Source organism: Paraburkholderia unamae (assembly GCF_003096875.1).
In the GTDB taxonomy this organism is placed as follows: domain Bacteria; phylum Pseudomonadota; class Gammaproteobacteria; order Burkholderiales; family Burkholderiaceae; genus Paraburkholderia; species Paraburkholderia unamae.
The window spans coordinates 114,022-171,692 of record NZ_QEOB01000018.1; the positions used below are offsets into that span (position 1 = coordinate 114,022).

Consider the following 57,671-nt stretch of genomic DNA (forward strand, 5'->3'; position numbering starts at 1 on the left):
CCAGTAGGGGGACTCCGGCACCCAGCGCGCGACCACGAGCGCCCAGCAAGCCGCCACCGAACTCACGCCAATGACCCACCGCCAGCCGAATGGCATCAGCCAGATCGTCGCGCATACGGCGAGGATCATGCCAATGGGCCAGCCCGCGGCGAGGTAGACCGTGAACGGGCCGCGCTTGCGCACGGGCAGTAGCTCCTCGAAATACGGGAACGTCACGACGAGCATGCCCGCCGCAACGACGCCCGAGACGAGCCGCAGGGCGTAAAGCGTGGCGTAGTCGGGTGAGAACGCGCTCGCGGTCGAGACGACGCCATACATCACGAGGCTCCAGATGATCGAGCGCTTGCGCCCGAGGCGCTCCGAAAGCGGTCCCCAGAAAATAGACCCGATGCCCATGCCAACGAAGATCGCACCAATCAGGTTCCCGATCGCAACCGGCCCGAGATTGAAGTCGTGCGAGATAAGCGGTGAACTGTAGACGATGATCATCATCTCCCACGCCTCGATCACGAACACGAAGAAGAGCGCCAGGCAGCTCTTCAAATGCTCGCGCGTGAGCGGCAATGTTTCGAACACTTTGCCGACCGGAATCGCCGTGGGCGCAGACGGCAACGCGCGATAGCGCTCGCTCTCACCGAACCCAGGCACGTCCGCCGTGATGCCCGCCGCGAGGGCTGGCTCAAGCGCGGCGCGTACGTCCTGCGAAGAATGCGTCATGATTTCCCCTGTCGATATGAGTGGTGGACGCCAGTCAGCACGTCACGACGTCGCCGAGCGGCGCGGGCCCCGTGAAGAGGGCGAAATCGCGCAGCTCGCTTTCCGGCGGGGGCTCGCAACTCCACACCCGCGAGGGTTGCCAGCCGAACTGCCGCTTGTACTGCGCGAGCGACTCCGCCAGCTTGAACGCGGCCACGACCGGATCGATCACGGGCACGCCCACAGCCTGCTGAACCGCGTCGAAGAAGCCGAATTCGATCGTGCAGCCCAGAATCACCGCTTCCGCGCGATCCTGTTCCACGGCGCGGCGCGCCTCCTCGATGATGCGCGCACGCGTATGCGCAGGATCGGTCTGAAAATCGTTCACGCCCATCGCGAGCGAACGCATCGACGCGAGCCGATCAAGCATGCCGTAGCCGCGAATTCGGTCGCGCATCTGCTCGACCCATTTTTCGCGGCCCACGATCACCGAAAAACGGTTGGCAAGATTGGCCGCGACTTGCAAACTCGCCTGGCAGGGACCGACCACGATGGTTTGCGACGAGATTTCACGCGCTGCTTCGAGCGCGGGATCGTAGAAGCACCCGATCACCATTGCGTCGATCCCCTGTACGCCGGCTTCGCGTGCGACATGGACTGTCCGTTCCTCGATCAAGGCCTCGTAGGCGCGGTACTCCAGATGCGTTGGCGTGGACGCCATGTCGAGCGACGCGACTTGCACCGTTGTCGTTGGCTGCTTGATGGCGTGCAGCATCTGGGCAATCGGACGATTCCACGTGGCAATGCCCACCGGATTAAGCCAGCGCACCGAAACCGGTACATTCACCGGTTCACCCTTGAACGAATTGCTCATTGCACGACTCCTTGCTTGACTGAAGCATGTGTGAACTGCAAAAGACGCAGTAGCGTTACAGGTATTTGACGAGTGCCATCGTGAACGAGACCGAGCGGTGCAGGTTCGACGACGTGTAGTAATCGAAGTTGAGATTCCCCGAGATATAAATGCCGTATTTCGCCAGACCGTAATAGCTGAACGCCGGGCCGATCTTGCCTTCGCGCATTTCCTCGAAATCGGAGGCCGCCGCGCTATAAATGCTGTACGCGTGGTGCAGGCCGATGAACAGATCGTCGCGCACCTGGTAGCCGCCCGCGATATCGAGCAGCGTCATGCTGAGCCCGCCGCGCAAATGCTCCATCTGCCCGTTGCCGATATCGGTCGCGTTGAGATTGCGCGTCGCGTAGGTCAACTCGACAGGATTGATCGTTACGCCGATACGACCAATCTGGATGTAGTTGTTGACGTTGAAGCTATACGAATACTGGTTCGCCCCGGCCCCGAAGCCCGCGCTTTTCGTGCTGCCATTGGGAAACGTGACCGTGAACGTGGGGCTCGTCCAGAATGTCTTGTAGCCGGGCGTGCCCACGGGCCGGTCGGGCTCGATCACGTTGTAGTAGTACTCGATGCCGATATTCGGATAGGCGCCCCCAAAGCCACTCGCACCGGGCGCGCCGTGCGTGTTCGCATAACCCACCGAACCGTTGATCCAGAACTCGAACTGGTCGCGATGGGTGCCCGTGAACCCCGTCTCGGTAAAATACGCCGGGTTGAACGACGAATAAATCTGATTGGAATTCGGGCTCGTGTGCTGAAACACCGGAAATGCTTCGAGCGCCCATGAATTCGGTGCGCCAGCCTGGCCGTAGCCGATGAATTCGTCGGCGCAAGCCGGCAGCGCGGCGCCCGCAAAAAGAGTTAGACCGGCAGCTCCGGTCGCCAACCTACGCCCCACTTTCATGCTGATCCCCTGTCCTCTGCATGTAATACAGAATCCTGATTAATAGACGGTCTTTTCCCCATTCCGTCTGGCGAGGCGATCAGTCCGCCATCGCCGCTTCGATCTCGCTCACGGTTTTCGGTATCGGCGGGCCCATCACGCGCGCCCCCGTTGCCGTGATTTCGATCTCGTCTTCCACGCGCATGCCGCCCAGCCCCACGCAAGCACGCAGCGTTGCGTAGTCGATCAGCCCCTCATGGCGCCGCTCGGCGGCCCAGCGCTCGATCAAGGCCTCGATGAAATAGATGCCGGGCTCGACCGTCAGCACCATGCCGGCCTTCAGCGGCTTGCCCATGCGCAGGCTGCGCAAACCGAACTGGGTGCTGCGCGGTGTCTGTACGTCGTAGCCCACGCGGTCCTCGCCATAGGACTCCATGTCGTGAACATCGAGACCAAGCTGGTGGCCAAGGCCGTGCGGAAAAACGACCGCGTAGGCGCCCGACGAGACGATGTCGGAGACGGAGCCCTTGAAGATCCCCATCTGCAACATGCCGCCGGCGAGATGCGTGACGACGGCGCGATGCACGTCCGCGTAGCGCACGCCAGGGCGCGAGCCGCGAATGCCGATGTCCTGGGCCTCGAGCAGAAGCGTGTACAGCTCCCTCTGACGCGTATCGAATCGCCCGCTCACCGGCAGCGTGCGCGTGATGTCGCTCGCGTAGCCGAACGCGCTCGTCGCGCCCGAGTCGTTGACCACCAGCTCGCCCGGCGCGAGGCGTCCGTCGTAGTTGAAGTTGTGCAGAATCTCGCCGCGCTTCGTGAACACGGACTGATACGCTTCGAGCACGCCGTGCTGCGCCAGCACCGCGTGCATCCGCGCTACGCCCTCGCGCTCGCGGGCACCGGGGCGTACCGCGCGCATCGCCGCGCGATGCATTTCATCGGTAACCACGAGCGCGGCTTCGATCTGCTCGATCTCTTCCGCGCCCTTGACCTCGCGAAGCGCGACGAGCGCATCGATCAGCGCTGTTGAGGCGCATTTCGCCACTTCCTGGGGCGCAACGCCCATGAGCCGGCCGATTTCGAGCGTCGTGGCCGCCCGGTACGGCGGCAGAAAATGCAGCTTGCGAGCGTCCCTGCGCGCAGCGTCGAGCGCGGCTTGCAGCGCCGCGTAGCCGCGCACCGTGCGGCAACCTGCCCGCTCACACTCGCTCGCGAGCGACGGCGTTTTGCCAAGCCAGATTTCGTCGTCGAGCGTCGCGTCGTCGCCAAACACGACGTCTTCGCCGCTCTCCAGATCGAGCAACGCGACCAGCCCCGGACGATTGATGCCAAAGAAGTAGCGGAACGTGGCGTCCTGCCGGAACGGATGCACGTTGTGCGCGAAATTGATCGGCGCGTCGACATTGCCCGGCAGAAGCGCGATGCCCGTGCGGAGCCTTTCGCGCAGCGCCCGGCGCCGCGCGATATAGATGTTTTCTGCAAACATGTGAAAACCCTGGATCGTGTTTCGATGGTTCGATGTCGCGATCAAACAGCGACGCCATACACGCGCTTCGCGACTTCGGCGCTCACATAGCCGTTCTTCACGTCGTCGAGCACCGCCGTGCGCGAGCGCCTGGCCGGGTCGCCAAAACCGCCGCCCGACGCCGTGCGGATGCGGATCACATCGCCGCTGTCGAGCGGCAGCGCGCTCACCATGGAATAGCGCTCGGTCGCCCCGTTCCCGCGCACGACTTCGATGTAGTTGAGCGAGCCGTCCGCGCCACCCGCCAGCCCCCAGGGCGGCACTTGCGAACGCGTGTAGCCGCAAGTGAGCAAGGTGTGATCCGCGCGCACGCGATACTCGACGTGAATGCCGCGTCCGCCCCGGAACTGGCCATGGCCACCCGGTTCGTCGTTGAGCGTCATGCAATCCACGTACAGGCCATAGCGCGCTTCGCAGACTTCCGCCGGGCAGTTGTAGGTTTCGCCATGCATGCCCGAATACACGGCGCTGTTGCCGTCGCGCCCCGCTTCGCCGCCCCAGCCGCCAATTTCCGGTTCGACGAGGGTGAACGCCCGCCCTGTATCGGGATGCACGCCGCTGATGAAGGTGCCGCAAATCGATGCGAAGTTGCCCGCCGGCAGGCGTTCGGGCAAGTGCGCCGCGAGACAGCGCAGGATGAGATCATGGGCGCGGATCAGGTTCTCGAAGTAGAAGCCTTCGGCGGCCGGGCTCTGCGCCTCGAACATCGTGCCAGGCCGCGTGAGCACCGTCAGCGGACGGAACGTGCCGCCATTGGTCGCCGCGCGCGGATCGGTGACGGACTTGAACGCCATCTGCGCGGCGACGACGGTGCCGTCGCGGCTCAGATTGTGGGGTCCGGGCGATTGCGCCGGGTTGTCGCGCAAGTCGACGACCATGCCGGTGTCGCTGATCTCCACTGTCACGCGCAACGTCTGGCCGTCGTCCTGCAATTCGTCCATCGTGAAGCGGCCGCGCGGTGCGTCCTTGAGCGCCGCGAGCGACACCTTCTCGCCGAGTACCATGAAATCCGCCACGGCCTCGAGAAACACGTCGACGCCGTACTTTTGCGCGAGATCGACGATTCGCGCCGCGCCGCCGCGCACGGCCGCGATACCGGCCCAGAGGTCGCCTTCCATGAAGTCGGGCAAACGCGTGTTCGAGCGCAGGATCTGCATGACCGGGCGAATGGGCTTGCCCTTCGAGACCAGCTTCACGCAGGCGAGGCGCAGGCCCTCCTGGAAAATGTCGCCGGCATGGGTCGAGAGCGAACCCGGCACCGAGCCGCCTACGTCGTTCCAGTGCGCGATGTTCGCTGTCCACGCAATGATCCGGTCACCGGCGAACACGGGCATGGCGAGCACGACGTCGTTCAGGTGCGTGACGCCCCCGCCGCTGTGCGGGTCGTTGGTGATGAATACGTCGCCGGGCTCGATCTCGCCCGGCTGCGCGTGCTGCGCGAGTATGCGCTTGACCGCCTTGTCGAGCACCGCGATGAAGCCCGGCGCGCCGGAGCCGGAACTTGCGATATCGCCGTGCGCATCGGTGATGCCCGTGCCCATGTCGAGCACTTCGTAAATGATCGGGCTCATCGCGGTCTTGATCATCGCCGCGAACATTTCGTCGGCAATGGCCTGTAGCGAGTTCTGGATGATCTCCAGCGTAAAGATGTCCACTTTGCTCATCGTCGTTCTCCCTCGTCAGAGCGTGATGTGAAGGTTGCCGAGGCGATCGACGCTCGCTGCATTGCCCGGATGCACCACGATGGTCGTGCCCGCGTCTTCCACGATCGCGGGCCCGGCGAACGCCATGCCGGGTTCGAGCTTCGCGTTGTCGTAAATGGTGGCCTCGTGCACGCCTTCGAGCGCGTAGTCCACGGAGCGCTTGCCCTTGACGGTGCTCGCCAGCGTCGCGCCCGTGACGGGCAGCTCCGCGAGGTCGAGCTTGCCGATCTCCGAGGTCGTGACAATATGGAAGCCGACGATTTCGAGCGGCGCGTCGAGCCGGTAGGTGTACTGCCGTTCATACGTGGCATGAAAGCGCGCGGCAATCTCGCTCCAGTGCGAGACGATGCGCTCACCGGCGTTGAACGGCACTTCCACCGAATGCTCCTGGTTCTGGTAACGCAGCTTGCAGTGGATCGCGATGTGCAGTTGCGCGCGGGCAATGCCCTCGTCGCGGAACTGCGCGGCAGCGGCTTCGACCAGCTCGTCGAGCACGCCTTGCGCGGCCGCGAGCGAGGCTTCGTCGGCGGTCTGGAAAAAACGGTTCACGAACAGGTCGCGGCGCAGATCGGACATGGTCATGCCCCACGCCGAGAACACAGACGCTCCACGCGGAATCACCACTTTTTTCACGCCCAGTTCCTGGCCGAGCGCCACCGCGTGCATCGCCCCGCCGCCGCCAAACGCGACCAGCGTGAAGTCACGCGGGTCACGGCCGCGATTGAGCGAGACGAGCTTGAGCGCGTTGACCATGTTGTCGTTGGCAATGCGCACGATACCGCGTGCGATTTCCTCGCGCGTCATCGCGAGGCGCGCCGCGAGCGGGTCGAGTGCGCGCTCGATCGCCCCCATGTCGGCAACCGTCTCGCCGCCGCAGAAGTAGTCCTTGTTGATGCGGCCGAGCACGAGGTTCGCGTCGGTCGTCGTCGCGTGCGTGCCACCGTTGCCGTAGGCCGCAGGCCCCGGCGACGCACCGGCCGATTGCGGCCCTACGTGCAGCTTGCCGAAGTCGTCAACCCAGGCGATCGACCCGCCACCGTTGCCGATCTCCACCAGATCGACCACGGGCACCATGATCGGATAGCCCGCGCTTACGCGGTCGCGCTCCACCCAGTAGTCGGTCTTGATGGTCACCTGGCCGTTTTCGATGAGCGAGCATTTCGCCGTCGTGCCGCCGATATCGAGCGCCAGCACGTTTGGCTCGCCAATCAGGCGGCCCAGTTCGGCGGCCCCCCAGAAACCGCTCGCCGGACCGGATTCGACCATCGTGATCGGAATTTCACGCGCATGGGCAACCGTGTCGACACCACAGTTCGACTGCATCACATAGAGCGGCGCCCGATAGCCATTGGCCCGCACGCCCTGCTCGAGCTGGTCCAGATAGCGCGAGGCGATCGGCTGCACGTAGGCCGAGAGCACCGCCGTGCTCGTGCGCTCGTATTCGCGCCACTCGCGCGTGATCTGGTGCGAGGCCACGACCGAGACCTCCGGCCACAAGCGGCGGACTTCGTCGAGCACGGCGCGCTCATGCGCGGGGTTCGCATAGGCGTGCAGCAGGCAGATCGCCACCGCCTCGACTTCCGCACGGCGAAAGTCCTTCACGATTTCAGCGAGCGCGCCGAGGTCGAGCGACTCCCGCTCGCCACCATCGTAGTTGATGCGGCCGCCCACCTCGCGGCGCAGATGGCGCGGCACGAACGCCGCAGGCTTGGCCCACCTCAGATTGAAAAAGTCCGGGCGATTGGCACGTGCGATCTCGAGCACGTCGCGAAAGCCCGCCGTGGTAATGAGGCCGGTGCGCACGCCACGCCGCTCCGTCAACGCGTTGATGACGACGGTCGTGCCATGCGCGAGGAAGCTCACCTCGTCGAGCTTGACCTGCGCCTTATCGAGCACGTTGATGATGCCCTGCTCGAAATTGGGCGGCGTGGTGTCGGTCTTTGCCGTGCGAACGGTCTGCGCGCCGGTCGCGGGGTCGATCTCGAAGTAGACGAGGTCGGTGAACGTGCCGCCGACATCGGTCGCCACCCGAATGGTCTTTCCACCTGAGGTCATCGCACTTCTCCTTGCGTCACGATGGCTGGCGCACAAGCCGCCGGCCGTTGTTTTTCTGACTGGTCGCCGCGTTTCATAATAGGTAGCATGCCTAAACGTATGTTCATGGAAGCGGCCACGCCGCGATCGAATGAAGCGCTCGCGATACGGCCCCCGCGCAACGCGCGCCGGGGACGGCACCGGACGGTTCATCTGCTGCTGAGGCGGACTTTATGAATCCAATAAGCGCGCGGCAACCGGCACGGCGGGTAGGCGGGAGACGGGGTGAGCTACCCGCCTACCCATATGGGTAGTTTTGTGCGGGTAGTTTGGGAGGCGGGCCGCGGGGGCAAAGGCGCCGCGCGCCGCGAAGTCACGGCTGCGTGGGCACCAGCCCCTGCTGCATGGCGGCGGCGATGGCGCCCGCGCGGGAATCGACCCCGAGCTTCTGGAAGATCTGCTTGAGGTGGAACTTGACCGTGTTCTCGGAGATATCGAGCGAGCGCGCGATCGCCTTGTTGGTCTGCCCGGTGGCAAGCAAGCCGAGAATTTGCGCTTCCTTGCCGCTGAACTGCGCGCGCGGGCGCACGGGATGCGCGCGCCAGCCTCGCAGTTGCGAGACGATTGCCTGCAAGGCAGGGATGCCGGCGTCTCCAGCCGTCGGCAGGAACGGCAGAATGCCGGGGCCGATGTCGAGCAGCAGGCCGGGAATTTGATGCGCGATGACCGGCCGGAGCGCCTCGGCAAGCTCCGCCGGGGTTGGTCCTTTCGCGCCCGCGGCCTTGCCCTGGGGGATCAGCGCGAGCAGACGCAAACGCCAGGCGGGCAACAGCAACCCCGCCCGCTCCAGCTTCGCGGCATCGTGGGCGAGGCGCGCGAGCGCTTCGGCCGCGGCCCCCATTGCGAGGCGCATGCGTGCGAAGGCCAGCGCCGCCGCCTCGCACAGGCGCCAGTCGAGACCGCCATCCTCGGCGGATGTCGCAGCGAGGCTGAGTGCCTGCGCCTCCTGCTGCGCGCGCTCACCTTGCCCGCACTGGGCGAGCAAGTCGACGCGCCAGATATTCACCAGTTCAGCCAGGCGCGGCAGTTGGCGGTCCTGCGCTATACGCTCGGTGTGATCGAGTACGCGGCAGGCGTGCTCCATGCCGTGCTGGCGCAGGCCCGCGCGCCAGGCGATGTCAGCGGTATTGGCGAACAGTTCGAACCAGCCGTCGATATGCTCCAGCGTTTCCTGGCCCTCGACCAGCCACGATTCGGTCTCCGCCCATGCGCCTTCGAGATAGAGATGCTGCGCCTTCAGGCAACCCACTACGGCCTTGAGCGAACTGTCCGTGCCGAAGTTCGCCTCGGCGAGCGTCATGGCCTCGTCGACACGTTCTCGCGCGGTGGCGATTTCGCCGCTCGTGCACAGGGCGAGCGCTTCGTGCATGAGGCAGAAGTTTTCGCCAAGCGGGCTCGCAACGATTCGCATGCGCACACGTGCCGCGCGCGCCGCGCCAATCGCGTTGCGCATCTGGCCGCGCCGCACCGCGAAGAGTGCGCCTACGCACAGCAACGTGGCCTGGGCGAGAGCGTCGTCGGGCAGCCGCTCGTTCGCGCTTTGATCGTCGACGGGCAAGCGCAGATCGTCGCCGTCGATGTCGAAGTACCCGCGCAGCAGCGCCTCGATGACCGTGAAGTCACGCTCGAGGCGCGCGTCACCTTGCATGGCCGGCTGGGCGAGACGCAGCAACTCCATCGCCAGCGCCGGGTTGCCGAGCTTGGCTTGCAGGTAGGCCTGCATGAGCACGAGTTCCGGGTCGCTGCGGCGCGCGCGTTCGTCGAATTGCTGTAGCAGGCTCTGCGTGTAGTGGATGCCGTGGCGCAGCACCAGTTCCCAGCCACCCGCGTCGAGCACGAGCCGTATGCCAAGCGCCGTGTCTTGCGCACGTAGCGCGTGCGACACCGCCAGTACCCAGTCGTCGCGCTGCGCGAGCCACTGTGCAGCGGCTCGATGGATCTCCCGGGCTCGTCGCGCGCCAAGGCGCTGGCTGAGAAAATCGGAGAGCAGCAGGTGGTAGCGGAACCAGTTGCCGTTGGCGTCGAGCGGGACCAGCAATGCATGGAACGAGCTCAGGCGCGCGAGCAGCGTGGCGCTGTCGTGACGGTCGCGCGCGACATCGGCGAGATCGGCGTTGAAGCGCTCGAGCACCGACGTCTCGATCAGGAAGTCGCGGCAATCTTCGGGGAGATTGTCGAGAATCTGCTCGGCCATATATTGCGCCATCTCGGCGACGTGCCCTGAGAACGAAGGCAAGCCGAACGCCGACGCCGTGCCTCGGGCGAGCCACAGGCGCGCTAGCTGGACGGCGACGGCCCACCCCTCCGTTTTCGAGTGGACGGTCGCGAGGGTCGATGGCCCGTGGTCGGGGCCGAGGATCTGCGAGGCTTCGGGTAGCGACAGAACGAGGTCGTCGGCGTCGATTTCGTGGACGAGCCCGCGCGCCTTGAGCGTGGCGACTTGCCAGGCCGGTCGGGTGCGACTCGCGATCACGAGGCGCAAGCCGGGGGTCGCCCGTTCGAGCAGTGTCAGCACGATCTCGTCGATCACGCGCGATGCGGCCCGGTGGTAGTCGTCGAGCATCAGCGTAAAGCAGCGCCCGTCGCGCGCGAGTGCCTGGAGCAGCGCGGCGATCGTGCGCTGCGCGCGCGCATCGAGTGCCTGGGAGTGGGCCAACGACGCCAGGCTGCCGAGATCGAGGCCGGCGTCTTCGAGCGACAACAGCAAATAAACGAGAAAGCGGTTCGGATCGCCATCGGCCTCGTCCAGCGAAAGCCAGGCGACCGGCTGCGTTTGTGCGCTGTCGCTCGCGCGCAGTGCGTCGCGCCACTGCGCGAGCAACGTCGTCTTGCCAAATCCGGGCGCGGCGACAACCAGCGTGAGCGGACGGCTTGCGTGCGCCTGCAAGCGTTCGAGCAACGCGATGCGCGGCACGGCTTCGAGCTGCGTATACGGGGGCGTCAGTTTGCCGACCCACATCCAGGCGCTCGACGGATCGGACGCGTCGAGTCGGACGTCGGTCATAGGGACTTCCCGCTGCCGTGTTGCGGCTCACGCATGATTGCGCGGCAGCGGGCACGCATGTGAGGCGGAGCAAAAAATGGGCTGTTCTGGCCCGGGAATGGATAGCGTGGCATTGGCCTGGTTTGAGTCTGGCGCATCGGTCGGAACAATAGCCGCAACGGCGGCGGACGCGGTGTCGCTCGCAAGCCCTTGCAGCAAAGCCATATTGCGCGCAGTGTAACGCAGCCGAAATTCCGTGCAGAGCGTGTGCGGGTAAGTCTGGGGGCTCGCTGCCCTGCCCGGCGCCCGAGGATCGCGGCGATTCAGCGGCGCGACCGTGACCCGGCTGGCGATCGGCTGGCAATCGGCTTGCCGCGCCAAAGCGGTTCACGCGGCCCGCCGCGCGCCGTGCCGTCCGCCCGATTCCATCAATCGGGCGTCGCATCCGGTCCGGTGCTTCATGGCGCGGCCCACTCGCTCCCCTCTGGCGATGGGTTCAAGTGGGCCTGCCGTGCTCAATGCAGGGTGTGGGCGCAACTGATGGCGTCGTGATCGGCGTCATCGGACGAGGCTTGATCGAGGATCGCGCACCGGAAGTCGTACTTGACGCGCAGGATCGCGGATTCAACACGTGCGTCGCCGCGGTAGCCGCTCAGGCGAGTATTGATCGCCTCCTCGACGGCGAGAATGGCCTTCTCGATACTTTCAGGATCATCGCTATCGAATCCGACCTCAATCTCGACGCTCTCCAGCAGGTCTAACGCTGCCGAAATATCATCCGAAGCAACGAATAGCGTCTCGGCGTTTTCTCTCATCTTCCCTCCCCGTTGGGTCGTCCAGCGTCTTCAGACAGCTGCGAGTTGCACGACTATCGTTGCACATCCGGAGCAAACCTGGCGGGAGATGATGGCGGTTGTTGGGTTCGAAACAACGGAAGGGTTGCGTTACATAGTGAAGCGAATAGAATCGACTGTTCCAGCTTGATCTATTGTCGCGGCGTTCGCCTTTTGGACATCATCGACAACCAAGAGCATCTCCGCTTCAAGGCAGTCGCCGCAGCCGTGACGTGCAGCGCACCGCCCGCTCGCATCATTCCGACGGCTTCGAGAAGCCTGCAAACCGCTCATCAATCACACGCCTGAACTCTGCCGATTTGTAAGCGTTCGCAATGTCTTTCACGTACGGTTTGTTCAGATCGGCCGTGCGCACCGCGACGAGGTTCAGATAGTACGGCGGGATTTTTTCGAGCAACAGCGCATCCGTGAGCTTGAGGCCGGAGGCGAGCGCGAAGTTGCCGTTCACGAAGGCGTAGTCGACGTCGTCCAGAGAGCGCGGCAACTGCGCGGCTTCCAGCGGCACCAGCTTGATCTTGTGCGGATTGGCATCGATATCGCGCTCCGACGATTTCACGGGATCGACGCCGGGCTTGAGCGTTACCCAGCCAAGCTGCTGCAACAGGATGATCGCGCGCGCCTGGTTCGTGACGTCGTTCGGCAGGGACACCGTGGCGCCGTCCTTCGGTTCGTCGAGACGCTTGTGCTTGTGACTGTATAGCCCGATGGGCGCGGTTGGCACCTTCACCAGTTCCGACAGCGCGAGCTTGTGATCCGCCGAGAACTTCTTCAGATACACCTCGTGCTGAAATGCGTTGGCGTCGAGCGCGCCATCGGCCAGCGCGAGATTCGGCTGAACATAGTCGCTGAATTCGACGATCGTCACCTTGTAGCCTTCTTTCTCCAACTGAGGCTTGATGCCGTAGCGGATCTGATCGGAATAAGGTCCGGCTGTCGCGCCGAAACGGATTTCCTTCTTGTCGGGATCGGCGGCATGCGCGCTCACGCTGAGCGCGATCAATGCCCCAAGAGCGAGGGTGGTCAAGGGCGACCAGGCATGGCGGAAAGCTTTCATCGGGTTCTCCTCTGCGCCGTTGTGCCCGTAGGTCGGGCCCGGCTGCGGTTTATTGGTTGTCGGCATGCGAGCTTAAAAAAAAGTCAGCCCCCGCCAAACCAACAAATCAATCTTTGGTTTCCTCTGGAAGCGAATACGGCTGGCCGCCCATTCGTCCGCAGCGTGACGCGCTTCATATGTTTTTCAGCATTCGTTCGTTGTCGAGCGTGCGATCAAACCGTAGCCTCGTGTATCCAGCCGAGACGCGTTTCGCCGCCATCCCATCGAGGCCGCCCATCGCGCACGGCGCTTTAGCGACAATCTCAAGTACATCCATGGTCACGATCGCGAGTCAGCTTCCCGAACCCTTCAACGACGCCGTGCGCGCCCTCCTGCCCGATGCGCAGGTGATCGGCATTCCACGCGGTGTGCCGCCGGTATTACCGGACGATGCGTCGATCCTCGTCGCCGCGCCGATCATCGTGAGGGGCGCGACGGCGCCCGAGCATGCCCCTGCCGGCTGGCCGTTCGGACTGCGCTGGGTGCAACTGGGTTCATCCGGAATCGACTTCTATCCGCGCTGGTTCTTCGACGGGCCGCCCGTCACGACGGCGCGCGGCACCGCATCGCAGGCGATCGCGGAATTCGTGCTGGCCGCGATCTTCTCGCACGCGAAACGTCTGCCCGACATCTGGATTCACGATGCGCACGAATGGCAGATGTCGCCGCTCGCGACGGTGGCGGGAAGTACGGTCGGCATCTTCGGTTTCGGTTCGATCGGCGAGGCGGTTGCGCAGAAAGCGACCGCGCTGGGTGCGCGGGTTCTCGCCGTGCGCCGCCGTACGACGAATCAGGCCGCCGTAGCCGGCGTGACCTTTGTGGCGGACATCGGCGAGCTGTTGCAGCAATCCGACCATCTCGTGCTGGCGGCACCCGCTACGGAATCGACGCGCCATATCGTCAACCTGGCCTCGCTCAAGCTCGCGAAGCCAGGGCTTCACCTGATCAATATCGCGCGCGGCTCGCTCATCGACGACGCGGCGCTGCTCGAAGCCCTCGACGAGGGTGTCATCGGCGGCGCGTCGCTGGACGTCACCGAGCCGGAGCCTTTGCCCGCGGGCCATCGCTTTTATACGCACCCCCGCGTCCGGCTCTCGCCGCATACGTCGGCGATCGGCCCGCACAATACCCAGGAGTTGGCACGCAAGTTCGCGCGCAATTTCAAGGCCTTTTCCGCAGGCACCGCGCTGGAGGATCTGGTGGATGTTCGCCAGGGGTATTAGCGGCGTGCCATTTGTGACTGCGAGCGTCAGTGGGAGCGGGCTCAGGCCAGCAACGCCCCATAGCCCACAGGCCGCTCACCGATATTCAGTCTTTTCAGGCAATACCAGAGCAATGCGGCATTGCTCGTGATGACCGGACGTCCCACCGTGTCCTCGATCGACTGGATCACGCCGCTCACGCGGATGCCCGCGCAGCTAATCAGCACGGCGTCGAACTCGCGCGGCAATGCCGTGGCGAGTTCCAGCCACGTTTGCTCGGGCAGTGTGCCCTGCTCGTAGGGGGTTGTGCACGCGCGGCTCGCGTCCGCCACCACCTCGAAACCGCGTGCGGCGAGAAACGTCTTTTCCGTCGCCACCACGTGCTCGCCATAGGCGGTCACGAGGCCGAGCCGCTTCACGCCCAGTTCGGCGCAGGCCGCGAGCACGGCTTCGATCGTCGTCACCGCCGCGATCTGCGTCGCCGCCTCCACGCGTGCGTTGATCGCCTCGGGCCCGTTGACGACGCCCGCCGCCGTGCAGTTCGTGGCGATCAGATCCACTTTCGCGTCGGCGAGCAATTGCGCGTGCGTTTCGATGTCGTCGATCAGCGTGCGGTCGGATTCGATCGACGTGTCGCGAAACGGCAGGCGCGTGGTGACGAACTGCACGCCCTCGGGCGCCATCGCCTGAATTTCGAAGTCGCACAATCCGCCCGACGGATAGAGATGGCCGATGCGCGCCAGATGTCCGTATCCTATGCTCACGAATGCCTCACTTGACGAAGTGCATGGTGCGCGCCGCCATCGGATGATGGATGTTGCTGCCCTTGAACGGCGGGAATTGTTCGAAGTCCTGACGCATGGCGTGACGCACCGGCGAGTGCATCGCCTCCGTGATCGCCTGCGCGCTGTCAAACATCAGCTTGTTGCGCTGCATGTAGTGCACGCGCGTCCACGGCATCGCATCGAGCCAGTCGATACGCGTAAAAATCTCGATCTCGCGCACGCCCGGAAAGTCGAACATGATCTGTGGATGATGCGTGAGGTAGTAGTTGATCCACTCGTCGAAGTCGAGCGCATGGCCAGGATAGTGAACCAGAAACTGGCACGGCAACGCGCCTTGCGGCACGCGCGCCTGCGCATCGGCCACGGGAAACGGCCGCCGCAGCATCGCTTGCTGCTCGACGCGGCAACCCACCAGGCTCGGCAGGCCGGCGCTCGCGAGCGCCTGCAAGTGTCCGCCCGCGGCGATCGGCGCTTCGAGATCGAAGACCGTGTCGTAGTCGAGTTGCATCGCGAAGATCGGCGAGGGGCCGTCCTGCGTGTAGTAGTCGTCCGCCGATTCGGGCGTGTACAGCCGCGCGCGGCGTAATGCCGGCGTGGCTTCGACGATCGCGGCGATACGCGCGAGATCGTCGGCGGCCATGCGCGCCGACGCGTCGGCGTGCACCCAGGTCACGAGATAGGAAAACTGCATGATTCGATTGACCTCCTTGTGTGCCGAAGCGCGACGGAGAATGCGCGGCGCTTCGGCCATCGTGTCACAACGCCAGCAAGAGCGTCTGGATTCGTTCGCGTTGCTGCGCGGCGTCGTGCGCCGTGGCGTCGTGGAGCGTGAGCGCGAGCATCAGGGCGATGCGCAGTTTCTGCGGGCTCAGATCGCCGCCCGCGATCACCCCGTCGCGTGCGAGGAACGCCTGCGGCGGCACCACGCCGCGCGCGGCGCGGCTCGACTGCACGACGACGACGCCCGCCTCCACCGCCTGGCGATACGCGCTCGCCTCGCCCGCCGAGGGACGTCCCGGCACGAGCCCCGCGCTGATCAGTCCCATGCTGCCCGCCGCCACGAAGCTCTCGATGGCGACACCGTCCGCACCCGCATACGACATCACGATATCGACGCGCGGCAGCACAACCGCCGCATCCGCTTCCAGCAGCGCGCGATCGAACCACGGCGTCGCGCCGTCGCCCGTGCCAGGACGGGGCATCGCGCCGCGCCGCCAGGTCACGCGCGCGTCGGCGTCGACGCGTGCGAGCGGACCATAGCCCGGCGACTCGAACGCATGAAGCTCGAAACTGGCCGCCTTCGTCACATCGCGCGCCGCAAACAGCGCGCCGTCCATCGCAACCAGCACGCCATGCGCGGCGCTCGCGGGGTCGCGCGCGGCGGCGATCGCACCGCGCAGATTGGCGAGCACGTCGCTGCCCGCGGTGTTGGCGGGCCGCTGCGCGCCGGTCACGATCACGGGCTGCGCGATATCGAGCACGAGTTGCAGGAACCACGCCGTTTCTTCGAGCGTGGCCGTGCCGTGCGTCACGATAAAGCCCGTGATGGACGGATCGCGCCGCGCCGTGCTGCGGATCAGGCGCGCGAGCTCGACCCAGTCCGCGGGCCGGATCGCGACGCTGCCGAGGCTGCGAAACGTGACCGGCAGCAGGTCGACGTCGGGCGCGAGTTCGCCGAGCGTGGCCAGCAGCGTATCGATCGGATGCACAATACCGCTTTCCGAATACTCGATCCAGTCGAACGGATCGCGCGCGTGCATCGCGAAGGTGCCGCCCGTGCCGATCACCGCGATCCTGGGACGGTGCGGCGCGCGGGCAATGGATGAAGTGCGATCGTCGGTCATGTCAGCGGCTCAGGCGAACATAGAGATTGCCGTCGTCGATACGCACTTCATGGCAACGCGTATCGCGCGTGATCGGCGACGTCGTGCCCCTGCCGGTGCGCACATCCACGAGTCCCGCGTGCAGCGGGCACTCGATCTCGTGGCCGTCGAGAAAGCCTTCGCTCAAGAGCGCGTTGCCGTGCGTGCAGATATCGTCGAGCGCGTGAATCTCACCGTCGATGCGAAAGAGGCCCACCTTCACCGAGTCGATCGTGACTCCCAGGCAATCCTTACCGTCGAAGCAGGACTCGACTGCGCCAACGAGGCGCCATGCGTCGGCAGCCACGGGCGCGGCGCCGCCCGTTTCCACTACGGCGTGCGCGGCGTGCAGCGTGCGCGTGCACGCGGAGGCAATGGGAATGACCTTCACAGCGCATACTCCTTTTGAAGGTTGATGACGTCGTGCTGCTTCATCGCGCCGATCAGATCGGCGATACGCGCAATGCCGCGGCGCTCGCAGAACGCGCGCATGCCCTCGATCACGCGCGGCATCGCGGTGGGCGAAACGAAATTCGCCGTGCCGACCTGAACGGCGGTGCAGCCCGCGAGCATGAACTCGATCGCGTCTTCGGCGGTGCTGATGCCGCCACAGCCGATCACCGGAATCTCGACCGCCTGGGCGCACTGATACGCCATGCGCAGCAGGATCGGTTTGGTCGCCGCGCCCGTGAGGCCGCCCATCACGTTGGCCACGCGCGGCTTGAAGGTTTCGACGTCGATCGCCATGGCGAGAATCGCGTTGCTGCACACCAGCGCGTCCGCGCCGGCCGCCTGCGCCGCGAGCGCCACTTCCACCAGGTTGCCCGCGTTCGGCGTCATCTTGACCCACACCGGAATGTCGGTGCTCGCCTTCATCGCGCTGATCACCTGGAAGGTCGCTTCCGGGTCCATGCCGAACGCCTTGCCGTTCTTCTTCAGGTTCGGGCACGAGACGTTTGCCTCGATCGCCGCGATGCCGCTCGCGCCGATGCGCGCCGCAAGCTCGCCGAATTCATCGGCGGAATTCGCGGAGATGCTGCCGACCACGGGCGGCGTGTAGCGCCGGTAGAACGGCACGGTCGTGTTGACGTAGTAGTCCGCGCCCTTGCTCGGGATGCCGATCGAAAACAGCGTGGCGTCCTTGAATTCGGCGACGCGCGGCGGCGGCACGCCTTCGCGGATATCGGCCGTGATCGTCTTCGTGACGATCGCGCCGAGGCAATTGAGGTCGAACACGCGCGCGTTGCCGTCGGCGAAGGTGCCCGAGGCGGGCATGACCGGATTCGCGAGCGTGAGTGCGCCCACCTTGACGCTCAGATCTACCATGATGTCGTTTCCTGCAAGTCGAAGACGGGGCCGTCCCAGCACACGCGCCGGAACGTCAGGCGCCCAGATTGCGCGTGCTCGCGAAACGGCCGCACGCACGCATAGCACGAGCCGATGCCGCAGCCCATGTGCTGCTCGATCGCGGTTTGCCCCGCCACGCCCCATGCCTTGCCGAGCTTTTGCAGCAGCACGAGCAGGCGGTTCGAGCCGCAGGTCGAGAGAAAGTCGAACGGCTTCTGCGCGTGCAGCGTGTCGAGCAGCGCTTCCAGTTGCACGGGGTCGCTGTTGCCGTCGGCGTCGGTCACGATATGCACTGTCGCGCCGGCCGCGCGCAAGCGCTCGGCGGACATCACGAGCGCCGGGCTGCGCGCGCTCAGCACCGCCGTCACGCTCGCCCCGCGCGCAATGGCGTGCGCGGCGAGCGGCGAGAGCGTGGCAAGGCCCACGCCGCGCGCGACCAGCAGCACGTGGCGTGCGTCCTTCGGCGGCGCGAAGCCCTGGCCGAGCGGCCCGAGCGCGTCGAGCGTGTCGCCGGGCTGCAACGTGGCGAGGCCCTGCGTTCCGGCGCCCTGGACCTTGTAAAGAAACTCGACGGTGCCGAGCCGCGGATCGGCGCCGTAGACGCTCATCGGCCGACGCAGAAACGTCGAGCCCGACGCGCCCGGCGGGCACGCCAGATGGAAAAACTGGCCCGGCTGCGCGTTGGCGGCGCCTGGCGGGGCGGCCACGATCATGTGCCGGTACTCGGCGTTGACGGGCGTGTTCTGCAACACCTCGCACGCGTGCTCGGCGATCCCGGCGACGAAATCGCCGCAGCAGCGTGACGCCGGATCGGCGCCGGTATGGGTCGCGCAAGGCGACGAAACGACTTCTGTCATGACTGACTATCCTGGGTTCGCGGGTTGCGCGGGTTGTGCTGCTCGCGGGCGACGCGCAGTGCGTCGAGGTCCGCGAAACTTCTGGCGATCGGCAACGGGCCGTCGGCCAGCGTCATCATCTGGAGCGTGTCGAATTTCATGTAGCTGATGAGCCAGAGGCCGCTCGCGGCGTCGCGCCGGTAGCGCTCGGTCGTCACCGCGCCGAGCCATACCGCGCCCGCCTGCGCGCGCTCGCCCTCGCGCAGCGCCACCTGCATCAGCCGCCACCTCGCCTCGGCTTCGCCGCGCACGGCGTCCACCTGCAAGCTCTCGCTCACGTAGTAATGCATCGCGAAGCGCCACGGCGACGCGAGAAACCAGCGCGCGATGGCTTCGCGGCCCACGAGGTCGCCGCCGAAGCCGTCGCCGCCCGCCCACACGGCGTCGTCGGTAAAGCATTCGGCCTGCTGGCGCGCGATCTCGACGAGCGCGCCGGCGTCGATCTTGCGATAGTCGTCGGTGTACTTCGCGTCGGCGAGCGCGCCGTAATGCGCCTTGAGCGCGCGGATCGCCTCGATCGCTTCGAGCCGCGCCACGCGCGCAGCCAGCGCGGCGAGCGTCACGTCGCGCGCCTCGTGCGAGTGGTCGTGCGCGAGCGCGAGTCCCATCGAATTCGCGTTCATGCCGCAAGCTCCCTGAGCGGCGTGCGTGCATCGGCGAGACGCGCGAGATCCACGGGCGCGCCGCTTTCGACCAGCTTTTCGAGGAAGCGCCGCTCGCGGCCCGCATTCACGAGCACGCCCGCCACGACGCGTCCGTCGCGCACGCTGAACGCCGCGCACGGTCCCGCGCCCGGCTCGCCGCGCATGACGACCTCGTCGCGCGGATCGGGCTGGCCCACGACCTGGATGTTGTAGCCGAGCTGGTCGGTCCACATCCAGGGCGTCTCGCGATAAGGCCGCGGCTCGCCGACGATCGACTGCGCGACGGCAAGCGCCTGGTTCTCGGCATTGCGCCACGTTTCCTGACGCAGCCCCTGCGATGGCGACACGCCGCCCAGCACGTGCGCGACGTCGCCGACCGCGTACAGCCACGGCGCGCGCGGGCTGCGGCAGGTGACGTCGACATCGACGCCCTGGCGGCCCGCGAAGCCGGTGCCGTCGAGAAACGCCGGCGTGCAGTCAACGCCGATCGCGATGAGGATCGTGTCGGCCGCGACGTCGAACGCCGCGCCCGCGCTTGCGGCATCACCGTCCGCGTCGACGTTCGCCTTGCGGCAACGCACGACATAGCGGCCCGGCTGGCCGGCGCCATTCGCCTCTTCACCGGCTGCGGCGATTTCCTCCACCGCCACGCCCAGTTCCACACGCACGCCGCGCGCCCGATGCTCATGCACCAGCCACTCGGACATCGCGGGCGGCAGGCAGCGAGCGAGCACGCGCGGCCCCGCTTCGAGCACCGTCACCGGCACGCCCAGTTCACGCGCGGACGACGCGACTTCCATGCCGATCACGCCCGCGCCGATGATCGCGAGCCCCCGGCTCTCGCGCAGGGCGCGGCGCAAGGCGACGCTGTCGTCTATCGTGCGCAGCAGATGCACACCGGGCTGCCGCGCGCCGGGAATCGCGCCGTCGCGCGGCGCGCCGCCCGTGGCCACCACGAGCCGGTCGAACGGCAGTTGCGCGCCGCTCGCGAGCGTGAGCACGCGTTGCGCCGCGTCGAGCGCGACCGCGCGGTCGTGCAGGCGGTCGATGCGCGCATCGCGCAACGCCGAGGCTTCCCAGAACGCGGCGGGTGCAAGCGTGAGTGTCGATGCGGCCGACGCCGCCTCGCTCCACGGCTCCTGCTCGCACGTGAGCCATTCCTTGGAGAGCGCCGGGCGCTCGTAAGGCGGATGACGCTCGTCGCCGACCAGCGTGATGCGGCCGGCGAACCCGAGCGCGCCGAGATGCTGCACGACGCGCCCGCCCGCGTGCCCCGCGCCGACCACGACGACATGCGCGGGGGCGTTATGGGTTGAAGGATCGTGACTCATGCGCCCTCCTTCATGCAGCGGCCGACGCGCTTTGCGATTCGGCGCGCAGCCCGGCTCGATAGAGCACGCCCTGCGCAGCGACGCACGCGAAGCGGCGCGGCTCGCGCGGCGGAATCAGGATCGCCTCGCCCGCGACGAGACGATAGTGCTCGCCCGCCGCGTCGATATCGAATTCGCCTTCGAGAATCGCGACGACTTCCTCGCCACGCGCATCGGCATGGTCTTCGCGCACTTCGCCCGCAGCGAAGACCGAAAATTCCGCGGCCAGCAACTCGCCTTGCGCGCGCGCATCACGCGCATCGTGCGCGGCGCCCCAGCTCCCGGCGGCGGCGAGCGTGGTGATGCCGTCGGCCGCCATGTCAGCGCCAGATTTCATTTGCGCTCCCTCTTTCATCGGTTATCGGTTCGCCAGCGGGTAGTACGGCGTCTCGTCCTGCGCGGCGTATTCCGCGCGCGGCGGCGACACGATATTGAGCCTCATGCTCACGCCCTCGGGGCCGTAGCCGTTCTTGCCGTAGTGGCTCAGACCCGCGGGAATGATCACCGCGTCGCCTTGCGCGAGCGGTCGCTCGACCTCGGACACGCCGGGACGCACCTCGAAGATCGAGCACGTGCCGAGCACCTGAAGCGAGGCTTCCTCGCCATGGTCGTGCGCCTTCGCGGGCAGGTGGGTGCCTTCCTGCTCGACGAACTTGATGACGGCGACGCTCATCGTCTCGCCCATCATCGTTTTCATGTACAGGCCGTTTTCAACGACGGTTTTCAAACCGTGGTCGATACCGAACACGCGGCATTTCGCCATTTCGCAGCTCCTTCAAAAACGGGCCGGACGCGCCGGCCGACAGCGCTCAGGGCAACGGACGCATGACGAAGGATTCGTCGGCGCGAAAACGCGCCGACTCGTATCCGTCGATCACGGCCGGCTGGTTGTAGAACTCGATGGCCGGCGCGATCTCGGCGAGCGAGAGCAGCAGGTACATCAGCGTCATGGCTTCGGGATGCTCGTCGAGCGTCGCGAGCGCGTAGCCGTTCAGGTAGGCCACGACGTCGTCGACCTGCGGCAGGATCGCGTCGCGAAACGCGAGAATCGCCTCCATGCCAACGGCGTGACGCTGCGCATTGCGCTGCGTTTCGGTTTCGAGCGCCCAGGTCTCGACGAAGGGCGCAAGCGATTCGAAGCCGGCCGGCAGCGCTCGCGCGGCCGGCGCCTTGCGCGCGACGAAATTCACCGTCTGGGCGGGCAGCGCGGCATTCATGTTCGGGCTCGTATTCAGACTCATGTTCGGACTCCTGTTCAGGCCGCGACAGCGGATCGGGCGGCGGCTTCGGCGGCGGCGCCTTGCGCGAGCATGCGCTCGACGACGTGAAAAGCGTGGCGCACGAGCAGTTCGTTGTCCTGAAGCACCATCACCTTCTTGGCACCCGTTTCCGCGGCGCGTTGCGTGCGTTCGAGCGTGCTGAAGTCCTCCAGCAGCACGTCGCGCAGGGCGACCTTCATGTATTCGAGGAAGAAGCGCCCGCCCGGCGTCGTCATCTCTGGGTAGTAGACGCGCGCGTCGACCAGCGTCTGGTTGTGCGAGATCGGTCGGAAGTTGTACGCCTGGCAGTAGTTCGGGCGCAGCGAAACATAGAAGTCCGGGAAGATCACGTTCATGTCGAACAGCCAGTTCGGGCTCTTCGTCCAGTTCACGCCGGAAGGCAGCGCGTCGAGCGGGAACGCATGCTTCGCGCTGCCGATGCCCGCGCGCAGCGCGGCGGCCGCGATCGGGCGCTTCTGCCCCGCGTCGGACAACGCGGCTTGCGCGGCGGCGCCGCCTTCGGTCACGGCCTTCGGGTTGCCGTACACGGACTTCTGGTTGCCCGCGAGCGAGAGACGGCGATGGAACTCGCCGCACAACGCATCGAGCGGCGGCATGCTTTCGTTTTCGGTCTTGTCGATGGCGTCGGCAATCGAATTGCCGTGCACATAGGCGACGTGGTACGCCTCCTGGAACGCGTCGAGCGCGAGCTTCCAGTTGCAGTTCACCACGGTCTGCCAGCCGAAGCCCGCGGTCATCTTGTCGAACGGATAGCCTTCGATATCGCCGAACATCGGCTTCATGTAGTCGGCGAGCGACACCGACGGATTCGGGTCCATGTTCACGAAGATGAAGCCCTGCCACACCTCGCAGGCCACGCGCGCAAGACCGAACTGCTCGCGGTCGAGCCCGAAAAAGCATTTTTCGTCGGGCACGCCGGTGAGATTGCCGTCGAGGTCGTAGGCCCAGCCGTGGAACTTGCAGAAGAATTTGCGCGTGTTGCCGCACTTGTCATAAACGATCTCGTTCATGCGGTGCGCACACACGTTGTGCATCGCGCGAATCTCGCCCTGCCGGTTGCGCACCACGATGATCGACGTGTCGCACGCGGCCAGATCCTTGACGAAATAGTCGCCAGCCTTCGGGATTTCCTCGACGCGGCCGACGTGCAGCCAGGTCTTCTTGAAGATGTGTTCCTTTTCGCGCTCGTAGTAGTCGGGCGAGATGTACGGCTCGACCGGGATCGTTCCGGAGCCAAGCTCGGGATAGCGGCCGGTCAGCGTGCCTGCCGGTGCGGGGACTTCGGGGGACAACAAGGTCGTGGACACGATGGCATCACCTCAAAAACGAACATCGTTTAATAATGAATGATATTCTGTTTTGGAAAAATTTGTCCGTCAAGGGCTTTTTTATCCATGAGCGAAACGGGGCGCCGGTCCGGCTCCCCGCGACTGGGGGCAACGCAATGAACGGCGACAAACGGGAGCGGATTGCGCAAGCCGCGCTCGAACTCTTTCAGCGGCAGGGCTTCACGGCGACGAAGATGGCGCAGATCGCCTCGGCGGCCGGCATGACGGCCGCCAATCTGTACGTCTATTTCGACTCGAAGCTGGCGATCCTCTATGAGGTGTTCCGGCCGTGGCTGCGCAACCAGTTCGAAGCATTGAGCGTGGAGGTACGCGCGCAGGCGGGACCCGAGCAGCGGCTACGCCGGTTGCTCGTCGGACTTTGGCATGACATCCCTGGCGCCGACACGAACTTCGCCAATGCCTTGATCGACGCACTCGCGCAGCGCCGCTCCGGTGCGCAACGCTCGGGGGCGTTCCTGCACGAGATGGAGGTCGCCGTGGGCGCGCTGCTGCGCGAGTGCATCGGCATCGAATCGGGCGCGCGCGTTTCGTGTGCGGACGAAGCGATGCTGTCGCGGCTGATCTGGATGGCGTTCGACGGTTTCGTCATCAACCGGCGTCTTGGCGACGTGCGCGACATCGAGGCCGTCGCGGCGTTGATCGTCGCACTGGTGCTGAACGAAGCCGCGGCTTCGTGATACAGGCGTCGCACGAGCGCTGATTGATAGAATTGGCCGCACCGGGTTACAGCCACTCCAACCGAGAGACCTCAATTGCCGCAAATTAAAAAAGCCGTCAAGCGCGAAGCAATCCTGACGGCCGCCTTCAGCGCCTTCAGCGAAAAGGGGTATTCGGCGACAACGATGACCGAAATTGCTCGCCTCGCGGGCACCACCGTCGCCAATCTCTACGTCTACTTCGACTCCAAGCTCATCATTCTCTACGAGATCTATGAGCCCTGGCTCATCGAGCAACTGCACCGGCTGCGTGCGGAAGTCGCGCTGCTCAATGGGCCGCGCAAGAAAGTCGAACGCATCTTGCAGGGCATCTGGGGCGACATTCCCGCCGCCGACAATGCCTTCGCGAATGCGCTGATCGACGCGCTCGCGAGCGCGCCGGCGGGCCTCGCCAAGCCCAACAGCCTGCTGGTTTCGGTGGAGAATTTCCTCACCCAGCTGCTCAAGGATTCGCTGCCCCCGGAGCGCGGCGCGGCGCTTGGCGGCGAGCTATTCGCGCATGTGATCTGGATGGCTTTCGACGGCTTCGTCATCAATCAGCGCATTGGCGACCATCGTGACATCCAGCGCATCGCCCAGCTCACGACCACGCTGCTGCTCGGCGAGGCACCGCCCGAATCCGCCTGAAACGCAGCGCATGCCCTAGGGATTTTCCCGAACCAGGCACAAATCTTTTTTGAAATCTTTGACGCAACCAATATGGAATGACATTCTTTATTCGAGCGCAGACTGAAGCTATGTCCTGCGCCGGGCAGGCAAGCCCCAGGAATGTGGTGCGCGATCGCACCGCATTGCGCGCCGCAAGGTCACGCACGAGGACTGGCACGGCGCTTGCCTGATTCTTTCCGGCAGTTTCGTTCGAATAAGTCACCCCATGGCGGCCATCTCCGAAAGTCCTCACGCTATTGCCCTCGACCCGCCCGCGAGCACCACGCGCCGCGTGCTGGCCCTTTGTTTCCTGACGATCGTCACCGAAGGCTATGACATCGGCGTCATGGGCACGATCGTTCCCTCGATGCTCGCCGATCCGGTCTGGAAGCTCACGCCCATCGAAGTCGGCGCCATGAGCAGCGCGGCGCTGTTCGGCACGCTGTTCGGCTCGTACTTCATCAGCGTGCTCACCGACCTGATTGGCCGCAAACGTCTGCTGATTGCGTGCGTCACGCTGTTTTCGCTGTCGATGCTCGGCGCCGCCGTCGCGCCGACGCCGTTCCTGTTCGGCGTCATGCGCTTCATTGGCGGACTGGGTCTTGGCGGCGTGATTTCCGCTGCGGCGGCGCTCACAGTCGAATATTCACCGGCAGCCAAACGCAATCTGAATTTCGCCATCATGTATTCCGGCTACGCGATCGGCGCGCTGGTCTCGGCCGTGATCGGCATCGCGTTTCTGGAGTCGCACGGCTGGCGCTTCGTGGTCGCGCTGGGCGCGCTGCCGCTGCTCGGCGTTCCCGCGCTCGTGATGATGCTGCCCGAGTCGCTCGCCTATCTGCTTGCGAGCGGCAAGCGGCGCGAGGCCGACGCGCTCGCCGAACGGCTCGGCCTGTCGATTGCCTCGCTCGATACGGCGCCCGGCGACGCGCCGGTCAAACCTTCGCTGCGGCTCGTGTTCAGCGAGGTGTTCTCGCGCGGCAACCTCTGGTCGACGCTCTGCCTCTGGGTCGCGCAAGTGGCCGCCGTGCTCGTGATCTACGGCCTGGGCACCTGGCTGCCGCAGCTCATGCGCAAGCTCGGCTACGACCTCGGTTCGAGTCTTTCGTTTCTCGCGGTGTTCATGCTCTCTTCGGCGATCGGCGGCATTCTGATCGGCCGCGTCGGCGACCGGTTAGGACCGCGCAAGACGATCGTCGGCGGCTATGTGATCGGTGCGCTCGCGATCTGCGGATTGACCGTGAAAGGCGGCGTGCTCACCAATTACGCGCTCGTGGCGCTGGCCGGGCTCGGCAGCATCGGCGTGGCCATGGTTCAGCTCGGCTATATCGCGAGTTTCTACCGGCCGTTCGCCCGCGCCAGCGCGACGGGCTGGGCAGTGGGCATTGGGCGGTTCGGCGCCATGGCCGGGCCGATGCTCGGCGCGTGGTTCGCGTCCTCGCATCTCGACGTGCGGCTCAATTTCGTGGCTTTCGCCGCCTCCGGTCTCGTCGCCGCGCTCGCCATCAGCCTGTGCCGTCCCCGCAACGCATAACACGCAGCACCTGACACCCGGTACGGCGCGCACCGCGCGCCCTCCCCGCGCTCGGGCGACATCGCGCCGATCCGCTTCCCCATACCTAAATCCATAACCGCATGCAACCACTTCAACGTGCTACATCCCTATCGTTAAGGATTCCTTTTTATATAGCGGTCGCTATCATCGTCTGCATGGGTGTGCTCACCTCACGCCCCGCTCACGCGCAAAGCAACGTCACGCTTTACGGCCTGATTTCGGTGGGAATCAGCTATTCCTCGAACGCAGGCGGAAAATCCCTCACGCAGATGACGAGCGGACCGCAGCAGCCCTCGCGCTGGGGACTGCGGGGCAAAGAGGATCTCGGGGGAGGTGTCGCCGCGATCTTCGTGCTGGAAAACGGCTTTTCCATCACCTCGGGCAGCGCCTCGCAAGGCGGCCGCCTGTTCGGTCGCCAGGCATGGGTCGGTCTGACCACGCCGCAATACGGCACGATCACGCTCGGCCGCCAGTACGATGAAATGACGCAGCAGTTGAACTGGACCTCTTCCGCGGTGCAGTTCGCCACCTACGGCGCACACGTGGGCGACAACGACAACATCTTCAACGTGCTGCGCTTGCAGAATTCCGTGCGTTACGTGTCGCCGACGCTGCACGGGCTGTCGTTCGCGGCGCAGTACGCGTTTTCGAACCAGGCCGGTGCGTTCAACAACAACAGCGCATTTAGCGGCGGCCTGTCGTATCAGCGCGGACCGTTCCGCTTCTCAGCCGCGATGTCGCAATACAACCACCCGGATTCGACGAACACCGGTGGCGCGATCGGCGACTCGTACGGCTACACCTCGCCGTTCGCGACCAGCGCCGGCGGCGCGGGTGTCGAGAAGCAACGCATCCTGGGCGTGGGCGCAGGCTACGACTTCGGCTTCTTGCAGACCACGCTTTCGTACACGAACGTTCTGTTCAACTACCTCGACACCACGGGACTGCGTCTGAACAACGTCGAAGTCTCCGTGACCCACAAGATCACGCCGATGCTGCTGGTGGGCGCCGCCTATATCTACACATTCGGGGAATCGTCCGAAGCGCTCAAGCCGCACTACAACCAGGTGAATCTCGGCGTCGACTATTTCCTGAGCAAGCGCACGGACCTGTATCTGGTCGGCTTGTACCAACGCGCGGGCGGCAGCGCCCAATACGCGCAGATCGTGACGACGCCCGCTTCCAGCACGAAGTCGGAAACGCAGGTGATCGCCGGTATCCGCACCAAGTTCTGACGAACGCGCATTGCGTCGGTGGGCCCGCGCAGTCGCGGCCCGCTCTCCCATGGCGGCATTCGCGTCGCCTTCGCTTGCTTCATGTATCGAATCACCATCATGAAACTCTACAACAGAGAATTTCTCGCCATTGTGCTGTTTGGATCGTATGTTTCCGTGGCGTGCGCCCAATCGAGCCTGACGCTGTATGGCAGCATTGACGAAGGCATCGGTTACGTGAGCAACGTAAAGGGCGGCACCGCCTGGGTGATGGGGCCGATCACCGTACCCGACCAGTTCGGCTTCAAAGGCGCGGAAGATCTCGGCGGCGGGACCAAAGCCATTTTCCAGCTTGAAAACGGCTTCTTTTCGAATACCGGCGCGCTCGCCTCGTCGGGCGTGCTGTTCAGCCGCAAGGCGTTCGTCGGCCTGAGCGACGACCGGTGGGGCACCGTGACGCTCGGCAAGCAATGGGATCTGACCGACGACGTCTTGCTGCCCAACGCGAACGGCGCGGTCCAGTACAACTACTTCCTCTATCACCCCGCCAACATCGACAACGACGCTGTCACGACGGTGAACAACACGGTGAAATACGCAGGCGTTCCGTGGCATGGCGTATCGGCACGCGCCATGTACGGTTTCAGCGATGCTTCGACGGGACAGGGCCGCTACGTGGGCGCAGCGCTCCTCTACAAGTCGTCGGCGCTGCAACTCGGCGCGGTCTACAGCGACACCCGCGACAAGGCGTACGCATTGCACACATCACTCGGCTACGACAGCTTTCTCGGCCAGGATCTCTCGGGCGGCGCGGCATTCAAGGCGAGAGATTCGCGGATCTTCGGCGTGGCGGGCACGTATTCGCCTAACCGGCAGTGGGCCTTCCATGCAGTGCTCGACACCGCTCGCATCGCGAGCGAAAGCGATGCCGCCAACGCGACAACGGCGGAACTCGGCGTGGACTGGAACATCACGCCGTTTGACACGGTCTTGCTCGGCGGATACCGAACCTGGTTCGCAGGCAAGAACTACACGACCGCGGGGCTCTCGAATCTGTACCACCTTTCCGTGCGCACGATGCTGTACGCGCAAGCGACCTTCCAGCATGCCGGGGGCGGCGCGCATGCGGCGCTGCTGTCCTTGTCGCCGGCGTCGGGCAGCAATCAGGCCTCGTTGCGCGTTGGCGTGCAGCATTTCTTTTGATGCGTGCGTATACGCTGGCCGCGTGTCTCTCGATGGGTGGACTGCCGGTGCTTGCGTTACTCAAGCGGTTGGTCAATCACCAGGCAGGCTCTCGCGAGTTCGTTGCTGGCTTACCCGTCACGATCAGAGTCGTCGACCGTCGCGCTCTCCTCCACCAGGCGTTTGCGCCGGTAAGTCAGTTGGCCCCGCGTAATGCCGAGCAACGCCGCTGCGCGCGACATGTTCCCGTCCGAATGCGCGATGGCGGCTTCGACCATCGTGTTCTCCATGTCGTCGAGCGTAAGCCCGCGATCCTTGATCAAGGCGCCGACGATCTCCACGAGCGAATGCGAACGCCGCTCCGCTGAAGCCGGCGCAGTGCTCGCATGAGGGGGTTCCGGTGCGGCCGGGTGCGAAATGGCCGCTCTCTCACGCGGCAGATTCTTCATGAGCACCACATGCACGGCGTCGAGCGCCCGGCCGTCTTCGGCGAGAATCACCGCGCGCTCGACCACATTGGAAAGCTCCCGGATGTTGCCCGGCCACGCGTAGCCGAGCAGCATCGACATCGCTTCCGGCGTCAAGCCGTACACGGCTCTCCCATAGGCCGTGGCGAAGCGCCGCATGAAATGCTCGATGAGAACCGGCAAGTCCTCCTTGCGCTGACGCAGCGGCGGAATCTCGATGGGGAACACATGTAGCCGGAAGAACAGATCCTCCCTGAAGCGCCCGGCGCGAACCGCCTCCCACAGGTCTTCATTGGTCGCGGCGACGATCCGCACGTTGGCCTGACGCGACACGCCGCTGCCGAGTCTTTCGAATTGCCCGGTCTCCAGCACACGCAGCAGCTTGCTTTGCGCAATGAGCGGCAAGGTGGCAACTTCATCGAGAAATAGCGTTCCGCCTTCGGCCAGTTCAAAACGCCCGGCGCGCGCGGCGTCCGCGCCGGTGAACGCGCCACGCTCCACGCCAAATAATTCGGATTCCATCAGTGTTTCGGGAATCGTGGCGCAATTGACAGCGACGAAAGGGCCGCCGGCCCGCTGGCTTTGTTCATGTAACAGCCGTGCGAACGTGCTCTTGCCCACCCCGCTTTCGCCTAGCAGCAGCACCGTCGCGCCGGTTCCCGCAACGCGATTGATCTTCCCGACCGCAGCCTGATACGCCGGCGAGAGCCCCACGATATCCGAGCGGCTTTTGGATTGTTCGAGCGCCGCGAGCGCGGTGCGGTGCTCGCCCGCGGGGTTGCGCGTCTTTGAAACAAGCGCCTCGGGAAAAACCGGCGCCTGCAAAAATTGCAGATCCGCTTCGGCGTCGTCCCACTCGCTCGCTGGACGCGCAATCACACGACAGGCGTCGAAACCCATCGCCCTGCACTCCACTTCGCGCACGATCATTAGCTTGCCGACGCAGGCGCTCAGGTAGCCGCTCGCATAGCCGGTTTCGAGCCAGCACACCGGCGTGGACTGGGTATCGTGCGTCCCGGTGTGCCATTCATCTTCATACGAATGCTTCCAGAAGAACTCCAGCGTACAGCGCCCCTTCTCGATGTCGATGTCCGAGCTGATCATCTCGACGAGCGCAACGCCTTGCAAGGCGTGCAGTTGGCCGCCGCGCGCAAGCAGGTGAAAGATGTTTTCCGTCGGCGTATGCAGTTGCAACGCCAGTTGTGCGTCGCGCGTGCCCGTGGAAAACCCGATACGGGTCAGCAGGGTGCGCGCCGTCTGACTGCCGAGCGACGCAATCAACTCGCTGCGCAAATCGTTGAGCGAGGCGATATGCATCAGAATCATCCGCTGATCGCCCAGCACAATTTCGGCTCGCTCGGTCCTGAATCGCAGCCGCTCCTTGATCGGCGCAATGTCGGGGAAATCCTGACTTGCATAGCTCCTCTTCACCTTCGTCTCCGTCTTCATTCTCGTTCTCGTGGCATAGCGCACGCCTCAACGAGCAGTTGATCTGGCCAGTTCGTTGCGCGCACACCAAAAATTTGCAGCCGACGTCTATTTTTTGACATCGACCGAACAATTTCAAGCACTCGCGCTTCCTCGCACGTTGCTGCGGCGCGACCGTCGCCGGTACGCGAGCCCGTCGAATGCCCCGAATTCACGGAGATTGAGGGGAGAAATACACCGCATACGCCGCGACATCATAGCGCTGGCACGGCCATTGCTTTAAGAGAGCCGCGCCGCGATGTTCAAACGCCGGCGCAAAAAAATCAATCAACAGGAGACATCATGTCGGAGCTTTCAAGCCTCGGGTACGTCGTTTTCAAAGTCAGTGACCTTGTGCGCTGGGAGGATTTCGCCGTCGGCATTCTCGGCCTGATGCCCGGCCGCCGCACGCCTGGTTCGCTCGGCCTGCGGATGGACGAGCACGCCCAGCGCATCCTGCTCGAAGAAGGGCACGATGACGATATCGCCGCCGCCGGCTGGCAATTCGATACTCACGATGATCTGCTGGCCTACGTCGAGCGCCTCTCAGCCCGGCGCGTCGCGGTGCGCGAGGGTGACAGCGCACTCGCGGCCAGCCGGCAGGTGGAGCGCATTTTCGTCTGCGACGACCCCAACGGCTTCACACACGAGCTTTATTTCGGCCCGACTCACGCGCCCATTTCCACGCCCTTTCGCTCGCCGCTGCTCAAGGGGGCGGGCTTCGAGACCGGACGCCTTGGCATGGGCCACATTCTCCCGGTCGCGCGCGACTACGCGCAGTCCCTCGACTTTTACCGCAACGTATTGGGCCTGCGCGTGAGCGACACGATCCGTGACTCGCATAGCGTACCCGGCGCCACCGTCGACGCCACGTTCTTCCATACCCGTACGGGCCGCCATCATTCGCTCGCGACCATGGCCGCGCCGTTCCCGAAGCGCCTGCATCATGTGCTCGTGCAGGTCCAGGACATGGACGACGTCGGCATGGCCTACGATCGTTGCGTGAAAGCGGGCCTGCGAATCCACGCGGGCCTCGGCCACCATCCCAACGATCGCATGTTCTCGTTCTACGTGGAAACGCCGTCTGGTTTCGGCCTCGAATACGGCCATGGCGGCATCGTCATCGACGACGCCGCCTGGGAAGTGAAGAACTATAGCCAGCTCAGCGACTGGGGGCATCGCCCTCAACCGCCCGCCCGCTGAGCCTCAGTCGTTTTCCCCGCAATACACGTGCTTCATATAATTCGGATTACGAATCATGCAGATCGATACTCCTGCCTGCCCACCGCCCGTTCGAGGGGGGCATGCTTCGCCGGATGACTTCAGATACGCCATGCGCAGTCTCGCCGGCGGCGTCTGCGTGCTCACCTCGGAGCTGGACGGCATGCCGGTCGGCCTCACGGCCACCGCCGTCACCTCGCTGTGCGCCGATCCGCCCCGCCTGCTCGCGTGCGTCAACCGCAAGGTCTACGCACACACGGCCTTCGAGCAAACGCGCACGCTATGCGTGAACGTGCTGGCCGCCGAAGACACCGAAGTCGCCAGGCGCTTCGCCGGCATGGTGCCCGACGTGAGCGGCACGGAACGCTTCGCGCATGGCGCATGGCACGGCACGCCGCCCGCGCTTGCCGGTGCGCTTGCGAGCTTTGCCTGCCGCATCGTCGAGATCGTGCCGGCCCATTCCCATTCCATCCTGATCTGCGAAGTGGAGCGAGTCGCGACGAGCGACACGCTCGCCGCCCCGCTCGTCTATGCGCAGGGCCAATTCGGACAATTCACCCGCACGAACCCATAAACGGAGACAAGACATGAACGCCATCAATCAAGCTGAAACCCCCTGCGCGCCGGGCGTAACCGAACTGGTCGAACGCGCGCACGCCATGATTCCGGCCCTGCGCGCCAACGCCGCCGAAGTCGAAAAAGCCCGCAGCGTGCCGAAGGAAACGATCGACGCCTTCAAGGAGGCCGGCTTCTTCAAGATTCTCCAGCCGCGACGCTGGGGCGGATGGGAAATGGATCCCAGTGTGTTCTCGAAGGTATTGATGGAGCTGGGCCGCGGCTGCCCGTCAAGCGCCTGGAACATGATGATCCTGGGCGTGCATCAGTGGGAGTTCGGCCTCTTCGACGAGCGCGCGGGCAACGACATGTGGGCGGCGGACAACAGCGTGCTCGTCGCCTCGTCCTATGCACCGTTCGGGAAGTGCCGCAAGGTGGATGGCGGCTGGATGCTCAGCGGCGAGTGGAAGACCTCGAGCGGCTGCGACCACGCGCAGGGCGGCGCGATTCTCGGCGCGTTCGAACTCGATGACGAGGGCAACCGGCGCGATACCCGCTCGTTCCTCGTCTCGCGCGAAGACTACGACATCATCGACGACTGGTTCGTGGTCGGTCTCGCGGGCACGGGTAGCAAGAGCGTGCGCATCAAGGGTGAGGCCTTCATTCCCGATTACCGCTCGCACAGCGTCATCGACTACACGAAGACGGATCGTGAAACACCGTATCTGCATCCGTTCAATCAGGTGTTCTATGCATCGGTATCGTCGGTGATCATTGGCTTCGCGCGCGGCATGATCGACCTCTACATCGAACAGATGAAGCCGCGCCAGAACATCATGGGCCCTGCGGGCGCGGCCGCGCAGAACCCTTATGTGAAGGACAAACTCGGCAACGCCGCCCTGCTCGTGCGCTCGGCTCAGGCACGCCTCGCGCAGGTCTTCGAAGAGGCGTCGGCGTATGTGCAGCGCGGCGAACTGGTGCCGCTGCATGACCGCGTGTTCCACTTCCTCGAAATCCAGCGTTGCGGCAAGGACTGCCTCGACGCTTCGATGATGCTCTGGAAGAAGCTCAGCGCACGCGCGATCGGGCTCAACAACCCCGTGCAGTTGTGGATGCGCGCCATGCTCGTGGCCGCGAACCACATCACGCAGAACGAGGACGACAACGCGGGTGTGCTGGGCGGCTACCTGCTCGGCCAGGGCGTGCCGCCGTTCATCTACAACCTGCCCGAAGTGCCGGCGTGCCAGGAGCAAGCGGCGTGACGCTCGACACGACGACACTCGACGCGCTTGGCGAGCGCCTCTACACCGCATGGCGCGAGCGCAGCGCAATCGACCCGCTCACGCAGGCCCATGCGCAGATGACGCTTGAAGACGCCTATCGGGTGCAGCAACGCCTGATCGCACATCGCGTCGAGGGCGGCGAGCGCATCGTCGGTAAAAAGATCGGCGTGACGAGCGAGGCGGTCATGACGATGCTCGGCGTCGATCAGCCGGACTTCGGCCAGTTGCTCGACGGCATGATTCGCGACGATGGCGCGGCGATCGACAGCCGCGCGCTGATTCAGCCGAAAGCGGAAGGCGAGATCGCCTTTGTGCTTAAACGCGATCTGCGCGGTCCGGGCGTGAGTGCCGCCGACGTGATCGCCGCAACCGAAGGCGTGATGGCCTGCTTCGAGATCGTCGATTCGCGCATCCGCGACTGGAAGATCCGGATTCAGGACACCGTTGCCGACAACGCTTCATGCGGCCTGTTCGTGCTCGGCGATCGGCTCGTCGATCCGCGCGCGCTGGACATGCGCACCTGCGGCATGGTGCTCGAGAAGAACGGCGCGGTCGCGGCCACGGGTGCGGGCGCAGCGACGATGGGCTCGCCCGTCGTCGCGGTGGCGTGGCTCGCCAACATGCTCGGGCGCCTCGGCACGACGCTCGAGGCGGGCTCGGTGATTCTTTCGGGCGCGCTGGGCGCGATGGTGCCGGTCGTCGCGGGCGACAACCTGCGCGTGACGATCGGCGGCCTCGGCGGCTGCTCGATCCGCTTTGACTGAGGGCACGCCCCTCGACTTATCAACCTGCAACGGAACAACACAGGAGACTAGCCATGACTGCATGGACTGAAGCGAATACCAGCCGATTCGCGCAAATCGACGAAGGCGGGCTGAAGCTGCGCGTTCACTACAACGACGCGGGCACGGGCGACGCCGTCGTGATGCTGCACGGCTCGGGCGCGGGCGCCTCGGGCTGGAGCAATTTCCACCGCAACGTCGATGCCTTTGTCGACGCCGGCTATCGCGTGATCCTGCCGGACTGCCCCGGCTGGAGCAAGAGCGATCCGGTCGTCTGTGACAAGGGCTCGCGCGCCGTGCTCAACGCCACCTCGCTCAAGGGCCTGCTCGACGTGCTCGATATCGAACGCGTCCACGTGATCGGCAACTCGATGGGCGGCGGCAACGCCCTTGCGTTCGCACTCGCGTGGCCGGAACGCGTGGGCAAGCTCGTCATCATGGGCGGCGGCGGCGTGGGTCCGAGCCTGTTCCAGCCCATGCCGCTCGAAGGCATCAAGCTGCTCTACGGGCTCTACAAGGCGCCCACGATGGAGAACCTGCGCAAGATGCTCGACGTGTTCGTTTTCGACCCGTCCGCACTGACCGACGAACTCGTGCGCCAGCGCTTCGACAACATGATGGAGCACCGCGAGCACCTCGATAACTTCGTCAAAAGCGTCGAGGCCAACCCTGACTGGCTGCCCGATCTGAGCGGCCGCCTCAAGGAGATCAAGGCGCCGACGCTCGTGACCTGGGGCCGCGACGACCGCTTCGTCCCGCTCGACAGCGGCTTGCGCATGCTGTGGGGCCTTCAGAATGCCGAACTGCATGTGTTCAGCCGCTGCGGTCATTGGGCGCAATGGGAACACGCGGAGAAGTTCAACCGCCTCGTGCTGGACTTCCTCGCGCAGTAACGCACTGTGCGGGCGCGCCACGGTGCGCCCGCATCTCAGGTCTACGCGGCCATACGGTTCGCGCTGTCATTTTCACCTTCTTCGATCATCCCGGGAGGGATTCACCTTATCTATATCGTAGTCCGAATTATAAATATATCCGGAGATTTTTCCTGAGTCGCGCGTGCCACGAACGTCGCACACCCAGGCAGGAGACGAAAATATGTTGAAAACAAGCGTTTCATTAGCGTGCGCCGCAGCCAGCGGCTGCGCGCTATTATGTGTCCCCGCAGCCGCGCATGCCGAGGGCAGCGTCACACTCTACGGCATCGTCGACGGCAGCGTGCTCGTGACCAGCCGCACCCGCGACAGCGCGACGGGCCAAAACGACGGCGCGCGCGTTTCGGTCACGGACAGCGGCCTTTCGCCCTCGATGTTCGGGCTCGCCGGCAAGGAGGATCTCGGCGGCGGCCTCACAGCCGAATTCAAGCTCGAAAGCGGCGTGAACGTCGCGGACGGCGGCCTCAACAATTCAAATGGCAACCTGTTCGGCCGCCAGGCGTGGCTCGCGCTGCGCGGCGACTTCGGCGAGGTTAAAACCGGCCTTCAGTACTCGCCGTTCTTTCTCGCGCTCTACGATCTCGATCCACGAGGCTGCTCCCAGTTCGGCAGCAGCCTTGTGCCGTACCTCAATAACGTGGTGGGCACCGGCATCTTCAATGCCAACGCCTTGTCGTATTCGACGCCCGTTCTCGCCGGCTTCCAGGGGCGCGCCATGATCGGACTCGGCGGCGAGGCCGGGAATTTCAGTGCAGGGAGACAGTACTCGTTGAGTCTGCGATACGACAACGGAACGCTAGCCGCGCAAGCCGCGTTCTACGACGGCAACGGCGGCGGCACCGTCGCCACGCCGCTACCCACCACCGTGCCGTTCATAGGCCGCATGTTGGGCGCCTCGTACAAGATCGGCTCTTTGACGGCAAAGGCATCCTTCGCAAGCTACAAGGTGGCTGGCGGATTCAGCAGCAATGTCTATGGCGGCGGCCTCGATTATTTCGTGTTGCCGCAATTCGACGTGAATGGCGGCGCGTGGTTCACGAGCGATCGCAACGACACGGGCAATCACTCGATCCTGGCCGCCATCGGCGCGAATTATCTGCTCTCACGCGCGACCACGCTCTATGCGCAACTCGGCGTGGTCGACAACCACGGGGCCATGAACACGGGGCTCGACGTAGATGGGCGCGCCGTCGACAGCGCGCTGTACGGCGTCCATGGTACGACTGTGGGCGGCAACGTTGGTGTCCGGCACATCTTCTAAGCGAAGCACCGTCGCGCCCGTTCGGATGCCACCGCATCGGCGCGACGTCGTTTCGAGCCGCGCCGGGTTTCTGCCCGATTGAACCTGCTTGCGCAGGCGGCGTTATCCGGCGAGCGGCTTTTACGTCACATCGACCCAACGAGCATCTCCGCCACCTATGGTCATCTTGCTTCCCCCGCTTTGAATACTTCCAGGCGCGGTTGGGTTGGTCGCATGACTGGATGCGGACGTTGAGATAATTTTTATTATCATAATATCATAATTTTTTTGATAAACTCGTCGGTATGAAAATCGCCTGACGTCCTTCACTCCGCGCGTCATAGATACCAGAGCGGATCGCCGGCATCTCGCAGCCGTCGGGCCGAAAGCAGAAGATCAACGCCTCCGGTCCACTGCGGCACCGGATTGTGCATCGCCGCAGCCAAATCTGCGATGTTCTCTGCGCTCAGGTCGGTGTTGGGGCCAACGGTCGCTTGGGCAAGACCGTTGCGTGTATGCAAACCATTTCCCGTGACCAATTTGTTGTGCATGAGTTCGTGAAAGGCGAGCTTAGCGAGCAGGTCGGGTTCGAGCGACTTGGCATAAACCTCAGAGGCGGCCACAGTGACGCGACCGTTGGCGGTCTGGAACTGCGTATAACCCCAATGACTCACCGCTAGCGGATCGACTGGTTTTCCAAAAAAGCGCGACACGACTGAGTATTCGACAGGCGTGAAGTAAACCAGTAGATCAAGCGGCGTTGGCGTCGGCGCGGCCGGAATCCAGGCGACCAAAATCTTTTCGGCGGGACGCATCGCCCGGCCGACGCGATCGAAATAGCCCTGAAGCTGCTGATTCACCTTTAAATACAGGTCAGGCTTGCCGAGACACACAAGCGGATCGAGCAAGAATACGGTGGACATCGATCATCCTTCGACGGGCCGAGCCCGTCTCAATTCGTCCCGCAATGCGGCAGCCCGAGCCAAGTGACTACCAGGCTGATTTCGATGCGACGGTTCTCGCGCATTTGCTGTTCGTTTAGGGCATTAGCGTGGCGCGGTTTGGCGTTACCGATGCCGAATGCCAGGTAGCGAAAGGTCTTGGCATAATGCGCGCCGCATGATTGCGTAATCAATTCCTGGATCAAACTCTGTGCCGCCGCGGTCGCACGCTTCTGGCTGATATCAAGTTCGAACGAAGCGCGCTCTTGTAGCGGTTTGCGCAACGCCTTATCAGCATGGCCAACGATGATTGCCGCTGCCACCGGCTGGAGGGTAACCTGGCTTCTTGCAATAGCGATTACGGCGTCGCGGAGGATCCGCTGCTGCTCCGGTGCTAGCGTAGTGGGTCCCGTGGCGTATTCTGGAAATCCGGAGATTGTGAAATCGGGGTGCAGTGCCGTTTTGGCGAGCATCGCAAGGCTGTTGGTCGAGCGCAGTGACAGACAATCCATCCGCAACATAAAGGTACCCTCCGCCATGCCTTGAAGATCGCCCCCGCGCTTCCGTATGGCTTTTCGCTATGTCCTCTGTGGGCCTCCCCAAATAGCGAAGTCCAGTCAGCTTTGACTAATCGATCGAAGTGCCTTGTCGGTCGCTACATCATCGACACGCACCACCAGTGCATTGGTCGGAGAGTTCAGGTCCACGCCGACGATGTTACGGACCTTCTCGACGAAGAACGGGCTCGTGGACAACTTGAATTCTTTTGTGCGACGGGTTGCACACCGAACAAGTCGAAGTGGCGCGAAACGGGGATTTTGGCTATGCCAGTTTCCTACGTTGCTGCACGAACACCCCAGTGTGTCGAACTCGAGGCCGTTACACGCCGGACCTTGCTGAGCAACTCCGCAACCGCCTCATCGTCATGCGTACGGGGGCTGCCGAATTTCGCTTGAATGCTGAGACCAACCAAGCATTGCGCGGCGAGTCGCATTTTCCAATACGTCGCCACTGGCGGCATGCCTCTCCATCACTGTAGGCGACGCGAGACCTAGTGTCACACCTTTTTATGGTATAGAGCTCTCACAGAGAGCTTCTTGAGTTGAAACATTGGACACTGAGCTTTGGTTTATTACAGTGGTAGAGGCTTATCCTCGAACCCGTTGACTAAAAGAAGTTGATACCGCGTGGACAATGTCAGAAATGGTCTGTCCCGCAGACCTCCTTGAGGCAAACATCGAGGCCTCTGATCAACGGATTACGCGAAAAGTGATCGTCCGTGCCCCCATAGTGAAGTCAATTAAAGCTCCGCGTAGTTCGGGCGTTACTCGTTTCGATGACGATTTGATCCAATGACCGAAAAATCGGGCATCCGCGGCCGTGGGCTGTCGAGTCCACGCTCCCGGCATTCAATCGTTGCCTGAGCGCGCCACGGTCGGCAGAACTCATGCTGGAGAGACCACGTCGCAATACGCTCGGCGAACGTGCACTTGTCGCGTCACGCGCCGAATGAGGGGCACCAATGAAACAAATGCATTTCGCTGTGCACTCTCTACTGCTACATTGATCCCTGCATTCTCTCTCCCAGCAGTTCCTGATTTGTCAGCTCATAAGGTGACTCGTATGGCCTGGACGAACTGGAAGCTATGGTCTGGAAACGTCATTAATACGCGGGTAAGAGTACCGGCCAGCGGCATGGCTGCGTACGGCCCCTCCCACAATCCTTTGACGCTCGAAGCCGGTGCGATCGGCACGGTCGTCAACATCCTGCGTGAAGGCGCAGCAAAGCCGGACTACGTGAGATTCAAAGGCTCGCTCAACTATTCGCTGGCGGCAGAAATTTTATTCAGAAAGGTCGATAACTCCGAGTCTATGTGGAAACACTTCTTCATAACGCAGATGAAGAACGACGAATGCGTGGTGGTTATTCCTTATCCGCCACTTGACAAGCTCGAGATTGAATATGAGCCAAGGTGAAACTTCCCACTCAGCCCCGAGCCTCGCCACGAATTGCTTGTTCCCTGTGAGTCACTCTCCGGTTCAACTCATGCCACCAATCTCAATCATCATCCCCTGCTTCAACGCGACCTCGACCCTGCCGCGCACTCTCGAAAGCTGCATGATCCAGCCGGAGGCGGCTGAGATCATCGTCGTGGACGACGCCTCGACCGATGAATCAGCCGAGGTCGTCCGGCGCTACACGCAACGCGACGCCCGCATCGCGCTTTTACACATGCCCGTCAACGGCGGCTCCGCGCGCGCGCGCAACTGGGCAGCGTTGCACACGTCGCAGCCGGTGCTGGCCTTCGTCGACGCCGACGACGAGTATTTCCCCGGCGCGCTCGGCGCCGCCAACCAGTTTCTCAATCAAAATCCTGACGCCGCATCCGTTCGGCTCGATGTCGAATACGCTGGATTCCCCGAAGAAATCGTCAAGCACCCTGATTTCGAAAAATATGCGGCAACGCTCAGCAATACCATTCCGAGCAGTCTGATCATTCGGCGTGCCGTCTATCTCGCGATGGGCGGCTTCCCGATGGGCGAATTCTTTCGCCAACACGGCGGCTACGACGGCGCACTTTCCTGGGCTCTGTCGAGAATCTTCGGTAATCCAAGGCTCATCGACACGAAGCGCGTGCGTATGCACCATCACGCACGCAGCCACGCCACAGACTTCTTCAGGGTCAGCATGGGAATGCATACGCCGGACCCGCGCCACGTTCTCGAGTCAATCCGTCTCTCATCACAGTTCGTTGCGGCAACAGAATCGGCTATCAGGCAAATGGCCGAAATGAGCCGGCTCGGCACAGGCAACGCTAAAAGCTAGGGCTGCGGGTTCCGCACGCTTTGTTCCAGCCCACGCCTCACCTGGGCAATGTCCACGCCCCCCGCGCCCGGTAGATCCATGAGCGGCATATAAAGCGCAGGCGTATGCAGCAAGTAAGCCTGTAGTTCGTCTATCACGATGCGATCGCTCGGATCGTAGCCCATGCCCGCCAGTTCCTGGGTCAGCGCCGCACGCTCGGTGTAGCTCAACTGATGCCACCAGAAAGTGCGGCACGCATGCGCGTACGCGGGGTCGGAGAAATAGCGCCAGTGCCCCAATTCGTGGCTCAGGATCGCGGCGCGCACAGCCGGATCGATAACCTCACCCGCCGGACCCGTGCCAGTCGCCGGAATCGTGATGAGAAAATCGCGCGTCGAGGCGGCGCGCCACATGCCGTTCTCCTCGCGTATCAGCCTCCATCGCACCAGCGTGTCTTGCAGCGAACGTTCGCCGTCGGTGAGTCTCACGTGCTGGCGCCGCGCGACCTCGAAGAAGTTCGCGATCTGCGCGGTGCTGAAGTTGTTGCCGGCCGTGAGGCCGGCGGGATCCTCGCCAAAGCGTTTCGCGTTCACGGCCACCGCGTTCATGGTCACGACGCGGTCGCGCGGCATGTCGCGCCGCTCGGTCAACGCGACGATACGGGAGAACATGGCGCCCTGCACCGCGAGGCTCGGCGCGTGCATGACGTAGAGGCCCGGCTGGTCGGTGATCTCGAAGAGCTTCAACCTCGGTTGCTCGGGCAACGACGCTTCGAGTTGCGCGAGTGGCACGCGCTGCACGGCGAGCGCTGGCTCGCCGGACTCCTGCTGCGCGCCCTGCACCCCGGCCGACGGCAAGACGCCCACCCACGCACCGCAAAACACGCACGCCAGCACGAGACTGGCAGCGCGCACGCGCCTTCGGAAAACGGCAGTCATATGCGGCACTCATTCGGTCACTGTCAGGATCGTCACGCGGCGATTCTCGGGTGCCGCCGGGTTGCGCGCATTGAGCGGCTCAGTCGAGCCTTTTCCGATCGCGCTCAGGCGCTCGGGCGCAATACCGTCCTGTTGCGTGAGGTAATCCACCACCGCCTGCGCGCGCTCCTGGGACAGCGTCATGTTGGCGTCGGGGCTGCCGCGCGGGTCGGCGTGACCTTCCACGCGGAATTTGTAAGCGGCCAGTTTGTCGGATTGCAGCGCGCGCGCAACCTTGTCCAGCGCAGCGCGAGCGGAGTCCGTGAGCGTCGTCGAATTGGTCCCGAACGTGATCAGCATCTGCGCCGAAGGCGGCTTCGCCGGCCTTGCCGGTGAAGCCGCCGCGCCGGGCTTCTGGTTCGACAACACGAAGCCGCGGGTGAGCACGTCTCCTGTCGAGGCGGGCGGCGTGAGCGCATGGGTGATCGACTGCTCGTTGATGTCTTTTTCCTTCATCACGTCCGTCTGGGCGTAAGCCTCGCTCACCACCACGAGGATGCTGGAGAGGAGTGAGAGCGCGCACGCACGGCGCGAGGTCAAAAGCCGGGTTTGCATGAGGCCTGACATGGTTAATCTCCGATACGTCCGTTCCCGTTACGCTGCGCGCTCGCGCGCCGCAGCGGCACCACCGTTTGCCACGCCGCGTCTGCGCGATCGAGCAGATCCGCGAAACGCGGCCCATCCAGAAGGCCCGCGCCGATGCGCAGCGTCGCGGGCACCTCATCCGACCCCTCGGTCCACCACACGCTCGTGCCGGGCGCGATGCCTGCCGCGAGGGACGCGCCGAACGGCTCCCTGCTATCCGGTGCACGGGCGCACTCCATGCGCCACGGCGCCGCCTGCGCATCTGCCCTCACCTGCTGCATGCCGTTCAGCGCCACGAGGCTGGTGTCGAACGCTTCGAGCTGGAAATCCGCGGCAAGCGTGGAAAGCGCGAACTGGGCGGCCGTATCGAACCACGCCTGCGCCGCGTTCAGCCACGTGGCCAGCGCGTCGCCTTCGTATGCCATTGCAATCGTGAGCGGGAAATACCGCCCCACGCGATCCACACCCGGCATCAACACGCCCGCCCACGCGCTCGCACCGCACAGGCCCGGCGCAAGCACGAAATTCCACAGGGGCGCGTTCAGGTAGATCGGCAACCACTGCGGACCGAAGCACGCGCGCGCGTGCAGCATGCCGGCTTGCAGGCTGCGATCCCAAGGATCGACGAACGCCGCGGGCAGGCGCCGCGTCACGAAATCGCCATGCGTGCGGACCTTGCCGAAAAAACCAGGCGCGCTCATAGATGATCCGGACACCGAAACTGGTCGAGCACGCCTCGCCGGAACGGGTTCGTCACACTGCTCGCGTCGAGTTCGAGGTCGACGCGACGACCGTCCGAAACAAAGCTCATTCTGAACCGATCCGGCTGACCGGCCTGCTGAAGGTTCGCCGTGTCCATCAGATGCAGCAGCGCCCACGGTCCGTCCGCGTGCGGTGCGCTGCCGCCGCCGGGCGGCGTAAATTCGACATGGGCCTGGTTCGTGCCCTTGCCGCTTGGCCACTGGAAACCCATGCCCTCGGTCGCGCCTGGCTTCGCCACCCACTGCTGGCCGTCGATGTCGAGCGTAAACTGCGTAAGCGACGGGTCGATCGCAACCGGCTTGACCGTAAAGCGCACCGACACATCGCGACCGCCCGCGCGGAACAGCGCGTCGCGTATTTGTGCCGCGCGCTGGAACTGCAACAGCACATCGTCTGGAATGCCAATCGATTCCGAGCCCTGGCGCCAACGCCAGGTTGGACCCGACATGTCGACGTAGTTCTGCAAGTTCTTCTGGAAGAAGTCGTCGATCAATCCGCCCGGCGCGAGCAGGCGGCCGAAGTCATCGGGCGTGGCGTCGCGCGTCGAGGCGCGCACGAGCGGATAACGCCCATCCAGCGCCTGCTTGCAAAGTTGCCCGACATTGGCGAGCCACAGCGCGTTCAGCCGCGCGCGTTCTCCGCCCGCCATGAGTGCCGTCGCGCCCGTCGAGACGTCGCTTACGACAGCCGCAAGCGGCGCGGGCGCGCCCTGCGAGGCGAGCTTGAGCTTGCTGATCGCATCGGCGGGCGGCGGCGGGAGGCCCTGGCGGCGCGCCGTGTCGGCGGCCTGAAGGTAGGTGGCCGCGTCCTTGAGCGCCGCGAGCTGCGTATCGAGCGGAGATGGCCCCTGCGCGCCGGGCTTGCCGACGAGGTCGTGCAAGGGCTGAAAGTGCGCGTCAACCGGATTGATCTGCGCGGGCGCGGGCGCAGCGCCGCTGTCGTCGGGCTGATTGCCGAGCGCCGATTCGAGCCGCTTTTTCATCGCGTCGATCTTGCCGCCCAGCACCGCGCCGGCCTGCGCCGCGAGCGTGACGTCGCCGATGTTGCCGAGCGTGGTCTCCTGCGCGGCCGCAACCATCACCGCCCGCAGCGGCGAATCCGCGTTGCCCAACGCATAGGCCACGCGCGCGCCCTTGTCGATACCGTCGAACGGCACGACGTCGATGTCGCCAAGCAACGCATCCCACTCGCGGATGTACTCGTCGTAGTAGAGCTGCGTCATCGCGCTCTTCACGTCCTCGGCGGCCTGCGGCGTGAGCACCTGCTCGTCGCGGCCGAGCACCCAGTTGTCGCGCGCAATGTCGAGCACGGCGGCATCGCGCAGCGAGAGGAACTTGCGGTAGCCCGCACGCGTATAGGCCCCCGGCACGCCACGCGTGAGCGGCGCACCGCTCTTGCGCGCGAGTACGAGCGAGGCGTTCTGGCCGGCCGCACCCGCCACGCTGAAGCCCGCCAGCTTTTCGGCGTCCAGATCGCGCTTGACCCGGTTGAACATGCGCTGCGCGAGCGGCATCCTGGCGAGATTCGTGCGCGCCTGCGCGACCAGGTCCTTGTCGAGCGGCAGCGACGGGTCGAAGAATGCCGGCTCGAACAGCGCGGCCAGATGCCCGTCGATATCGTTGCGCTGCGCATCGGTGGCGTCGCGCAGCGGTCCGCGCTGCCAGTCCACGTCCGCCCACAGGCGCACTGCGTCGGCATCGTAGTGGGTCGGGTCGCCGAGCATCAGGTAAGCGCGCAGCACCTCGTACTGATAGTCCGGATTGTTCGCGTCGCCGCGCCGCAACTCCTCTTCCATGCGGCGCACGACGAGCGGCAAGAGCGTTTGCCGCAACAGCCGCCGGTACGCCGACTGCGCCTCGACACCGAGCTTGTCGCCTTGCCACAGCCCGACCCTCGAAAGCCACGGCACGCTCGCGTCGCGCTGCGCGTAGCCGCCCGGCAGGTCGCGCGCCGCGTTCAGGAGCGGCAGCAGCGAGAGCGGATTGTCGCTCGCCTGAGCCCCCTGGGCGAGCTGCTGCAACGACTTCGCCTGCTGATCCACGCGGCCGATATACGCAACGTTGCGCTGATAGCTGACGAAAAACGCCGCGAGCGCAAACACCGTTGCGAGCCCGATCACACCGAGCGCGATGCGCTGCATCCATGCCCGGCGCCGCTCGAGCCGGCGGTTCGTGCCCGCCAGGCCCTCCTCCTGGAAAATGACGTCGCGCAGGAGGCGCGTGATGAAATAGGCGCGCCCGGCCGCGGCATCGGGCAGCACGACCTGCGCCTGCAAACCGAGCGCGACGGCAACGGCGCTCATGACACGGTCGATCGGACGACCCTCTTGTGTGCCGCTCGTGAAATACACGCCGCGCAGCAACACTGGCTGCTCATAGCGCGACGAGCTGAACGCCTCGTTCAGGAATGTCTGGAGCACCCCCCGCAGTCCCGCGAACTGCTGTGGAAAGCCGTAGGCGAGCGCGCGCCGCCGCGTATCCGTTTCCTGCTGCATGCGACGGAGCACGCGCGCCTGCAAGCGCTTTTCGAGCGCGTCGAACTGCTCCGGGAACTGCGCGAGCACGTCGCCGGGCTGGCCATTTTCGTCGAGTGCAAACGTCACGCCCCACACCTGCTCGCGCTCGTCGCGTCCAAGATCGTCGAAGAACTCGACGAATCCCGCCAGCAGGTCGCACATCGTCACGACCACGTAGACGGGAAAACGCGTGCCAAGCCGCTCGTACAGTTCCTTCAGCCGTTCGTGCACGGCATTGGCCTGCAATGCGCGCTGTGTATCCGACAATTGCAGCAAGTCGTGCACCGACAATGCGACGATCACGCCGTTCAGGGGCCGGCGCGGCCGGTATTTACGCAGCAACTGCAAGAAGCCGCTCCACGCGGCCTGATCGGCGGCGGCGAAGCTGTCCTGTGTGGTGAAGCGGCCTGCCGTGTCGAGCAGCACGGCTTCGTCGGTGAACCACCAGTCACAGTTGCGCGTGCCGCCTACCCCGCCCACCACGTTCTTGCCCAGTTGGGCGGAGAGGGGAAACTTCAGCCCCGAATGCGTGAGCGCGGTGGTCTTGCCGGTGCCCGGCGCGCCGACGAACATGTACCACGGCAACTGGTACACGTACTGGCTGCCGAAGCGCCCCTTCACGCGCGACTTGCGCAGGATCGCCATGGCCTCTTCGAAGCGTTGCCGCAGCGCGGCGACGTCCGCATCCGACTCCTGTTTGCCGGGCGCTGCCTGATCCGCGCCTTGCGTCACCACGCGCGTAAACGTGACATTGGCGAGCCGCGCGCGCAGCCAGCGCGCGACCCAGTACAGCGCCCACAGCAGAAACAGGGCGGCGACCACGATCCAGCGGCTCGTGGCCGATTCGAGCGGCGCGCTGCCCGCCCACGCGAAGAGCGGCCCCTCGATCCACACGATCAGCGCCAGCGCGATCACGCCCAGCAGCGACAGCACGATCCGGCGCTTAAGCCAGTTGACGAGCCTTTTGATCATGGCCGAGCCCCCCGTTCTGTTCCGATCGGTGCGATCGTCATCACGATGCGGCTCCCGGCGCGAGAATCTCGACCTCCACGCGGCGATTGCGCGCGCGGTTGGCCGCCGAATCGTTCGGCGCCACCGGTTCGGTATCGCCGCGACCCTCCGCGCTGAAGCGCGCGGGCATGCCCGTGCGGGCGGCGAGCAGGTCCTTCACCGTTTGCGCGCGCGCCTGCGAGAGGTGCCAGTTCGACGGGAAGCGCGCCGACATGAGCCGTTGATTGTCGGTATGCCCCGTCACGACCACGTTGCCTGTCACGGACTTCAGTGCGTCGCCAATGCGCTGCATGAGCGGCAGGTAGGTCGATGCAAGCTCGGCACTGCCCGAAGCGAAGAGTCCGTCGCCATTGATCGTGACGATCGTGCGGTCCGGCTTCTCGGTCACGGTCACGAGACCCTGGGCGATCTCGGGCGCGAGGAACTGCGAGAGCCTGGGCGCCAGCTTCGGCGCGGCCTCGATCTTCGCCGCGAGCACCGGCGGGGGCGCGACACGAACGCCATGGAGCGCCTCGAACACCATATCGGAAGCATCGTTCAGCCGGAACGCGAGCACGAGATGGACGACCACGAGCAGCACGCATGCCACGGCCGCCGCGACCCATAGCGGCACGAGTTGCAGGAGCGGCTTGCGTTCGGACTTCACGGGCTGCCATTGCGGCGAGAGGTCGCGCTCGGCTGCGCCGCGCTGCGCGCGGATCATCTGTTCGAGCCGTTCGCGCACCGCGTCGAGCTGCGTGCGCCCGCCGTCGATGAGCCGGTAGCGCCCTTCGAAACCGAGGCCCAGCATCACGTACATCAGTTCGAGCACGTCGATGTTCGCGGCCGGATTCTGTGCGAGGCGCTGCAAGATCAGGAAGAAGCGCTCGCCGCCCGACGCCTCGTTGTGGAAGGTCACGAGCAGGCTGTGGCTCGCCCATGCACCGGCCCCCCACGGCGTGCTCGCGATCGCTTCGTCGAGGAACGTGCAGAGGCAGTAGCGCGAAGCGCCAAGTTTCTCGTCGTCGTAGCCGCTTGCGCGACCCTGTGTCTCGAAGACGCGGATCATCTGAATCAGTTGCGTGCGCAACTGCTCGAGATCCGGGTGAGTCGGCAGGTGGCGCAGCGGCAGCGCGAGATCGATGAGCGGATTGGCGGCGCGCAAAAGCGGATTGAGGCCGCCCGCGCCGGCCGGAATGGGCGCGACCGCCGACGCCGCAGCCACAAAGGCGGCGCGAGCGCCGCCGGGCGTCGGGATCAGTATCGTGGCGCCGGGATCTTCACCGGCGCCACGCGATTCATCTTGGACCACGATGCACGTCCTCCTCAATCGGTGGCGTGGCCGCGCGCGAGGCGTCAGCGGCGGATCGCCCAGAATTCCATCGCGAGGCCCGGAAACTCACCCGCGACGTGCAGCGCCATGCCCGCCGACGTCGCGAACTGCTTCCACAGTTCGTTGCCGCGATCGAGTTCGAAATAGGTGAAGCCCGCGTGAAACGGCAACTGGCGCGGCGCCACGGGCAGCACCCGCAAGCCGATGCCCGGCAGTTGCAGGTTCACGAGGTCGCGGATGCGCTCGATGGGTCCGATCTTCACCTGAGGCGCGAAACCGGAAAGGATCGCTTCGGCGGGCATCTGCGCGCGCACGGCAAGCACGAACGTCGCCGCCGCGAAAAGGTTCTTGTCGGGCACGAGCGCGACACGCAGGCCGAACTTGCGTTCCTCGAGCGGGATCGGCACCGCATGCGGGTCCATCACCATGCTCAGCGATGCGCGCAGGTCATCGATCACGGGCGCGAATGTCTCCTTCAGGCGATCGTGGCGGTAGACGGGATAAGCGGGCGGCCGCTTGGTCTTCTGGCTAAAGGTGGCGAGTTCGCCCGCCAGTTGCACGACCACGCGATACAGCGCCTCGGGGTGGAGCCCTGTGATCGTCGAGAGATGCGCGGCAAGCGGTTCGTTGCGGTTGATGATTTCGAGCAACAGAAAGTCGGCCACTTCCGCGACGCCTGTCACGCCTGGCTGCACGAGCCGTGCCGCCAGCGCCTCGCCGCGCTGATGCAGCAGGCCCACGAGGTCGTCGGCGAACGCGGCGAGGCGCCGCGCCACGCGGTAGTCGAGGCACGGCGGGCTGTAGTCGGCTTCGAGCGTGATGCGGTTGTCGGGCTGGCGCTCGATCACGCGCGCCACGCCAAGCGTCGTATAGGCGTTGAGCACATCGGGCTCGAGCGCGAGGCGCACGCGCAGCTTGCCGATCTGCACGAGCGCCGGAATCGTGTTGGCGTCGTTGCTGTCGGCAACATCGATCTCCGTCCTGCGGTGACGGGCGAAGTTTTCCTCTGTCTCGCCATTCGCGGTTTCCGGCACACCGGGCCGGCGCACGGGCAGCGCAAGCGTCACGAGCTGGCCGCGTACGCCTTCCGGGATGTCCAGCGGTTCGGGCAGGTCATCGTCGGCGGGCAGGTTGAAGGGCGTACCGTCGGCGAAGACGCCCGAGCACGAGAGCAGCGCGAGCTTGCCTAGCTTGAGCGCCTGCTCGTCGATGTCGAGCGACGCGAAGCCCCACGCACACGGACGCAGGCCGCCCGCGCGGATTTCGAGCTGCGTTTGCAGATAGCGGTCATGTTGCTGCAAGTGCTGCGGTTGCAGGAACATACCCTCCGACCAGATGACTTTGCTGTTCCAGGACACGTTATTCCCGTATTCGTATGGGTCAGGTGGGATCCTTCTTCGACTTGGACGCCGCATCGCGCGCACGATGCATCGCTTCAACCTGCGCTTCGTAGGCCTCGTTGAACGCCTGGCCGAAGAGTTTCTGGAAATCCTCCTCGGCTTCGCGAACGATGCCCGCGCGCAATTCGACGAACCGGTCCCACAGCTTCGCCTTGCGGTTCGACAGCACGCGGTCCAGCACCCCCTGCTCGGCAAGCTGCGCTTCGAGCGCGGCCGGATCGAAGCGCGCGAGCACCTGGGCAAGCGCCGCGCGCATGCCCACGAGCACGGCGAGTTCATGCGACTCGATATCGACGAACGCGCGCGCAACCGCTTCGTCCGGCGGCAGGTAGCCGCTCGTGCGGCCCGTGAGCATCTGGGCGAGCGCACTGTCGACATCGGGAAAGAACTTCAGCGGGTTGTTGTCGCGCTCGACGATCACCGTCGTGCCGAGCCGCGCCTCGCGTTTGGTCATCGAACGCGCGCGCAGCACCGACATCGTGCCGCGCAGCGACTCGCGCAGCATCATGCCGGCGAGACGCGCGAAATCGGCGGCGGGCAGGTTCGGCGTGCGCGCAGGATCGAGGCCCAGGCCCTCGTAGAGCGCGGCGAGCACGCCTTCATCGATCCCGGACGCAAGCGGTCGGCCCTGGGACGACGGTTGAGGCGATGTGGCCGGCGCGGGCGGTTGCGCCGGGCTTTGGGCTGGTGCTTCGCGTGCGGCGGGGCTGGAAGCCGGGGCGCGATCCGGCTCGCCTTCGAGTGCCCGCTTGCCGAACACGTCGGCGGCTTCAGGCGGACCCGAGTCCAGCTTCACGCGTGCTTGCGCAGGCGCCGCGCTCGGGACCACCGGCACGACCGGCGAGAACAGATCGTCGAACGGCGTAGCCCCACCAGGGACGGGATCGCCCAGCAGCCCCGCCGGCAAGCCCGTGGGCCCGCCAGGCGCCGGGATCGCAGCGCCCGTGAACGGCGCGGCGAACGGATCGAGCGGCGGCGCGGCCGCTGGCGTCACCGGTGCCGCAATACGCGCATGCACGACCGAAGGCAACGCGGCCTGGCCAGTCGGCGAGAATGGCCCTGGCGTTTGCGCGGTGCCGCCCGACGACTCCCACTGCGCCAGCGCATCGGCCAGCGGATCGTAGTTGGCGGGAATACCGCCGGCCGCGTGTGCCGAAGCCGGCGATGCAGTCAGCGTAGGCGGCGCGAATGCCTGCAACTCGGGCGAAACATGATCGCTCTCCGACCCCGCGAAGCCGGGCCTCGCCGCAATGCGCTCGCTCGCGCCGAAGCTCGCCTGGCCGAGCGCGTCGAGTCCGCCCATGCCCGCCGCGCCAAGAGGGCTACCTGGCAGGCCCGCGTCCGGCGCGCTTAGTGCCGCGCCGCCGAGCACCTGTGCCGTGGCGAGCGGATCGCGCCCGAACGGCCGCGCGTCGCCAGGCATGCCGCCTTCGACGAGCGCCACTTCAATGAGGTACGCGCCAATCATCAACTGGTCGCCATGCGTGAGCCGCGCTTCACGGGTGCCCCCCAACGCACGCCGGTTCAACACACTGGGATTCGCACCAAGATCGCACAACAGATAGTCGCCGCCGCGGCATTCCACGCGCGCGTGGACGCGCGAAATCGCGCGCTGCTGGTCGGGCAGCACGAGTGTGCAGGTGGTCGCGCGGCCGATCGTGCCGCCGTCCGGGCCAAAGCGCACCGTGATCGGCTCGGCAAGCGGCTCGTCGTTGTACTTCGCCACGCTTAGCGTGAGCAGCGGATTCGTGATTTGCATCCCCGTACCCTGGTTGCCGTATTGGCTCATTGGCGCCACGCCCTCTCTACGAGTCTACTTTCTTCGTGCCATCGTCGGCGTCCGTGGGATCGACGGGCGCGGTGGGCGACGCCCCCGCTCCCGAGCCGGCGGAGCCCCCCGAGTTCAACTGGATCGGCGTGCCCTGTACAGAAACGGGTCCGGGCTCGATTACCACGAACGCGCCGCCCACCTTGAGCGTGATGCCCGTCTGGGCTTCGATCACGATCGACCCGCTGGCCGCGAGGTGAATGTTGCCGGTCACGGAAAGCGCGTAGTTGCCGCTCACCTGCTCCTGCTGATCTCCCTTGACGGTCAGCGACGCGTTGCCGTCCACCTGCGCGTTCTGATTGCCGACCACGTGATCGTGACGGTTGCCGCCGACCGAGACGTGTTCGTCCACCTTCACCTTGAGATGGCGGTCGTTGCCTATATTCATCAGCGAGTCGTTGATCACCCACGTTTCGTGATCTTTCTGGGCGTGAAAGAACAATTGCTCGTTGCCCTTGGCGTCCTTGAAGCGCACTTCGTTGTAGCCGCCGCCGCCCGTCGTGCTGTTGCTCTTGATCGTCGAGACCGCCGAATCGTCGGGCAGCTTGTAGGGCGGCATGAGACTCGCGTTGTACACGCTGCCCGTCACGACCGGCTGGTCCGGGTCGCCCTCGATGAATTCCACGAGCACTTCGTGGCCGATGCGCGGCAGGAAGAACGCCCCCCACTGGTTGCCGGCCCAACCCTGCGCCACGCGCACCCAGCAGCGGTTCATGTCCGATTTCGTCGGCGACGCCGGCATCAGTTGCTCCCAATGGAACGCCACCTTGATACGGCCATACGAGTCGGTCGTGATCTCGGCCCCGCTCTCTCCCACCACGACCGCCGTTTGCGGACCGCTCGCCACCGCGCGTGGCGTCGTGCGCGCCGAGCGGAACTGATTCGACTTGCGCAACGCCGTAAAGGCGCAGTCGAACAAAGCGGGTTGCGCGCCGGCCGCGAAGGTCGAGACATAGGTGTCCGAATTGATCTCGTAGCTCGCGCTCACCACGAGATAGCTGTCGTTCTGCGCATCGGAGGGATGGCCGTTCAGCCGGAACAGGCCGCCGGGCCAGACGCCGCGCGCAGTCGAGCGCCCCTCGACGATCTCGTTGCGCGACTGGTGAATCTCGGCGCCCACGCGCGCGTAGCGGTCGCCCTCGCTCGCCTCCGTATAGCCCGACAAATGCTCCTGCCCTGTGTAGCTCGCCGGATCGTAGGGCTGCGTGCGCGTCGCGCGCGACTTGAGCCCCTGGTGGAGGCTCGCAGACGGCTTCTGGAAGTCGTAGTCGTTCGTCTCGTAGAACCCGGTTTGCAGTTCGCCGCCGAGACGCCAGTGGTAAATGCACTCGCGCTCCTTCCACGCGGTTTCGGCCGGGTCATAGGCGATCGCATCATAGTGCGAAATGGGCGTGTGCACGTCGCCGGAGTCGGCCAGCACCATCGTGTGCTTGCCGCTTTCGTGCTCGAAGTAGTAATAGATGCCCTCGTGCTCCATGAGCCGGCTCACGAACGCGAAATCGGTCTCGCGATACTGTGCGCAATGCTCGCGTTTCGGATAGGTCGTCGTGCAGCGGTTGACCATGTCGACCTGGTACTCGTCAAGGACCGTCTTGACGATGTCCGTCACCGTCATTTCGTGAAAGAAACGGTAGTGCGAGCCTCGTGTCAGCAGCCAAAGCCGTGGCCGCACGATCGCTTCGTAGCGGCTCATACTGCCGTAGATGCCCTTGCCCGCCGAGGACATGCGAAACATCGTGACGATCCCGTTGAATTCGCGCGTGGGCCCCGATGGCAGCGTCAGCTCCACCGACAGGTCCTGCCCGAGCATCTCGCCGGGCGTGAGGCCGCCCGACAGGCAAAGCAGGTCCAGGCGGTACTCGCTCAGACGTCCGAGCTCATCGCCACCCACCATGCGCAGCAGCATGAGTTCGGCGCTCGCGCCTGAGCATTTGACAGTGACATGACGGTCTGCGGGCATATCAGGGAATCATGGTTTTCACGGTGGCGGGATTGACGATCGTGACGACGCCCCCCCAGTTGCACATGCAGGTCGACACGTTGTCGAGGGAAGGCTGATTGCCGAGTAAAACGGTGGGCGCGCCGGGCGCCCACGGCGAGTACGTCGCCGGGATGCAGGGCTGCGGCGTGAGCACGCCCATCGCCGCCGCGGTGGCCGCCGCTACCTGAGGATTGGCGGGCGACGTGCAGACGCCGAACGGCATGATGTTGACCATCGGAATATGGTCCATGATGTTCGCGGCGGGCGGCCCCTCGCCCATGACTTCGTTCACCGGCAGGACGACGAGGCTCGACGGCGCCACACCGAAAGAGCACTGAAGCGTCGCCCCCATGCTGACCTGTTGCGGCATCTCTATCCTCCTTCACGCAAGTTTCGCGGCAAGCGCCGCGGGTTCAGTCGAACGTATAGGTGAACTCGCCTTCGTGAGCGCCAACCTGCACCTTCTTCACCGCCTCGCCGCGCATCATGCGCGTGAGGAACTCGGTTGAAACGCGCGGCAACAACGTGTTCGTGAGAATCGCGTCGATCATGCGGCCGCCGCTCTCGAGTTCCGTGCAGCGGCTTGCAATCAGTTTGACGACGTCCTCGTCGTAGACGAACGGCACCTTGTGCGAGAGGCGCAGCCGCTTTTCGATGCGCCCGAGCTGTAGCCGGATGATCGCGCCCAGCATCTCGTCCGAGAGCGGGTAATACGGAATCGTCACGACGCGGCCGAGCAGCGCCGGCGGGAATACCTTCAAGAGCGGGTCGCGCAACGCCTTGGCGATCCCCTCCGGACCGGGCATCAGTTCGGGATCCTTGCAAAGATTCGTGATGAGGTCGGTGCCCGCATTGGTCGTGAGCAGGATGAGCGTGTTCTTGAAGTCGATCACGCGGCCTTCGCCGTCCTCCATCCAGCCCTTGTCGAACACCTGGAAGAAGATTTCGTGCACGTCCGGGTGCGCCTTCTCCACCTCGTCGAGCAGCACGACGCTGTACGGGCGGCGACGCACGGCCTCGGTGAGCACACCGCCCTCGCCATAGCCGACGTATCCGGGCGGCGCGCCCTTGAGCGACGACACGGTATGCGCCTCCTGATACTCGCTCATGTTGATCGTGATGACATTCTGTTCGCCGCCATAGAGCACTTCGGCGAGCGCGAGCGCGGTCTCGGTTTTGCCGACCCCCGACGTGCCCGCAAGCAGGAACACGCCGATCGGCTTGTTCGGATTATCGAGGCCCGCGCGCGAGGTCTGGATACGCCGCGCGATCATCTCGGTCGCATGGCCCTGGCCGATGATGCGGCGGTTCAGGTTCTCCGCCAGCTTCAGCACGTTTTCGATCTCGTTGCGCACCATGCGCCCCACGGGAATGCCGGTCCAGTCCTGTACCACCGAGGCCACAGCCTGACGATCGACGGTCGGCAGAATCAGCGGATCCTCGCCCTGGTGGCTCGCCAGCGCCGACTGGAGTTCGCGCAGTTCGGCTCGCAACGCTTCGGCATCGGGCCCGGCGTCCGCCTGGGCTTCGACACCCGCCTGCGCCTTGTCGTCCGCGCGACCCTCCACCTTGCCGGTCTGCTCGCGCAACTGGGCCCGCAACGCCAGGATGCGGGACACGAGCCCCTTCTCCTTCTCCCAGCGCGTTTCGAGCTCCGCAAGACGGGCGCGCTCGGCTAGCAGTTTTTCGGCGGCCGCGGACTCGCGCTCCGCCGTCTCGATGCCCACGGCCTTCTCGCGCGCGATGATCCCGAGCTCCGTTTCGAGCGCGCCGATGCGCTTGCGTGCGTCATCGACCGAAGGCGGCGTGGCGTGCTGGCTCACGGCCACGCGCGCGCACGCCGTGTCGAGCAGGCTCACCGACTTGTCGGGCAACTGGCGCGCCGGAATATAGCGGTGCGAAAGACGCACGGCGGCTTCGAGCGCTTCGTCGAGCACCTGCACCTTGTGATGCTGCTCCATCGTCGAGGTGATGCCGCGCATCATGCGGATCGCCTTTTCTTCGTCGGGCTCGGGCACCTGGACGACCTGAAAGCGCCGCGTGAGGGCCGGGTCCTTTTCGATGTGCTTCTTGTACTCGGCCCACGTCGTGGCGGCCACGGTGCGCAGCGTGCCGCGCGCGAGCGCGGGCTTGAGCAGGTTCGCGGCGTCGCCAGTGCCCGCCGCACCGCCCGCGCCCACGAGCGTATGCGCTTCGTCGATGAAGAGGATCACCGGTTTTTCCGAGGCCTGCACCTCCTCGATCACCTGGCGCAGCCGGTTCTCAAACTCGCCTTTCATGCTCGCGCCCGCCTGGAGCAAGCCAACGTCGAGCGTGCGCAACTGCACGTCGCGCAGCGTCGGCGGCACGTCGCCCGCCACGATGCGCTGCGCGAAGCCCTCCACCACGGCCGTCTTGCCGACGCCGGCCTCGCCCGTGAGAATCGGGTTGTTCTGGCGGCGGCGCATGAGGATGTCCACGACCTGGCGGATTTCCTCGTCGCGGCCCACGATCGGGTCGAGCTTGCCGTTGCGCGCCTGCTCCGTGAGATCGGTCGTGTAGCGGCGCAGCGCCTCCTGCTTTCCCATCGCGGCGGGCGGCACCGTACCGTCGGCTTCGGCGCCTTCCGGCGTGCTGGCGCGGAATCCATCGTTCGCGCTCATGGCCGCTTCCGGGGAGTCGCCGAGCAGCGTGTCGAACTCGTCGCACAGTGTTTCGAGCTTCACCTGCTCGAACTGCCGCGAAATGCCATAAAGCGCGTTGCGCAACGACGGCGTTTTGAGCAGCCCCACCACGAGATGCCCGGTGCGCACCTGCGACTCGCGGAACATGAGCGAGCCGAACACCCACCCGCGCTCCACGGCCTCCTCCACCTGCGAGGAAATGTCGAGCGACGACGCCCCGCGCGGCAGGCGGTCGAGCGCCTCGGTCAGGTCACGCGCGAGCCGGGCCGGGTCCATCCCGAAGTGGCGCACGACGCGATGCAAGTCCGAGTCCTGCAATTGCAGGATCTGGTGGAACCAGTGCGCAAGCTCGATATAGGGATTCCCGCGCAGGCGGCAAAACGTATTCGCGCTTTCCAGCGCGCGAAAGCCCAGTTTGTTGAGCTTGCCAAAGAGCGCAGCGCGTTTGATTTCGGCCATGGCTTCAGTCTCCCGAAGGGGTGTCGCGCACGACGGCGCGCTGCGCGACGCTTGCCGGATTGAGCTTCAGTTGGCGCTGGTCGCCGCTGGCAGCGCCGCTCAACAACCAGCTCGTGTAGCCGAGCCGGGCATGCATGCCCAGCTTCAGGCGCGGCACGTCGGCTTGCCGCAATTGCAGATTCACATCCCAGTCGAGTCCGTCGTGGACGTAGTTGCGCACCCAGTCCACCAGGCGCACAAGACTGTCTGCGCCAGGCAGGAAACGTTCATAGTCGGCGATCGAGAGCGGCCCGAAGACGATACGGAACTTGTGTTGCGCGTCCCACGTTCGCGCGCCCAGCAATGTCGAGACGCCCAGCGCCGCGCCGTCGCCCGAACCGAGCCGCGTGAGCGATTCCCGCGGCAGCGGCATCCAGTGACCGACCCACTGCTCGATCTCCACGGGCAGCCGGAAAAAGCGCGAGAGAATCAGCTTGAGCCCCGCGGCCGGTCTCGTGGGCATGGAAAGCAAGCCGGCAAAATGCAGCTTCGCGAAGTCGGGCACCGTGTCGCGCTCGCGCAGCGAAGTTTCGCCGAGGCCGAAGGTCGTACCCACATACATCGAGAAGCGATCGCGCCCAGGCCGCTCGAGACTCACCGCCGGCTGGGTGTTGGCCCATGCGCGGTAAAAGAGGCTCACCATACGGTGCTGGAACAGGTCGAGGAAACGGGCGAACGTGGGGTCGTCGGCGTTGCGCTCGCGATCGCGGATATATTCGGTCAAATGGGTCGGCAGCGCGCCGTGCGGACCCAGCAGGCCGAAAAAGTTCACCGCCAGTTGGGGCGCTCGCCCCGCCTCGCCCTGCTTGAACGCACCGAGCGTCGTGGGATAGAACACGAGTTCAGGCCGTTGGGTGAACCGGACGGCGTCATCGCGCGGCAACAGGGACTCGCCCACGCGCGGCTGCTGTGGCCACGCGTTCTCAACCAGCCGCACCGCCTGGAAAAAGTCGAAGCGCCAGGACTCGTCTTCGAGCAGACGCAGCACGTTCACAGAGTCGAGCATCGCCCCGCCCTCGCCGGCCAGCGCATGATCTCGCCACGCGTCGTGGTCCTCACCACCGTTTCCGTGAACGAATTGATCGACACGTAGAGCGCAAAATAACGCGCGAGCACCGCGCCGAGCACGAAGGCGCCCGCGCCCTCGAAAGCCGCCTCGTCGAACGTCACGCATACCTGCTGGCCCCGCCCGAATACGATCGGCCCGGCCACGGGCAACCGCCGCGTGATCGCCTTGGCCTCGACCGAGCGCACGCCTTCGATCTGGCGCTGCGCGGGCACATCGTCGACGGCGCAATAGAGTCCGAGCAGGTCGCGCAGCGCGCGGGCGCCCGTCACGGCGTCGGAATCGAGCAGTGAGCCGTAATTCAGCGAAAGATGGCTGAGCAGGCGCCACGCCACGGCACCGTGCGCGAACGACGGCAGAGGGCGGCTCGGCCCGCTCACACAGCGCACGCTCTCCACCGGCGCCTCGACCGAGAGCGTGAAATCCGAGGCCCCCGTGCCCGTCGAAAGCGTGAGCGGCAAATCGCGGTTCGTGCAAAGCACCTTGAGGGCGAGTTGGCGCAAGTCGCCGCGAAACGGCGCGTTGGCGGCATCGACCAGGGCAATGAACGTCTCGCTGCCCAGGTAGCTCGTGCGCTGGCCG

50 protein-coding genes (2 of these 50 only partly in view) are annotated in these 57,671 nt (G+C 65.0%); 14 read left to right on the forward strand and 36 right to left on the reverse strand.

All coding sequences use genetic code 11. From position 1 onward, the window contains the following. The 9 genes from C7402_RS32220 to C7402_RS32260 all read right to left on the reverse strand — a co-directional run. Positions 1-717, reverse strand: partial view of an MFS transporter gene (locus C7402_RS32220; protein ID WP_116613542.1) — the 5' portion only. Its footprint begins 705 nt before the window's first position; the window shows 717 of its 1,422 coding nt (coding positions 1-717); its start codon is at positions 715-717; the stop codon falls past the left edge of the window. A 34-nt stretch (positions 718-751) separates the two neighbouring features. Beyond that, positions 752-1,570, reverse strand: coding sequence for an aspartate/glutamate racemase family protein (locus C7402_RS32225; protein ID WP_116613543.1), 819 nt, complete (start codon positions 1,568-1,570; stop codon positions 752-754). A gap of 55 nt (positions 1,571-1,625) precedes the next feature. Further along, positions 1,626-2,513 (reverse strand): hypothetical protein, encoded by an 888-nt coding sequence (locus C7402_RS32230; protein ID WP_133254600.1) that lies wholly within the window; start codon positions 2,511-2,513, stop codon positions 1,626-1,628. A gap of 79 nt (positions 2,514-2,592) precedes the next feature. Further along, a complete protein-coding gene (locus C7402_RS32235; protein WP_116613605.1) occupies positions 2,593-3,981 on the reverse strand; it encodes an aminopeptidase P N-terminal domain-containing protein in 1,389 nt (462 codons plus the stop codon). A 41-nt stretch (positions 3,982-4,022) separates the two neighbouring features. Next, positions 4,023-5,684, reverse strand: a complete 1,662-nt coding sequence (locus C7402_RS32240) for a hydantoinase B/oxoprolinase family protein (RefSeq protein WP_116613544.1) — start codon at positions 5,682-5,684, stop codon at positions 4,023-4,025. Positions 5,685-5,699: 15 nt separating this feature from the next. Next, entirely contained in the window at positions 5,700-7,778 is a 2,079-nt protein-coding gene (locus C7402_RS32245; protein WP_116613545.1) for a hydantoinase/oxoprolinase family protein, read from the reverse strand. A 352-nt stretch (positions 7,779-8,130) separates the two neighbouring features. After that, complete coding sequence (locus C7402_RS32250; protein WP_116613546.1) at positions 8,131-10,821, reverse strand: winged helix-turn-helix domain-containing protein; 2,691 nt, start codon at positions 10,819-10,821, stop codon at positions 8,131-8,133. Positions 10,822-11,315: 494 nt separating this feature from the next. After that, on the reverse strand, positions 11,316-11,615 hold the full coding sequence (locus C7402_RS32255; protein ID WP_116613547.1) for a hypothetical protein: 300 nt from the start codon (positions 11,613-11,615) through the stop codon (positions 11,316-11,318). A 274-nt stretch (positions 11,616-11,889) separates the two neighbouring features. Continuing rightward, entirely contained in the window at positions 11,890-12,708 is an 819-nt protein-coding gene (locus tag C7402_RS32260; protein WP_116613548.1) for a MetQ/NlpA family ABC transporter substrate-binding protein, read from the reverse strand. A 314-nt stretch (positions 12,709-13,022) separates the two neighbouring features. Between C7402_RS32260 and C7402_RS32265 the strand changes: the two genes are divergently transcribed. Further along, positions 13,023-13,970 carry a D-isomer specific 2-hydroxyacid dehydrogenase family protein gene (locus C7402_RS32265; protein WP_116613549.1) on the forward strand — a complete coding sequence of 316 codons (948 nt, stop codon included), beginning with the start codon at positions 13,023-13,025 and terminating at the stop codon, positions 13,968-13,970. Between the two features lie 41 nt (positions 13,971-14,011). Here C7402_RS32265 and C7402_RS32270 read toward each other — a convergent pair whose 3' ends face one another. The 12 genes from C7402_RS32270 to C7402_RS32325 all read right to left on the reverse strand — a co-directional run bounded on the left by C7402_RS32270 (position 14,012) and on the right by C7402_RS32325 (position 23,440). After that, entirely contained in the window at positions 14,012-14,713 is a 702-nt protein-coding gene (locus tag C7402_RS32270) for a maleate cis-trans isomerase family protein (RefSeq protein ID WP_116613550.1), read from the reverse strand. Positions 14,714-14,720: 7 nt separating this feature from the next. After that, entirely contained in the window at positions 14,721-15,425 is a 705-nt protein-coding gene (locus C7402_RS32275) for a hypothetical protein (RefSeq protein ID WP_116613606.1), read from the reverse strand. 64 nt (positions 15,426-15,489) lie between these two features. Further along, positions 15,490-16,578, reverse strand: coding sequence for an asparaginase (locus tag C7402_RS32280; protein ID WP_116613551.1), 1,089 nt, complete (start codon positions 16,576-16,578; stop codon positions 15,490-15,492). 1 nt (position 16,579) lies between these two features. Next, positions 16,580-16,987 carry a non-heme iron oxygenase ferredoxin subunit gene (locus C7402_RS32285; protein WP_224041018.1) on the reverse strand — a complete coding sequence of 136 codons (408 nt, stop codon included), beginning with the start codon at positions 16,985-16,987 and terminating at the stop codon, positions 16,580-16,582. Next, positions 16,984-17,922, reverse strand: a complete 939-nt coding sequence (locus C7402_RS32290) for a dihydroorotate dehydrogenase (RefSeq protein ID WP_112173962.1) — start codon at positions 17,920-17,922, stop codon at positions 16,984-16,986. Before C7402_RS32290 ends, C7402_RS32285 begins: the two co-directional genes overlap by 4 nt. Continuing rightward, positions 17,916-18,800 (reverse strand): dihydroorotate dehydrogenase electron transfer subunit, encoded by an 885-nt coding sequence (locus tag C7402_RS32295; RefSeq protein WP_116613552.1) that lies wholly within the window; start codon positions 18,798-18,800, stop codon positions 17,916-17,918. The genes C7402_RS32290 and C7402_RS32295 overlap by 7 nt, the downstream gene beginning before the upstream one ends. Next, complete coding sequence (locus C7402_RS32300; RefSeq protein WP_116613553.1) at positions 18,797-19,462, reverse strand: nuclear transport factor 2 family protein; 666 nt, start codon at positions 19,460-19,462, stop codon at positions 18,797-18,799. The genes C7402_RS32295 and C7402_RS32300 overlap by 4 nt, the downstream gene beginning before the upstream one ends. Beyond that, positions 19,459-20,814 (reverse strand): NAD(P)/FAD-dependent oxidoreductase, encoded by a 1,356-nt coding sequence (locus C7402_RS32305; RefSeq protein ID WP_116613554.1) that lies wholly within the window; start codon positions 20,812-20,814, stop codon positions 19,459-19,461. Before C7402_RS32305 ends, C7402_RS32300 begins: the two co-directional genes overlap by 4 nt. A gap of 10 nt (positions 20,815-20,824) precedes the next feature. Then, positions 20,825-21,190 carry a cupin domain-containing protein gene (locus tag C7402_RS32310; RefSeq protein WP_116613555.1) on the reverse strand — a complete coding sequence of 122 codons (366 nt, stop codon included), beginning with the start codon at positions 21,188-21,190 and terminating at the stop codon, positions 20,825-20,827. Positions 21,191-21,211: 21 nt separating this feature from the next. Further along, positions 21,212-21,616: a cupin domain-containing protein gene (locus tag C7402_RS32315; RefSeq protein WP_112173967.1), complete on the reverse strand. Its 405-nt coding sequence runs from the start codon at positions 21,614-21,616 to the stop codon at positions 21,212-21,214. A gap of 46 nt (positions 21,617-21,662) precedes the next feature. Beyond that, entirely contained in the window at positions 21,663-22,094 is a 432-nt protein-coding gene (locus C7402_RS32320) for a hypothetical protein (RefSeq protein WP_244314994.1), read from the reverse strand. A gap of 14 nt (positions 22,095-22,108) precedes the next feature. After that, positions 22,109-23,440: an aromatic ring-hydroxylating oxygenase subunit alpha gene (locus tag C7402_RS32325; RefSeq protein WP_244314995.1), complete on the reverse strand. Its 1,332-nt coding sequence runs from the start codon at positions 23,438-23,440 to the stop codon at positions 22,109-22,111. Between the two features lie 137 nt (positions 23,441-23,577). Between C7402_RS32325 and C7402_RS32330 the strand changes: the two genes are divergently transcribed. The 5 genes from C7402_RS32330 to C7402_RS32350 all read left to right on the forward strand — a co-directional run bounded on the left by C7402_RS32330 (position 23,578) and on the right by C7402_RS32350 (position 28,818). Next, positions 23,578-24,159: a TetR/AcrR family transcriptional regulator gene (locus C7402_RS32330; RefSeq protein ID WP_165842046.1), complete on the forward strand. Its 582-nt coding sequence runs from the start codon at positions 23,578-23,580 to the stop codon at positions 24,157-24,159. Between the two features lie 75 nt (positions 24,160-24,234). Continuing rightward, complete coding sequence (locus tag C7402_RS32335; RefSeq protein WP_112173970.1) at positions 24,235-24,825, forward strand: TetR/AcrR family transcriptional regulator; 591 nt, start codon at positions 24,235-24,237, stop codon at positions 24,823-24,825. Positions 24,826-25,072: 247 nt separating this feature from the next. After that, complete coding sequence (locus C7402_RS32340) at positions 25,073-26,380, forward strand: MFS transporter (protein ID WP_116613558.1); 1,308 nt, start codon at positions 25,073-25,075, stop codon at positions 26,378-26,380. A gap of 176 nt (positions 26,381-26,556) precedes the next feature. Beyond that, positions 26,557-27,636, forward strand: coding sequence for a porin (locus C7402_RS32345; protein ID WP_112173972.1), 1,080 nt, complete (start codon positions 26,557-26,559; stop codon positions 27,634-27,636). A gap of 99 nt (positions 27,637-27,735) precedes the next feature. Beyond that, positions 27,736-28,818, forward strand: coding sequence for a porin (locus C7402_RS32350; RefSeq protein WP_165842047.1), 1,083 nt, complete (start codon positions 27,736-27,738; stop codon positions 28,816-28,818). Between the two features lie 110 nt (positions 28,819-28,928). Here C7402_RS32350 and C7402_RS32355 read toward each other — a convergent pair whose 3' ends face one another. After that, the gene (locus C7402_RS32355; protein ID WP_112173974.1) at positions 28,929-30,713 is read right to left on the reverse strand and encodes a sigma-54-dependent Fis family transcriptional regulator; all 1,785 of its coding nucleotides are present in this window, start codon (positions 30,711-30,713) and stop codon (positions 28,929-28,931) included. Between the two features lie 321 nt (positions 30,714-31,034). On the opposite strand from C7402_RS32355, the gene C7402_RS32360 reads away from it, so the two are divergent. The 6 genes from C7402_RS32360 (at position 31,035) to C7402_RS32385 (ending at position 36,765) form a co-directional block, all read left to right on the forward strand. After that, positions 31,035-31,934 (forward strand): VOC family protein, encoded by a 900-nt coding sequence (locus C7402_RS32360; RefSeq protein WP_116613560.1) that lies wholly within the window; start codon positions 31,035-31,037, stop codon positions 31,932-31,934. A gap of 130 nt (positions 31,935-32,064) precedes the next feature. Then, positions 32,065-32,526: a flavin reductase family protein gene (locus tag C7402_RS32365; protein ID WP_165842048.1), complete on the forward strand. Its 462-nt coding sequence runs from the start codon at positions 32,065-32,067 to the stop codon at positions 32,524-32,526. A 13-nt stretch (positions 32,527-32,539) separates the two neighbouring features. Continuing rightward, positions 32,540-33,769: an acyl-CoA dehydrogenase family protein gene (locus C7402_RS32370; protein ID WP_116613562.1), complete on the forward strand. Its 1,230-nt coding sequence runs from the start codon at positions 32,540-32,542 to the stop codon at positions 33,767-33,769. Next, entirely contained in the window at positions 33,766-34,554 is a 789-nt protein-coding gene (dmpE, locus tag C7402_RS32375) for a 2-oxopent-4-enoate hydratase (protein ID WP_116613563.1), read from the forward strand. Before C7402_RS32370 ends, dmpE begins: the two co-directional genes overlap by 4 nt. A gap of 53 nt (positions 34,555-34,607) precedes the next feature. Beyond that, positions 34,608-35,465: an alpha/beta fold hydrolase gene (locus tag C7402_RS32380; protein ID WP_112173979.1), complete on the forward strand. Its 858-nt coding sequence runs from the start codon at positions 34,608-34,610 to the stop codon at positions 35,463-35,465. A gap of 205 nt (positions 35,466-35,670) precedes the next feature. Beyond that, positions 35,671-36,765 carry a porin gene (locus tag C7402_RS32385; RefSeq protein WP_116613609.1) on the forward strand — a complete coding sequence of 365 codons (1,095 nt, stop codon included), beginning with the start codon at positions 35,671-35,673 and terminating at the stop codon, positions 36,763-36,765. Positions 36,766-37,082: 317 nt separating this feature from the next. Here the strand turns inward: C7402_RS32385 and C7402_RS32390 are convergent, their stop codons facing one another. Both C7402_RS32390 and C7402_RS32395 read right to left on the reverse strand, forming a co-directional pair. Continuing rightward, positions 37,083-37,667, reverse strand: coding sequence for a hypothetical protein (locus tag C7402_RS32390; RefSeq protein ID WP_116613564.1), 585 nt, complete (start codon positions 37,665-37,667; stop codon positions 37,083-37,085). A gap of 29 nt (positions 37,668-37,696) precedes the next feature. Then, on the reverse strand, positions 37,697-38,224 hold the full coding sequence (locus C7402_RS32395) for an OmpA family protein (RefSeq protein WP_116613565.1): 528 nt from the start codon (positions 38,222-38,224) through the stop codon (positions 37,697-37,699). Positions 38,225-39,308: 1,084 nt separating this feature from the next. Here C7402_RS32395 and C7402_RS32400 point away from each other — a divergent pair. Then, on the forward strand, positions 39,309-39,662 hold the full coding sequence (locus tag C7402_RS32400) for a hypothetical protein (protein ID WP_133254601.1): 354 nt from the start codon (positions 39,309-39,311) through the stop codon (positions 39,660-39,662). 70 nt (positions 39,663-39,732) lie between these two features. Then, positions 39,733-40,512: a glycosyltransferase family 2 protein gene (locus C7402_RS32405; protein ID WP_116613567.1), complete on the forward strand. Its 780-nt coding sequence runs from the start codon at positions 39,733-39,735 to the stop codon at positions 40,510-40,512. On the opposite strand, the gene C7402_RS32410 is transcribed toward C7402_RS32405, so the two are convergent. The 12 genes in view from C7402_RS32410 to tssF are tightly spaced (at most 46 nt apart) and all read right to left on the reverse strand, a layout consistent with a single transcriptional unit that may run on beyond the window. Then, complete coding sequence (locus C7402_RS32410; protein WP_116613568.1) at positions 40,509-41,429, reverse strand: hypothetical protein; 921 nt, start codon at positions 41,427-41,429, stop codon at positions 40,509-40,511. The genes C7402_RS32405 and C7402_RS32410 overlap by 4 nt on opposite strands. Before the next feature lie 9 nt (positions 41,430-41,438). Next, complete coding sequence (locus C7402_RS32415; protein WP_116613569.1) at positions 41,439-42,035, reverse strand: OmpA family protein; 597 nt, start codon at positions 42,033-42,035, stop codon at positions 41,439-41,441. A 2-nt stretch (positions 42,036-42,037) separates the two neighbouring features. Then, positions 42,038-42,754, reverse strand: a complete 717-nt coding sequence (tagF, locus tag C7402_RS32420; RefSeq protein WP_116613570.1) for a type VI secretion system-associated protein TagF — start codon at positions 42,752-42,754, stop codon at positions 42,038-42,040. Then, complete coding sequence (gene tssM / locus C7402_RS32425) at positions 42,751-46,302, reverse strand: type VI secretion system membrane subunit TssM (RefSeq protein ID WP_116613571.1); 3,552 nt, start codon at positions 46,300-46,302, stop codon at positions 42,751-42,753. The genes tagF and tssM overlap by 4 nt, the downstream gene beginning before the upstream one ends. A 40-nt stretch (positions 46,303-46,342) precedes the next feature. Then, entirely contained in the window at positions 46,343-47,632 is a 1,290-nt protein-coding gene (locus C7402_RS32430) for a DotU family type VI secretion system protein (protein WP_116613572.1), read from the reverse strand. Between the two features lie 44 nt (positions 47,633-47,676). Continuing rightward, positions 47,677-49,011: a type VI secretion system baseplate subunit TssK gene (tssK, locus tag C7402_RS32435; protein ID WP_116613573.1), complete on the reverse strand. Its 1,335-nt coding sequence runs from the start codon at positions 49,009-49,011 to the stop codon at positions 47,677-47,679. 22 nt (positions 49,012-49,033) lie between these two features. Beyond that, positions 49,034-50,812, reverse strand: coding sequence for a type VI secretion system-associated FHA domain protein TagH (gene tagH, locus C7402_RS32440; protein WP_244314997.1), 1,779 nt, complete (start codon positions 50,810-50,812; stop codon positions 49,034-49,036). 46 nt (positions 50,813-50,858) lie between these two features. Further along, positions 50,859-52,841: a type VI secretion system Vgr family protein gene (locus C7402_RS32445; RefSeq protein ID WP_116613574.1), complete on the reverse strand. Its 1,983-nt coding sequence runs from the start codon at positions 52,839-52,841 to the stop codon at positions 50,859-50,861. Between the two features lies 1 nt (position 52,842). Continuing rightward, positions 52,843-53,232 carry a DUF4280 domain-containing protein gene (locus C7402_RS32450; protein ID WP_116613575.1) on the reverse strand — a complete coding sequence of 130 codons (390 nt, stop codon included), beginning with the start codon at positions 53,230-53,232 and terminating at the stop codon, positions 52,843-52,845. A 43-nt stretch (positions 53,233-53,275) separates the two neighbouring features. Continuing rightward, a complete protein-coding gene (tssH, locus tag C7402_RS32455) occupies positions 53,276-55,984 on the reverse strand; it encodes a type VI secretion system ATPase TssH (RefSeq protein WP_116613576.1) in 2,709 nt (902 codons plus the stop codon). A 4-nt stretch (positions 55,985-55,988) separates the two neighbouring features. Next, positions 55,989-57,029, reverse strand: a complete 1,041-nt coding sequence (tssG, locus tag C7402_RS32460) for a type VI secretion system baseplate subunit TssG (RefSeq protein WP_116613577.1) — start codon at positions 57,027-57,029, stop codon at positions 55,989-55,991. Then, positions 57,014-57,671 carry the 3' portion of a type VI secretion system baseplate subunit TssF gene (tssF, locus tag C7402_RS32465; RefSeq protein ID WP_116613578.1) on the reverse strand. Its footprint extends 1,220 nt past the window's final position, so only the last 658 of its 1,878 coding nucleotides appear in the window; its start codon lies off the right edge, out of view — the gene reads right to left on this strand; the stop codon is at positions 57,014-57,016. The genes tssG and tssF overlap by 16 nt, the downstream gene beginning before the upstream one ends.

What these genes read in the sequence shown, in the direction of transcription:
- C7402_RS32380 (WP_112173979.1), top strand. Translation starts at nt 34,608, where the DNA reads ATGACTGCATGGACTGAAGCGAATACCAGCCGATTCGCGCAAATCGAC.
- C7402_RS32315 (WP_112173967.1), bottom strand. Translation starts at nt 21,616, where the DNA reads ATGGCGAAATGCCGCGTGTTCGGTATCGACCACGGTTTGAAAACCGTC.
- C7402_RS32245 (WP_116613545.1), bottom strand. Translation starts at nt 7,778, where the DNA reads ATGACCTCAGGTGGAAAGACCATTCGGGTGGCGACCGATGTCGGCGGC.
- C7402_RS32410 (WP_116613568.1), bottom strand. Translation starts at nt 41,429, where the DNA reads ATGACTGCCGTTTTCCGAAGGCGCGTGCGCGCTGCCAGTCTCGTGCTG.
- tssM (WP_116613571.1), bottom strand. Translation starts at nt 46,302, where the DNA reads ATGATCAAAAGGCTCGTCAACTGGCTTAAGCGCCGGATCGTGCTGTCG.
- C7402_RS32340 (WP_116613558.1), top strand. Translation starts at nt 25,073, where the DNA reads ATGGCGGCCATCTCCGAAAGTCCTCACGCTATTGCCCTCGACCCGCCC.
- C7402_RS32240 (WP_116613544.1), bottom strand. Translation starts at nt 5,684, where the DNA reads ATGAGCAAAGTGGACATCTTTACGCTGGAGATCATCCAGAACTCGCTA.
- C7402_RS32360 (WP_116613560.1), top strand. Translation starts at nt 31,035, where the DNA reads ATGTCGGAGCTTTCAAGCCTCGGGTACGTCGTTTTCAAAGTCAGTGAC.
- C7402_RS32390 (WP_116613564.1), bottom strand. Translation starts at nt 37,667, where the DNA reads ATGTCCACCGTATTCTTGCTCGATCCGCTTGTGTGTCTCGGCAAGCCT.
- C7402_RS32415 (WP_116613569.1), bottom strand. Translation starts at nt 42,035, where the DNA reads ATGTCAGGCCTCATGCAAACCCGGCTTTTGACCTCGCGCCGTGCGTGC.
- C7402_RS32255 (WP_116613547.1), bottom strand. Translation starts at nt 11,615, where the DNA reads ATGAGAGAAAACGCCGAGACGCTATTCGTTGCTTCGGATGATATTTCG.
- C7402_RS32365 (WP_165842048.1), top strand. Translation starts at nt 32,065, where the DNA reads ATGCGCAGTCTCGCCGGCGGCGTCTGCGTGCTCACCTCGGAGCTGGAC.
- C7402_RS32400 (WP_133254601.1), top strand. Translation starts at nt 39,309, where the DNA reads ATGGCCTGGACGAACTGGAAGCTATGGTCTGGAAACGTCATTAATACG.
- C7402_RS32230 (WP_133254600.1), bottom strand. Translation starts at nt 2,513, where the DNA reads ATGAAAGTGGGGCGTAGGTTGGCGACCGGAGCTGCCGGTCTAACTCTT.
- C7402_RS32300 (WP_116613553.1), bottom strand. Translation starts at nt 19,462, where the DNA reads ATGAACGCGAATTCGATGGGACTCGCGCTCGCGCACGACCACTCGCAC.
- C7402_RS32445 (WP_116613574.1), bottom strand. Translation starts at nt 52,841, where the DNA reads ATGCCCGCAGACCGTCATGTCACTGTCAAATGCTCAGGCGCGAGCGCC.
- tagH (WP_244314997.1), bottom strand. Translation starts at nt 50,812, where the DNA reads ATGCAAATCACGAATCCGCTGCTCACGCTAAGCGTGGCGAAGTACAAC.
- C7402_RS32405 (WP_116613567.1), top strand. Translation starts at nt 39,733, where the DNA reads ATGCCACCAATCTCAATCATCATCCCCTGCTTCAACGCGACCTCGACC.
- C7402_RS32320 (WP_244314994.1), bottom strand. Translation starts at nt 22,094, where the DNA reads ATGAGTCTGAATACGAGCCCGAACATGAATGCCGCGCTGCCCGCCCAG.
- C7402_RS32225 (WP_116613543.1), bottom strand. Translation starts at nt 1,570, where the DNA reads ATGAGCAATTCGTTCAAGGGTGAACCGGTGAATGTACCGGTTTCGGTG.
- C7402_RS32260 (WP_116613548.1), bottom strand. Translation starts at nt 12,708, where the DNA reads ATGAAAGCTTTCCGCCATGCCTGGTCGCCCTTGACCACCCTCGCTCTT.
- C7402_RS32250 (WP_116613546.1), bottom strand. Translation starts at nt 10,821, where the DNA reads ATGACCGACGTCCGACTCGACGCGTCCGATCCGTCGAGCGCCTGGATG.
- C7402_RS32265 (WP_116613549.1), top strand. Translation starts at nt 13,023, where the DNA reads ATGGTCACGATCGCGAGTCAGCTTCCCGAACCCTTCAACGACGCCGTG.
- C7402_RS32345 (WP_112173972.1), top strand. Translation starts at nt 26,557, where the DNA reads ATGGGTGTGCTCACCTCACGCCCCGCTCACGCGCAAAGCAACGTCACG.
- tssH (WP_116613576.1), bottom strand. Translation starts at nt 55,984, where the DNA reads ATGGCCGAAATCAAACGCGCTGCGCTCTTTGGCAAGCTCAACAAACTG.
- tagF (WP_116613570.1), bottom strand. Translation starts at nt 42,754, where the DNA reads ATGAGCGCGCCTGGTTTTTTCGGCAAGGTCCGCACGCATGGCGATTTC.
- C7402_RS32310 (WP_116613555.1), bottom strand. Translation starts at nt 21,190, where the DNA reads ATGAAATCTGGCGCTGACATGGCGGCCGACGGCATCACCACGCTCGCC.
- C7402_RS32330 (WP_165842046.1), top strand. Translation starts at nt 23,578, where the DNA reads ATGAACGGCGACAAACGGGAGCGGATTGCGCAAGCCGCGCTCGAACTC.
- C7402_RS32280 (WP_116613551.1), bottom strand. Translation starts at nt 16,578, where the DNA reads ATGACCGACGATCGCACTTCATCCATTGCCCGCGCGCCGCACCGTCCC.
- C7402_RS32370 (WP_116613562.1), top strand. Translation starts at nt 32,540, where the DNA reads ATGAACGCCATCAATCAAGCTGAAACCCCCTGCGCGCCGGGCGTAACC.
- C7402_RS32450 (WP_116613575.1), bottom strand. Translation starts at nt 53,232, where the DNA reads ATGCCGCAACAGGTCAGCATGGGGGCGACGCTTCAGTGCTCTTTCGGT.
- C7402_RS32235 (WP_116613605.1), bottom strand. Translation starts at nt 3,981, where the DNA reads ATGTTTGCAGAAAACATCTATATCGCGCGGCGCCGGGCGCTGCGCGAA.
- C7402_RS32350 (WP_165842047.1), top strand. Translation starts at nt 27,736, where the DNA reads ATGAAACTCTACAACAGAGAATTTCTCGCCATTGTGCTGTTTGGATCG.
- C7402_RS32355 (WP_112173974.1), bottom strand. Translation starts at nt 30,713, where the DNA reads ATGAAGACGGAGACGAAGGTGAAGAGGAGCTATGCAAGTCAGGATTTC.
- C7402_RS32305 (WP_116613554.1), bottom strand. Translation starts at nt 20,814, where the DNA reads ATGAGTCACGATCCTTCAACCCATAACGCCCCCGCGCATGTCGTCGTG.
- C7402_RS32275 (WP_116613606.1), bottom strand. Translation starts at nt 15,425, where the DNA reads ATGCAGTTTTCCTATCTCGTGACCTGGGTGCACGCCGACGCGTCGGCG.
- C7402_RS32290 (WP_112173962.1), bottom strand. Translation starts at nt 17,922, where the DNA reads ATGGTAGATCTGAGCGTCAAGGTGGGCGCACTCACGCTCGCGAATCCG.
- C7402_RS32395 (WP_116613565.1), bottom strand. Translation starts at nt 38,224, where the DNA reads ATGGCGGAGGGTACCTTTATGTTGCGGATGGATTGTCTGTCACTGCGC.
- tssG (WP_116613577.1), bottom strand. Translation starts at nt 57,029, where the DNA reads ATGCTCGACTCTGTGAACGTGCTGCGTCTGCTCGAAGACGAGTCCTGG.
- C7402_RS32295 (WP_116613552.1), bottom strand. Translation starts at nt 18,800, where the DNA reads ATGACAGAAGTCGTTTCGTCGCCTTGCGCGACCCATACCGGCGCCGAT.